Annotated in this window: 64 protein-coding genes and 1 pseudogene (2 of these 65 running past the window's edge); 31 read left to right on the top strand and 34 right to left on the bottom strand. The window is 65.6% G+C overall.

Annotated elements, in window-relative coordinates:
- Positions 1–276, top strand: the 3' portion of a protein-coding gene (locus tag MU558_RS16540) for a DNA-directed RNA polymerase subunit L (RefSeq protein ID WP_246969209.1). 9 nt of this gene lie to the left of the window's left edge; the window shows 276 of its 285 coding nt (coding positions 10–285); its start codon lies beyond the left edge, outside the window; its stop codon occupies positions 274–276.
- 12 nt (positions 277–288) lie between these two features.
- On the opposite strand, the gene MU558_RS16535 is transcribed toward MU558_RS16540, so the two are convergent.
- On the bottom strand, positions 289–1,122 hold the full coding sequence (locus tag MU558_RS16535; RefSeq protein ID WP_246969206.1) for a hypothetical protein: 834 nt from the start codon (positions 1,120–1,122) through the stop codon (positions 289–291).
- Between the two features lie 66 nt (positions 1,123–1,188).
- Positions 1,189–2,004 carry an imidazole glycerol phosphate synthase subunit HisF gene (gene hisF, locus MU558_RS16530; protein ID WP_246969203.1) on the bottom strand — a complete coding sequence of 272 codons (816 nt, stop codon included), beginning with the start codon at positions 2,002–2,004 and terminating at the stop codon, positions 1,189–1,191.
- Between the two features lie 167 nt (positions 2,005–2,171).
- Here hisF and MU558_RS16525 point away from each other — a divergent pair, with 167 nt between their 5' ends.
- Both MU558_RS16525 and MU558_RS16520 read left to right on the top strand, forming a co-directional pair.
- Positions 2,172–2,606, top strand: coding sequence for a universal stress protein (locus MU558_RS16525; protein WP_246969200.1), 435 nt, complete (start codon positions 2,172–2,174; stop codon positions 2,604–2,606).
- 118 nt (positions 2,607–2,724) lie between these two features.
- Positions 2,725–2,889 (top strand): DUF7550 family protein, encoded by a 165-nt coding sequence (locus MU558_RS16520; RefSeq protein ID WP_246969197.1) that lies wholly within the window; start codon positions 2,725–2,727, stop codon positions 2,887–2,889.
- A 33-nt stretch (positions 2,890–2,922) separates the two neighbouring features.
- Here the strand turns inward: MU558_RS16520 and MU558_RS16515 are convergent, their stop codons facing one another.
- Both MU558_RS16515 and MU558_RS16510 read right to left on the bottom strand, forming a co-directional pair.
- Entirely contained in the window at positions 2,923–3,135 is a 213-nt protein-coding gene (locus tag MU558_RS16515) for a ribbon-helix-helix domain-containing protein (RefSeq protein WP_246969194.1), read from the bottom strand.
- Between the two features lie 201 nt (positions 3,136–3,336).
- Positions 3,337–3,636, bottom strand: a complete 300-nt coding sequence (locus tag MU558_RS16510; protein WP_246969191.1) for a hypothetical protein — start codon at positions 3,634–3,636, stop codon at positions 3,337–3,339.
- A 229-nt stretch (positions 3,637–3,865) separates the two neighbouring features.
- On the opposite strand from MU558_RS16510, the gene MU558_RS16505 reads away from it, so the two are divergent.
- The 4 genes from MU558_RS16505 (at position 3,866) to MU558_RS16490 (ending at position 8,688) form a co-directional block, all read left to right on the top strand.
- Positions 3,866–4,456: a sulfite oxidase-like oxidoreductase gene (locus MU558_RS16505; protein WP_246969188.1), complete on the top strand. Its 591-nt coding sequence runs from the start codon at positions 3,866–3,868 to the stop codon at positions 4,454–4,456.
- 74 nt (positions 4,457–4,530) lie between these two features.
- Complete coding sequence (locus MU558_RS16500) at positions 4,531–5,865, top strand: isochorismate synthase (RefSeq protein ID WP_246969185.1); 1,335 nt, start codon at positions 4,531–4,533, stop codon at positions 5,863–5,865.
- A 2-nt stretch (positions 5,866–5,867) separates the two neighbouring features.
- Positions 5,868–7,643, top strand: a complete 1,776-nt coding sequence (gene menD / locus MU558_RS16495; protein WP_246975023.1) for a 2-succinyl-5-enolpyruvyl-6-hydroxy-3-cyclohexene-1-carboxylic-acid synthase — start codon at positions 5,868–5,870, stop codon at positions 7,641–7,643.
- 157 nt (positions 7,644–7,800) lie between these two features.
- Complete coding sequence (locus tag MU558_RS16490) at positions 7,801–8,688, top strand: 1,4-dihydroxy-2-naphthoyl-CoA synthase (RefSeq protein WP_246969182.1); 888 nt, start codon at positions 7,801–7,803, stop codon at positions 8,686–8,688.
- A gap of 47 nt (positions 8,689–8,735) precedes the next feature.
- Here MU558_RS16490 and MU558_RS16485 read toward each other — a convergent pair whose 3' ends face one another.
- Positions 8,736–9,284: an OsmC family protein gene (locus MU558_RS16485; protein ID WP_246969179.1), complete on the bottom strand. Its 549-nt coding sequence runs from the start codon at positions 9,282–9,284 to the stop codon at positions 8,736–8,738.
- A 217-nt stretch (positions 9,285–9,501) separates the two neighbouring features.
- Between MU558_RS16485 and MU558_RS16480 the strand changes: the two genes are divergently transcribed.
- The 7 genes and pseudogenes from MU558_RS16480 to MU558_RS16450 all read left to right on the top strand — a co-directional run bounded on the left by MU558_RS16480 (position 9,502) and on the right by MU558_RS16450 (position 15,304).
- The gene (locus MU558_RS16480; RefSeq protein WP_246969176.1) at positions 9,502–10,179 is read left to right on the top strand and encodes an OsmC family protein; all 678 of its coding nucleotides are present in this window, start codon (positions 9,502–9,504) and stop codon (positions 10,177–10,179) included.
- Positions 10,180–10,297: 118 nt separating this feature from the next.
- Positions 10,298–10,471, top strand: a pseudogene (locus tag MU558_RS16475) (1,4-dihydroxy-2-naphthoyl-CoA synthase); the annotation flags it as partial.
- Positions 10,472–10,558: 87 nt separating this feature from the next.
- Positions 10,559–11,488 carry a 1,4-dihydroxy-2-naphthoate polyprenyltransferase gene (locus MU558_RS16470; protein ID WP_246969173.1) on the top strand — a complete coding sequence of 310 codons (930 nt, stop codon included), beginning with the start codon at positions 10,559–10,561 and terminating at the stop codon, positions 11,486–11,488.
- On the top strand, positions 11,488–12,534 hold the full coding sequence (locus MU558_RS16465) for a mandelate racemase/muconate lactonizing enzyme family protein (RefSeq protein WP_246969170.1): 1,047 nt from the start codon (positions 11,488–11,490) through the stop codon (positions 12,532–12,534). Before MU558_RS16470 ends, MU558_RS16465 begins: the two co-directional genes overlap by 1 nt.
- A complete protein-coding gene (locus MU558_RS16460; RefSeq protein ID WP_246969167.1) occupies positions 12,534–14,108 on the top strand; it encodes a class I adenylate-forming enzyme family protein in 1,575 nt (524 codons plus the stop codon). The genes MU558_RS16465 and MU558_RS16460 overlap by 1 nt, the downstream gene beginning before the upstream one ends.
- A gap of 25 nt (positions 14,109–14,133) precedes the next feature.
- Positions 14,134–14,877, top strand: coding sequence for an NRDE family protein (locus tag MU558_RS16455; RefSeq protein ID WP_246969164.1), 744 nt, complete (start codon positions 14,134–14,136; stop codon positions 14,875–14,877).
- Between the two features lie 76 nt (positions 14,878–14,953).
- Positions 14,954–15,304, top strand: a complete 351-nt coding sequence (locus tag MU558_RS16450; protein WP_246969160.1) for a helix-turn-helix transcriptional regulator — start codon at positions 14,954–14,956, stop codon at positions 15,302–15,304.
- A 28-nt stretch (positions 15,305–15,332) separates the two neighbouring features.
- On the opposite strand, the gene MU558_RS16445 is transcribed toward MU558_RS16450, so the two are convergent.
- The 3 genes from MU558_RS16445 to gatC all read right to left on the bottom strand — a co-directional run bounded on the left by MU558_RS16445 (position 15,333) and on the right by gatC (position 17,532).
- Positions 15,333–15,899, bottom strand: a complete 567-nt coding sequence (locus MU558_RS16445) for a type 1 glutamine amidotransferase domain-containing protein (RefSeq protein WP_246969159.1) — start codon at positions 15,897–15,899, stop codon at positions 15,333–15,335.
- A gap of 83 nt (positions 15,900–15,982) precedes the next feature.
- Positions 15,983–17,251, bottom strand: a complete 1,269-nt coding sequence (gene gatA / locus MU558_RS16440; protein ID WP_246969156.1) for an Asp-tRNA(Asn)/Glu-tRNA(Gln) amidotransferase subunit GatA — start codon at positions 17,249–17,251, stop codon at positions 15,983–15,985.
- Between the two features lie 2 nt (positions 17,252–17,253).
- On the bottom strand, positions 17,254–17,532 hold the full coding sequence (gene gatC / locus MU558_RS16435) for an Asp-tRNA(Asn)/Glu-tRNA(Gln) amidotransferase subunit GatC (RefSeq protein ID WP_246969153.1): 279 nt from the start codon (positions 17,530–17,532) through the stop codon (positions 17,254–17,256).
- Positions 17,533–17,783: 251 nt separating this feature from the next.
- On the opposite strand from gatC, the gene MU558_RS16430 reads away from it, so the two are divergent.
- Both MU558_RS16430 and MU558_RS23195 read left to right on the top strand, forming a co-directional pair.
- Positions 17,784–18,758 carry a transcription initiation factor IIB gene (locus MU558_RS16430; protein ID WP_246969150.1) on the top strand — a complete coding sequence of 325 codons (975 nt, stop codon included), beginning with the start codon at positions 17,784–17,786 and terminating at the stop codon, positions 18,756–18,758.
- Between the two features lie 156 nt (positions 18,759–18,914).
- Positions 18,915–19,043 carry a hypothetical protein gene (locus MU558_RS23195; RefSeq protein WP_265781400.1) on the top strand — a complete coding sequence of 43 codons (129 nt, stop codon included), beginning with the start codon at positions 18,915–18,917 and terminating at the stop codon, positions 19,041–19,043.
- Between the two features lie 24 nt (positions 19,044–19,067).
- Here the strand turns inward: MU558_RS23195 and MU558_RS16425 are convergent, their stop codons facing one another.
- The 10 genes from MU558_RS16425 to MU558_RS16380 form a co-directional block, all read right to left on the bottom strand.
- Complete coding sequence (locus MU558_RS16425; protein WP_246969137.1) at positions 19,068–20,165, bottom strand: asparagine synthase C-terminal domain-containing protein; 1,098 nt, start codon at positions 20,163–20,165, stop codon at positions 19,068–19,070.
- Complete coding sequence (locus tag MU558_RS16420; RefSeq protein ID WP_246969134.1) at positions 20,162–20,848, bottom strand: PHP domain-containing protein; 687 nt, start codon at positions 20,846–20,848, stop codon at positions 20,162–20,164. Before MU558_RS16420 ends, MU558_RS16425 begins: the two co-directional genes overlap by 4 nt.
- Positions 20,849–20,955: 107 nt before the next feature.
- Positions 20,956–22,068, bottom strand: a complete 1,113-nt coding sequence (locus tag MU558_RS16415) for a Gfo/Idh/MocA family protein (protein WP_246969130.1) — start codon at positions 22,066–22,068, stop codon at positions 20,956–20,958.
- A gap of 108 nt (positions 22,069–22,176) precedes the next feature.
- On the bottom strand, positions 22,177–23,340 hold the full coding sequence (locus MU558_RS16410) for a Gfo/Idh/MocA family protein (protein WP_246969127.1): 1,164 nt from the start codon (positions 23,338–23,340) through the stop codon (positions 22,177–22,179).
- A gap of 43 nt (positions 23,341–23,383) precedes the next feature.
- Positions 23,384–23,587, bottom strand: coding sequence for a DUF8005 family protein (locus MU558_RS16405; RefSeq protein ID WP_246969125.1), 204 nt, complete (start codon positions 23,585–23,587; stop codon positions 23,384–23,386).
- Positions 23,584–24,771 (bottom strand): ABC transporter ATP-binding protein, encoded by a 1,188-nt coding sequence (locus MU558_RS16400; protein WP_246969123.1) that lies wholly within the window; start codon positions 24,769–24,771, stop codon positions 23,584–23,586. Before MU558_RS16400 ends, MU558_RS16405 begins: the two co-directional genes overlap by 4 nt.
- A gap of 2 nt (positions 24,772–24,773) precedes the next feature.
- The gene (locus MU558_RS16395; RefSeq protein ID WP_246969121.1) at positions 24,774–25,781 is read right to left on the bottom strand and encodes a carbohydrate ABC transporter permease; all 1,008 of its coding nucleotides are present in this window, start codon (positions 25,779–25,781) and stop codon (positions 24,774–24,776) included.
- A 1-nt stretch (position 25,782) separates the two neighbouring features.
- Positions 25,783–26,796, bottom strand: coding sequence for a carbohydrate ABC transporter permease (locus MU558_RS16390; protein ID WP_246969110.1), 1,014 nt, complete (start codon positions 26,794–26,796; stop codon positions 25,783–25,785).
- Positions 26,793–28,259: an extracellular solute-binding protein gene (locus MU558_RS16385; protein ID WP_246969107.1), complete on the bottom strand. Its 1,467-nt coding sequence runs from the start codon at positions 28,257–28,259 to the stop codon at positions 26,793–26,795. The genes MU558_RS16390 and MU558_RS16385 overlap by 4 nt, the downstream gene beginning before the upstream one ends.
- 184 nt (positions 28,260–28,443) lie before the next feature.
- Positions 28,444–29,520, bottom strand: a complete 1,077-nt coding sequence (locus MU558_RS16380) for a TrmB family transcriptional regulator (RefSeq protein WP_246969104.1) — start codon at positions 29,518–29,520, stop codon at positions 28,444–28,446.
- 211 nt (positions 29,521–29,731) lie between these two features.
- Between MU558_RS16380 and MU558_RS16375 the strand changes: the two genes are divergently transcribed.
- Positions 29,732–30,538: a DUF8054 domain-containing protein gene (locus MU558_RS16375; protein ID WP_246969101.1), complete on the top strand. Its 807-nt coding sequence runs from the start codon at positions 29,732–29,734 to the stop codon at positions 30,536–30,538.
- Positions 30,539–30,544: 6 nt separating this feature from the next.
- On the opposite strand, the gene MU558_RS16370 is transcribed toward MU558_RS16375, so the two are convergent.
- The 8 genes from MU558_RS16370 to MU558_RS16335 all read right to left on the bottom strand — a co-directional run bounded on the left by MU558_RS16370 (position 30,545) and on the right by MU558_RS16335 (position 36,719).
- Positions 30,545–31,612 (bottom strand): methionine synthase, encoded by a 1,068-nt coding sequence (locus MU558_RS16370; protein ID WP_246969098.1) that lies wholly within the window; start codon positions 31,610–31,612, stop codon positions 30,545–30,547.
- The gene (locus tag MU558_RS16365; protein WP_246969094.1) at positions 31,609–32,607 is read right to left on the bottom strand and encodes a 5-methyltetrahydropteroyltriglutamate--homocysteine methyltransferase; all 999 of its coding nucleotides are present in this window, start codon (positions 32,605–32,607) and stop codon (positions 31,609–31,611) included. The genes MU558_RS16370 and MU558_RS16365 overlap by 4 nt, the downstream gene beginning before the upstream one ends.
- 97 nt (positions 32,608–32,704) lie before the next feature.
- Positions 32,705–33,274, bottom strand: a complete 570-nt coding sequence (locus MU558_RS16360) for a HemK2/MTQ2 family protein methyltransferase (protein ID WP_246969091.1) — start codon at positions 33,272–33,274, stop codon at positions 32,705–32,707.
- 1 nt (position 33,275) lies between these two features.
- Positions 33,276–34,451: a mechanosensitive ion channel family protein gene (locus MU558_RS16355; RefSeq protein ID WP_246969088.1), complete on the bottom strand. Its 1,176-nt coding sequence runs from the start codon at positions 34,449–34,451 to the stop codon at positions 33,276–33,278.
- A 78-nt stretch (positions 34,452–34,529) separates the two neighbouring features.
- Complete coding sequence (locus tag MU558_RS16350) at positions 34,530–35,372, bottom strand: 16S ribosomal RNA methyltransferase A (protein ID WP_246969085.1); 843 nt, start codon at positions 35,370–35,372, stop codon at positions 34,530–34,532.
- Positions 35,373–35,442: 70 nt separating this feature from the next.
- Positions 35,443–36,030, bottom strand: coding sequence for a DUF655 domain-containing protein (locus tag MU558_RS16345; RefSeq protein WP_246969082.1), 588 nt, complete (start codon positions 36,028–36,030; stop codon positions 35,443–35,445).
- Positions 36,031–36,075: 45 nt separating this feature from the next.
- The gene (locus MU558_RS16340) at positions 36,076–36,432 is read right to left on the bottom strand and encodes an RNA polymerase Rpb4 family protein (RefSeq protein WP_246969079.1); all 357 of its coding nucleotides are present in this window, start codon (positions 36,430–36,432) and stop codon (positions 36,076–36,078) included.
- Positions 36,429–36,719, bottom strand: a complete 291-nt coding sequence (locus MU558_RS16335) for a 50S ribosomal protein L21e (RefSeq protein ID WP_246969076.1) — start codon at positions 36,717–36,719, stop codon at positions 36,429–36,431. Before MU558_RS16335 ends, MU558_RS16340 begins: the two co-directional genes overlap by 4 nt.
- Before the next feature lie 127 nt (positions 36,720–36,846).
- Between MU558_RS16335 and MU558_RS16330 the strand changes: the two genes are divergently transcribed.
- Both MU558_RS16330 and MU558_RS16325 read left to right on the top strand, forming a co-directional pair.
- Positions 36,847–38,007 carry a cystathionine gamma-synthase gene (locus tag MU558_RS16330; protein WP_246969072.1) on the top strand — a complete coding sequence of 387 codons (1,161 nt, stop codon included), beginning with the start codon at positions 36,847–36,849 and terminating at the stop codon, positions 38,005–38,007.
- Between the two features lie 170 nt (positions 38,008–38,177).
- Positions 38,178–38,375, top strand: coding sequence for a hypothetical protein (locus MU558_RS16325; protein WP_246969069.1), 198 nt, complete (start codon positions 38,178–38,180; stop codon positions 38,373–38,375).
- 63 nt (positions 38,376–38,438) lie between these two features.
- On the opposite strand, the gene MU558_RS16320 is transcribed toward MU558_RS16325, so the two are convergent.
- Positions 38,439–39,524 (bottom strand): RNA ligase, encoded by a 1,086-nt coding sequence (locus MU558_RS16320; RefSeq protein WP_246975020.1) that lies wholly within the window; start codon positions 39,522–39,524, stop codon positions 38,439–38,441.
- Between the two features lie 115 nt (positions 39,525–39,639).
- Here MU558_RS16320 and MU558_RS16315 point away from each other — a divergent pair, with 115 nt between their 5' ends.
- A complete protein-coding gene (locus MU558_RS16315; protein ID WP_246969066.1) occupies positions 39,640–40,314 on the top strand; it encodes an RNA ligase partner protein in 675 nt (224 codons plus the stop codon).
- A gap of 93 nt (positions 40,315–40,407) precedes the next feature.
- Here MU558_RS16315 and MU558_RS16310 read toward each other — a convergent pair whose 3' ends face one another.
- Complete coding sequence (locus MU558_RS16310; RefSeq protein ID WP_246969063.1) at positions 40,408–40,674, bottom strand: elongation factor 1-beta; 267 nt, start codon at positions 40,672–40,674, stop codon at positions 40,408–40,410.
- A 3-nt stretch (positions 40,675–40,677) separates the two neighbouring features.
- Complete coding sequence (locus MU558_RS16305) at positions 40,678–40,857, bottom strand: HVO_2753 family zinc finger protein (RefSeq protein WP_246969060.1); 180 nt, start codon at positions 40,855–40,857, stop codon at positions 40,678–40,680.
- A gap of 169 nt (positions 40,858–41,026) precedes the next feature.
- Between MU558_RS16305 and MU558_RS16300 the strand changes: the two genes are divergently transcribed.
- Positions 41,027–41,980, top strand: a complete 954-nt coding sequence (locus MU558_RS16300; RefSeq protein WP_246969045.1) for an AEC family transporter — start codon at positions 41,027–41,029, stop codon at positions 41,978–41,980.
- 134 nt (positions 41,981–42,114) lie between these two features.
- Positions 42,115–42,924, top strand: coding sequence for an SDR family NAD(P)-dependent oxidoreductase (locus MU558_RS16295; RefSeq protein WP_246969042.1), 810 nt, complete (start codon positions 42,115–42,117; stop codon positions 42,922–42,924).
- On the opposite strand, the gene MU558_RS16290 is transcribed toward MU558_RS16295, so the two are convergent.
- On the bottom strand, positions 42,914–44,155 hold the full coding sequence (locus MU558_RS16290; RefSeq protein WP_246969039.1) for a tripartite tricarboxylate transporter permease: 1,242 nt from the start codon (positions 44,153–44,155) through the stop codon (positions 42,914–42,916). The two genes, MU558_RS16295 and MU558_RS16290, sit on opposite strands and share 11 nt — an antisense overlap.
- Positions 44,156–44,301: 146 nt before the next feature.
- Here MU558_RS16290 and MU558_RS16285 point away from each other — a divergent pair, with 146 nt between their 5' ends.
- Both MU558_RS16285 and MU558_RS16280 read left to right on the top strand, forming a co-directional pair.
- The gene (locus MU558_RS16285; protein WP_246969036.1) at positions 44,302–45,375 is read left to right on the top strand and encodes an NAD(P)/FAD-dependent oxidoreductase; all 1,074 of its coding nucleotides are present in this window, start codon (positions 44,302–44,304) and stop codon (positions 45,373–45,375) included.
- A gap of 47 nt (positions 45,376–45,422) precedes the next feature.
- Complete coding sequence (locus tag MU558_RS16280) at positions 45,423–45,980, top strand: carboxymuconolactone decarboxylase family protein (protein ID WP_246969033.1); 558 nt, start codon at positions 45,423–45,425, stop codon at positions 45,978–45,980.
- A gap of 131 nt (positions 45,981–46,111) precedes the next feature.
- On the opposite strand, the gene rpl12p is transcribed toward MU558_RS16280, so the two are convergent.
- The 4 genes from rpl12p to MU558_RS16260 all read right to left on the bottom strand — a co-directional run bounded on the left by rpl12p (position 46,112) and on the right by MU558_RS16260 (position 48,692).
- The gene (gene rpl12p, locus MU558_RS16275) at positions 46,112–46,447 is read right to left on the bottom strand and encodes a 50S ribosomal protein P1 (RefSeq protein ID WP_246969030.1); all 336 of its coding nucleotides are present in this window, start codon (positions 46,445–46,447) and stop codon (positions 46,112–46,114) included.
- 15 nt (positions 46,448–46,462) lie between these two features.
- Entirely contained in the window at positions 46,463–47,500 is a 1,038-nt protein-coding gene (locus MU558_RS16270) for a 50S ribosomal protein L10 (protein ID WP_246969027.1), read from the bottom strand.
- Positions 47,501–48,133 (bottom strand): 50S ribosomal protein L1, encoded by a 633-nt coding sequence (locus MU558_RS16265; protein WP_246969024.1) that lies wholly within the window; start codon positions 48,131–48,133, stop codon positions 47,501–47,503.
- 274 nt (positions 48,134–48,407) lie between these two features.
- Positions 48,408–48,692, bottom strand: coding sequence for an amphi-Trp domain-containing protein (locus MU558_RS16260; RefSeq protein ID WP_246969021.1), 285 nt, complete (start codon positions 48,690–48,692; stop codon positions 48,408–48,410).
- A 191-nt stretch (positions 48,693–48,883) separates the two neighbouring features.
- Between MU558_RS16260 and MU558_RS16255 the strand changes: the two genes are divergently transcribed.
- From MU558_RS16255 to MU558_RS16225, 7 genes are all read left to right on the top strand, one after another.
- Positions 48,884–49,468, top strand: a complete 585-nt coding sequence (locus MU558_RS16255; protein ID WP_246969018.1) for an ABC transporter permease subunit — start codon at positions 48,884–48,886, stop codon at positions 49,466–49,468.
- A 68-nt stretch (positions 49,469–49,536) separates the two neighbouring features.
- On the top strand, positions 49,537–49,908 hold the full coding sequence (locus MU558_RS16250; protein ID WP_246969015.1) for a DUF7475 family protein: 372 nt from the start codon (positions 49,537–49,539) through the stop codon (positions 49,906–49,908).
- On the top strand, positions 49,898–50,746 hold the full coding sequence (locus MU558_RS16245) for a ParB N-terminal domain-containing protein (protein WP_246969012.1): 849 nt from the start codon (positions 49,898–49,900) through the stop codon (positions 50,744–50,746). Before MU558_RS16250 ends, MU558_RS16245 begins: the two co-directional genes overlap by 11 nt.
- Complete coding sequence (locus MU558_RS16240) at positions 50,743–51,501, top strand: CDP-alcohol phosphatidyltransferase family protein (RefSeq protein ID WP_246968998.1); 759 nt, start codon at positions 50,743–50,745, stop codon at positions 51,499–51,501. Before MU558_RS16245 ends, MU558_RS16240 begins: the two co-directional genes overlap by 4 nt.
- Positions 51,502–51,667: 166 nt before the next feature.
- A complete protein-coding gene (locus MU558_RS16235; RefSeq protein WP_246968995.1) occupies positions 51,668–52,678 on the top strand; it encodes a zinc-binding dehydrogenase in 1,011 nt (336 codons plus the stop codon).
- A gap of 97 nt (positions 52,679–52,775) precedes the next feature.
- Positions 52,776–53,153 (top strand): 6-pyruvoyl trahydropterin synthase family protein, encoded by a 378-nt coding sequence (locus tag MU558_RS16230; protein ID WP_246968992.1) that lies wholly within the window; start codon positions 52,776–52,778, stop codon positions 53,151–53,153.
- A 5-nt stretch (positions 53,154–53,158) separates the two neighbouring features.
- A protein-coding gene (locus tag MU558_RS16225) for a glycosyltransferase family 4 protein (protein WP_246968989.1) crosses the window boundary here: on the top strand, positions 53,159–53,683 show its start. It continues 612 nt past the right edge of the window; 525 of the gene's 1,137 nt are visible here — the first part of the coding sequence; it begins with the start codon at positions 53,159–53,161; its stop codon lies beyond the right edge, outside the window.

Genomic DNA, 53,683 nt, shown 5'->3' with positions numbered 1-53,683 from the left:
CGGGTCACTGAGAGTAGCGACGACGAGCTATCGATCGAGATCGGCGGCGAGGATCACACGTTCATGAACGTCCTCAAGGGGGCGCTGCTCGAGCACGACGACGTCAGCGCCGCGACCTACGACATGAACCCCGAGCAGTCGGGTGGGCAGACCGAACCGATCCTGACGATCAAGACCGAAGGCGGCGTCGACCCCCTCGACGCACTCGAGGAGGCCGCCGTCAACGTCCGCGAGAAGACGACGGCGTTTCGCGAGGCGTTCGAGGCGGCTGCCTGATTCCGGATCTCGCTAACAGGCCACGTACGTGACGAACACCTCGTCGTCCGGCCCGACGTGAACGTCGACTGCTTCTGCGTCGCGATCTGCGAGGGCTTCGGCCCGATAGGCACGGTTTTCCAGTAGTCCCGACGCGACGGCAGCCGCCAGTTCGGACTCGTTTTCGTACGCAGCGGGAGCGTCGGCGACGACTTGAGACGAGCCGATGGCGACATCGCCCGAACAGGAGGTTCCGAAGTCGGACAGCTCCGGCAGGTCGTCGGGCTCGCGGTCTTCGACGTGGGCGACGACGATCTGCCTGTTTCGATACTCCGCGAACGCGGCGAGTCCCTCGTCGTACGCTCGCGTCGGGGCATCCTCTGTCTGCCGTTCGTCCTCGAGTCGGTCGTAGATTTCCGTCTCGACGGTCTCCAGGTCGAGTCCGGCGGCCACCTCGCCGTCGCCCGGTGCGTCGGGGGGCGTCGGCGTGCCGATACCGGGCAGCATCGACAGCGGCACGACGCCAGTCGCGAAGAGGCCGATCACGACCGCGAGGACGGCGATAATCGGCGCGTACGGCTTTGCAACCTCGAGCCAGCTCGGCGTCTCGAGGTCCCGTTCGACGTCGGCGTAGTCCTGCTCTCGCTTCTCGAGGGTCGGATTGCCACAGCGCGAACAGGGCGGCGAGTTCTTGACGTGGTCGCGGCCGCAGTCCGTGCAGGTCCAGACGTACGCCGGTCCCGTGTCGACGGTCTCGAGGTCGGGTTCGCGGACGACTGCGCGCTCGAAAGAGCCGTGACCGCAGTTGTCACACGGTGGGTCGTTCGTCTCGTGTGGTTTCCCACACCACGTACACCGCCACTTCACTGGTTCGTAGCTTCGATCGACGGCACAAAAGTGTAGCGGAACTGAAAGCCGCCGGCGGGCCGTCGGCTACAGTCGAACCGGGACGTCGCGCTCGTCTAAGTACTCCTTTACCTCGCGAATCGAGTACTCGCCGAAGTGGAAGATCGACGCGGCGAGTCCGGCGTCGGCACCGGCCTCGGTGAAGACCTCGTACATGTGTTCGGGGCTGCCACAGCCCGACGACGCGATGACCGGCGTGTCGACGGCATCACAGACGGCTGTCGTCAGCGGGACGTCGTAGCCGTCTTTCGTCCCGTCCCTGTCGATCGAGTTGACGAACAGTTCGCCGGCACCCCGCGATTCGGCCTCGCGGGCCCACTCGACGACGTCGACGCCTGTCCCCTCGCGGCCGCCTTTCTTCGTACACTCGAACCAGCAGGATTCGCCGTCGATCTCGACGTAGTGCTCGCCACCCTCGTCGTACCGTCGCTTCGCGTCGACGCTGATGACGATACACTGGCTGCCGAACGCCGACGCACCCTCGTTGATCAGTTCCGGCCGCTCGAGTGCGCCGGTCGTGATCGAAACCTTGTCCGCGCCCGCGCGAAGAGTTTCCTTGATGTCCTCGGTCGTCCGGATGCCGCCGCCGACCGTAAGCGGGATGAACACCTCGTCGGCGACCTGCTCGACGACGCCGAGCATCGTCTCCCGGCCGTGGGCGGAGGCGGTGATGTCGAGGAAGACGAATTCATCTGCCCCCGCTTCGTTGTACTGGCGTGCCATCTCGACCGGATCGCCCGTGTACTCGAGGTCCTCGAAGTGGACGCCGGTGTAGACCGCCGGATTTCCGTCGTCGTCGAGGTCGACGTCGATACACGGTATGATTCGTTTGGTCAGCCCCATGTGATCGGTACGGGCAGGTACACGCCGGGGATAGTAAAGGCGTCTGGATCTGGCAGGCCTCGAAACTCGGCGAATCGGAGCCGGTCGTCAGTGTGTCGACTGTCTGAACCGTTTTCGGACACAGACCGTGTCGTACGTTTATACTCGAGGACGCGCAATCGGATCGTATGTATCGCGTCCTGTTACCGATCGACACGAGCGAGGATCGTGCGCTGGCACAGGCCGACTACGTCGCGTCGTTACCCTGCGCTGGAGACGAGGTGAGTGCGTACCTGCTGTTCGTGTTCACCGGCGACGAAGGCGAGGAGTTGCCCGAAGAGTTAGGACAGTTCAAGTCCGCGACGCGCGTCGGTTCGATCCGGCGCGCACGCGAGGTGCTGGACGATCGCGGCGTCGAGGTCCACGTCTTAGACGACAGCGGCGAGGCCGCAGCGGACATCTGTGACCGCGCCGACGACCTCGAGGTCGACGAGATCGTCCTCGGCGGGCGAAAGCGGTCCGCGGTCGGAAAGGCGGTGTTCGGGAGCGTCACCCAGTCGGTGATTCGGAACACCGACCGGCCGGTCGTCGTCACCGGCGAGCGACGCGCCGGGACGGACTAACAGCACACGACCGCCGTCTCGGCCAGATGCCATCCGAACGGCGGTCACGACCTGGCCCTGGCGAGCCGTGGCGAGCCGTTCAGGAGAGTTTAAGTGAGACAGCGGGCAACACCCGCGCATGGCAGACGACCACGACTCCGCGGCAGACGTCGGTCACGACGTCGACGAGGGGCGAACCACGGCACCGATGAGCGAGTACACGAGCCGAGACGTCGGCGTCGGCTTCGTCGTCCTGCTCGTCGGACTGGCGGTCGCGTTCGCGCTCCCGCTGCTCGGACTGTAACGAAAACGAAGAAACGTCGAGATCGAGACGGGCCTAGAAGACGTACTCGTCGTCGTGGCCCATCATTCCGTCGTCTTCGAGTCCCGGTTCCTCTTCGTCCATCGGCCCGCTGGTCTTGTACGCCTTGATGCCAGTCGACAGGAGGTCTTCGATCGCCTCCTCTCGATTGACGAACTCGCCGCGCTCGACCATCTGGGCGATCTGCATCTCGAGATGTTCCGGTATCGTGATCTCTACTTTCGGCATCTGATTCGGGTTTCGGCGAGGGGGTATTTAAGCTTGACGGGGATAATATTCTGAAGGAAAAGAAAACATACGTTTACCCAAAACATTCTTTCAGCCTTTTGAGCCTGGGCGGAATCTTACTTCGGGCCGGCGACCTCGAGTCGGGGGACGGTAGCCGAGACCGCCCCGACGTCCGGGATCACCACCGTCAGCGGGGTGCGATCACTGGTTGCCCATCATCGAGTCGATCGCGTTTCGCAGCGTCGTCCCGGGCTGGGTGATCGTCTCGATCTGTCTGAGAATCTTTCGCTGGTTGATGTACCCCGCGAACCCGAGGATTGTCGGCGCCCAGAGGCCAACGAACAGCCCTCGCTGGCGGTCGCCGCGGACGAAGAAGTAGTACAACGCCAGACCGACCGACGCGGCCGACGCGAGGAACGCGGGCCCGAACGCCTGTTCGCCGAGTTCCTGTGCAGTCTGTCCGGACATGTCCTGTTCTGTCATCTGCTGTTTGCTCGCCATACGGGAAGACGCTCGGCGAGACGCCACTTCGTTATAAAGAGGGTATCACGAGCCACCGGAAGGTTGGCTCGGTCGTCCGACCGTTGCAGTCGGTTTCGAGGGCAGTGCAGTCGCGGGAATCGAGCGTTTATTCGACGGGACACCAGACGGTCACGGCGTCGAACAACTGACGCCGGTGGCCGGACGGCTCGAGCGGTAAGCCTACGTGAGCAGACGCCAACGCCCGCATGTGAAAGACGTCACTGACATCTACGAGGAGTTCGGCGGCGACCGGCTCCCGCCGGGCCAGCGCGAGACGTCGGCGTTCCCGGTCCTCTCGAAGGGTGCGACGCCGTCGTGGGACCGAGACGACTGGGAGTTTACCGTCACCGGGGCCGTCGACGAACCGCTGTCGTTCTCCTGGGACGAATTCCGAGAACTGCCCGCCGAGACCCAGCGCCAGGACTTCCACTGCGTCACCGGCTGGAGCAAGTTCGACTGTGCGTTCACCGGCGTCCCGTTTCCCGAACTCGCGGAGCGTGCGGGAGTCCACGACGACGCCTGTCACGTCCTCTTTTCGGCACTGGACGGCTACACGACCGACCTGCCGCTCGAGGACTGCCTCCGCGAGGAAGTGCTGTTCGCGTGGGAACGCGACGGCGAACCGCTCGAGTCGGACCACGGCGGCCCGTTGCGAGTCGTCACTCCACACAAGTACGCCTACAAGGGAGCGAAGTGGGTCGACGGCGTCGAGTTCCTCACCGAACCCGAACTCGGCTACTGGGAGCGACGCGGCTACTCGGAGACGGCGAACCCGTGGCGTGAGCAGCGATACAGCTAGGCCGACAGAGAGAGGCAGACGCACACGATAGCAGATAGTTAGGCTGAAGGCAGCACGGTCCTGAGGCATCTTCAATGGATCGAGCGTCGGGTGACGGGCGACTGGCGACGGAACCGAACCGAGACGGGGCGCTGGTGAGTCAGAGCAGCGAACTCGAGGACGTCTCTTTCGGTGCCGTCCTGGACGTCGACGGAACCCCACGCGTGCAGTGGGCGACGCCAGATGGACTCGAGGTGGTCGGCTGTGGCGTCGCAGCACAGTTTACGGCGACCGGGGCGGACCGATTCGAGCAGATCCGATCGGCGGCCGACCGACGGTTCGCCGACCTCGACCACGACGGGCCGGCGGCCAGCCGACCGCGCGCCTTCGGTGGACTCGCCTTCGACGACGGTCACGAGCCGTCGGGGCCGTGGCAGGGATTCGAGGGTGCGTCGTTCGTCGTCCCCCGGATTCAGGTCACGCGAGCCGACGACGGCACGTGGCTGACGGCTGTCGCGGAGTCGGAGGCGGACGCTGTCGACTCCCTCGAGTACTGGCGGGATCGGCTCGCCGACCTCCCGGCGATGCGACCGAGCGGGACCGGACCCGGCATCGCGTCGACCCGCCGATCGACCACCCCCGGGGAGTGGACCGAGCAGGTCGAGACGGCGCTCGAGCGAATCGGCGGCGGCGACCTCGAGAAGGTCGTGCTCGCCCAGGCGCAGACGGCCGACCTCGAGACGCCGGTCGACGTCGCCGCGACGCTCGAGCGGTTGCGCCGCCAGTATCCGAACTGTTATCGGTTCATGATCGACCACGGCGAGGACGGGACGTTCTTCGGTGCGCCGCCGGAACGGCTCGTCTCGATGCGCGGCGACCGCGTCGAAACCGAGGCGCTCGCTGGGTCGGTCCCGCGTGGCGAGACGCCGGAGGAAGACGACGCGCTCGTCGAGCGGATGATCGACAGCGAGCGGTTCCAGCACGAACACCAGCTCGTCGCCGAGACGATCCGGGAGCAACTCGAACCGCTCGCCCGCGACGTCACGGTCGGCGACCAGACTGTCAGGCGGCTGGCGACGATCCAGCACCTGCAGACGCCGATCGAGGCGCGACTCGCCGACGACCGACACGTCCTCGAGATCGTCGAGGCGCTCCACCCGACGCCAGCCGTCGGCGGCCTGCCGCTCGAGGCGGCCTGGGAGACGATCCGGAGCGTCGAGACGTTCGACCGTGGCTGGTACGCGGCACCGATCGGCTGGTTCGACGGCGACGGCGACGGCGAGTTCGCAGTCGGCATTCGCTCCGGCGTCGCGGTCGACGAGACCGTCACACTGTTTGCGGGCAACGGCATCGTCGCCGACAGCGACCCCGACGAGGAGTGGGACGAAGTCCAGTTGAAGTTCCGACCGGTCCTCGACGAACTCCGATGACGATGACGGCACCGAACCGAAACACGCTGTGGGGGAACGTTTTAGTCGACGAACTCGTCGCGAGCGGCCTCGAGGCGGTCTGTATCGCGCCGGGGAGCAGGTCGACACCGCTTACGGTGGCGTTCGCGACCCATCCCGACGTCGAGGTCTACTCGCACATAGACGAGCGGTCGGCGGCGTACTTCGCGCTCGGGCGGGCGCGACGAACCGGTGAGCCGACGGCACTCGTCTGCACCTCCGGCACCGCGGCGGCGAACTTCCACCCCGCGGTCGTCGAGGCCAGCCAGGCGCGCGTGCCGCTGCTCGTTCTCACGGCCGACCGGCCACACGACCTGCGCGACAGCGGCGCGAACCAGACCGTCGATCAGGTCAAACTCTACGGCGACGCCGTCAGGTGGTACGCCGAACTGCCCGAACCCGAGGCCGACGAACGGAAGGTGCGGATGCTCAGGACGACTGCCGCGCGAGCGCTCGCCGAGACGACGGGCGTGCCGGCCGGCCCGGTCCACCTCAACGTCCCGTTCCGCAAGCCCCTCGAGCCGGTCGACGTCCCGGACGACGTCCCAGCCGGATTCGAGGAGACGCTCGCCGGCCGCGGGCGAGACGGACCGTTCGTCGAGACGATGCGTGGGACGACGCAACTCGAGGAGGGCGACGTCCGACGGCTCGCGTCCGCGCTCGCGACGGCGTCTCGACCGCTGGTCGTCGCGGGGCCAGCCGATCCGGCAGGCGTCGACGCCCGTGCGGTCGCCGACCTCGCCGCCGCCGTCGACGCGCCGGTACTGGCCGATCCCCTCTCGACGGTGCGGTTCGGGCCGCACGTCGCGGACGCCACAGTCTGTGGCGGGTACGACGCTTACGTCGACGCGATCCCCGACCCCGACGTCGTCGTCCGGATGGGGACGTCACCGACGTCCAAGACGCTACGACGGTACCTCGAGGACGCCGACTGCCGCCAGTTCCTGCTCGACCCCGCCGGCGACTGGCGGGAGGCGACGTTCACCGCGACCGACCTCGTCGAGGCCGATCCCACGACGGTCCTCGAGTCGGGCGAGGACGCCCTCGCGGCCGACGACGCCCGGACCGAAACCGATCCGGACTGGGCCGACCGGTTCCGGGCGGCCGAACGACGCCACTGGGACGCCCGCGACGACGCGCTCGCGGCCGACTCGCTCGAGTCGACACCGTTCGAGGGGGCGATCCTCGCGTCGGTGCTCGAGAGTGCGCCCGATCCAGCGACGGTGTTCGTCTCGAACAGCATGCCGGTCCGGGACGCGGACCGCTTCGGCCGGCCGCGAGCGGCCGACCTGACGGTACTCGCGAATCGCGGGGCCAGCGGCATCGACGGCATCACGAGCACGGCCCTCGGTGCGGGCAGCGCGACGGACGACCCGCTCGTGCTCGTCACCGGCGACCTCGCGTTCTACCACGACATGAACGGCCTGCTCGCGCTCGGACGCTGCGGCGTCGACGCGACGATCGTCCTGCTCGACAACGACGGCGGCGGCATCTTTCACATGTTGCCGATCGAGGAGTACGACCCGCCGTTCACCGAGCAGTTCAAGACGCCCCACGGCCTCGAGTTCGACGCCGTCGAGGAGCTGTACGACCTCGAGTTCGTCCGCGTCGAGCCGACGACGTTCGACGCGGTCTACCGCGAGTCGGTCGCGTCGCCCGGGACGCAGGTGCTCGCCGTCGAGTTCGACGCAGAGACGAGCCACCGGCGGCGGGAGGACCTCGAGCGGCGGGTCCGCGACGCCGTCGCCGACGACGCGTAAGCCGCCTCTAGCCGGTCGGCTTCCGAGAGGACCGCCTCCGCGGTCGTCACGCGCTCGAACTGCTCGGCTGCGTTGGGGTCGTCGCGGATCGAACGGGGTGTGCCGGTCGTGGCGTCGACGAGAACCTATTTTGGGTCGCCGACCCGAACTTCGGACGATGGTTTCGGAACTCTTCGACGAGGAACAGTGGGAACCGATCGACGGCTTCGACTTTCGAGATATCACGTACCACCGGGCCGTCGACTCCGGCACGGTTCGGATCGCGTTCGACCGCCCGGAAGTGCGAAACGCCTTCCGACCGGGAACCGTCGACGAACTGTACGACGCGTTAGATCACGCGAAACGGCAGACCGACGTCGGCTGCGTGCTGCTGACCGGCAACGGCCCCTCGCCGAGAGATGGCGGCTGGGCGTTCTGCTCGGGTGGCGACCAGACGATCCGCGGCGACGCGGGCTACGAATACGAAGGCGACGAGGAACGGGCGTCGGAGGCGGGCCGACTGCACATCCTCGAGGTCCAGCGGCTGATCCGCCACATCCCGAAGGTCGTCGTCTGCGTCGTGCCGGGGTGGGCTGTCGGCGGCGGTCACTCGCTGCACGTCGTCTGCGACCTCACCATCGCGAGCGAGGAACACGCCAAGTTCCTCCAGACCGACCCCGACGTCGGTAGCTACGATGCCGGCTTCGGCTCGGCCTATCTCGCCCGCCAGATCGGCCAGAAGAAAGCCCGCGAGGTGTTCTTCCTCGGGAAAACCTACTCCGCCGAGGAGGCCGAAGAAATGGGCATGGTCAACGAGGCCGTCCCTCACGAGGAACTCGAGGAACGCGCCCTGGAGTGGGGCGAGGAGATCAACTCGAAGAGTCCGAACGCGATGCGGATGCTCAAGTACGCGTTCAACATGGCCGACGACGGCTTCGTCGGCCAGCAGGTCTTCGCCGGCGAAGCGACCCGCCTGGGATACATGACCGACGAGGCGAAGGAAGGTCGGGACGCTTTCGTCGAGGGGCGTGAGCCGGACTTCTCGGAGTTCCCGTGGCACTATTAAGGTAAGAGGCCGACGCCGGAGGGAAATCCGATACTGCTGCTGATCGATTACGCAAACTCGAGATCGAAGTCGAGAGAAACCTGGTTCGTCACGTTGTCGTACAGCGGCGACGTCTCGAGCACTTCCTCGTGCAGTTCGTGAAGTTCCTCGTCCGACGCATCGGCGTCGATGTAGGTCGTGGCACGAATCTGCTCGTAGCCGGCTCGGACCTCGTCGCTCAGTCCAAGGAACCCCCGCAGATCGATGTCGCCCTCGAACTCGAAGCGCATGTCTTCGATCTGGATGCCCTTCGCGGCGGCGTGGCCTGCGTAGGTTACGCTGAGGCACGATCCGATGGCAGCGAGGAGGTGTTCGACCGCGTTCGGACCGGTACGTTCTCCAAGCAGTGCGTCCGGTTCGTCGCCAGTCACGGTGAACTCCGGTGACTCGACCGTGGTCCCGTTCTGTTCGAAGTCGCCGATGTGCGTCTCGCTTGTGAAACCACCAGTCCACTCGGTTTCGGCGCGGAACGTGAACGACGCTCGTTCGGGCTCCACAGAGACCGATTCAATTAGTGCTCCGAGTTCGTCGACGTCGAGTCCATTCACATCAGTCATGCTCAAATAATACAATACTGTCTCCTACTCGATCGCCGATAACCCTTTCGAAACTGTTCACAATATGTACCGAATATTTACTTAGGGCTAATAACATCATAACGGTATTCACAACTAATATTGCGTATTTCAGTTACCGTTTGCTATCTGTATCAGTCATTGAAGTCTGCAATAACCCACGATTCTGTTCGATATAGCCAGTAAGCGCAAACGAGCGGTGGCAGTTTCACCGAACACCACAGACGTTGATAAACTTATTTTCTCATATGTATCCGGAACGTCATTCGGAAACAACGTGGATTTCCACGAGGTTTACAATCGATCTAGCCCCAACATGATATTGGATAGTATCCACATGTCTCTGAAAAACGGAATCGACGTAGAGAAGTTCGAACAGCTCACCGCCGCTGCCGAGGAAGACCCAGCAAACGCCGAATTCAGGTTTTTCGCAGAAACGGAGTGGTCTGGCGAAACGACGTGTAAAACCACCGTCAGTGATATCGAGAAAGGCGGCACACTCGTCGAGTCTCCAGAGTTTACCATGGAAGGTGCGTTGTTTGGACATCGCGACGCGCCGAACGCACTCGAGCAGTTACTTTCGTCACTCGGAACCTGCCTTACGATCACCTACGCCGCACACGGTGCAAAGCAGGACATTCCGATCTCCGAAATCCACCTCGAGTTCGAAGGAAGCGTCGATATGCGTGGACTCCTCGGGCTCACCGACGACGTACGACCCGGCTTCGATGAGATCGAGTGTACTGCCCATATCGAGTCACCCGCCTCGGTGGACGAACTCGAAAAATTACAGGAAATCGCCCACTCACGGTCGCCCATTCTGGACAACCTCGAGAACGAAGTTACAGTCGACGTTCAGCAGACGTTCACTGAGTGATACGTTGTCACGTTCGACTGTCACGTAGCACGTGTCGACCTCGACTGCTCGAACCGTCGATCGGGTCTTTCTAGAGAACCTGGCCTCTCCATCATGATATCCTGGCGATCGTCGCGTTTTGCGGGTACGCGAGTATGCGCTCAACGCGACCGACGACGGCTTCGTCGGCCAGCAGGTCTTCGCGGGCGAGGCCACGCGTCTGGGATACATGACCGACGAGGCGAAGGAAGGCCGGGACGCCTTCGTCGAGGGCTGCGAGCCGGACTTTTCGGAGTTCCCGTGGCACTACTGACGGACGTACCGCAGGGAATGAGACGGAGACGAAAACGGCATTCGAGAATGCCAACGTTGACACGTCCTCGAGTGTGACAGTCGAGTAATGGCTGCAGAGATATCACGCACGAAGGCGTGGTTGATGGCCGCCCGGCCCCAGACGCTGCCGGCGGCCGCAGCGCCCGTGATCGTGGGGACTGGACTCGCCGTCCACGAGGAGGTCTTCGCCGCCCTCCCGGCGCTGATGGCGTTCGTGGGCGCGGCGCTGATCCAGGTGGGGACGAACTTCGCGAACGACTACTACGACGCGGTGAAGGGAGCCGACACGGAGGATCGCGAGGGCTTCACTCGCGTCACCCAGTCGGGGCTGATCGAGCCCGAGGAGGTAAAACGCGCGACCGTCGTCACGTTCGGCCTCGCGGTCCTCTCTGGCACCTACCTCGTCTACGTCGGTGGTCTGCCGATCCTCGTGATCGGCCTCGTGAGCGTGCTCTGTGGGTGGGCCTACACCGGCGGGCCGTACCCGCTTGGCTACCACGGACTGGGCGACCTGTTCGTCTTCGTCTTCTTCGGCGTCGTCGCCGTCATGGGAACGTTCTACGTCCAGGCCGCCGCATACGCCGCCCCGCTCGCGACCTCGATTCCCGAAGGGACGATCACGCTCGAGGCGTTCGTCGCCAGCCTCCCGATCGCCGGCCTCTCGACGGCGATCCTCGTCGTGAACAACGTCCGGGACCTCGAGACCGACGCGGAGACAGGGAAAAACACCCTCGCCGTCCGCCTCGGCTACCGGTTCAGCCGCCTCGAGTACGTCGCGATGCTCGCGCTGGCGTACGTCGTCCCGCCGTGGTTCTGGCTCGGCTGGGGATTCGAACCGACGGTCCTGCTCCCGCTCGTGACGCTACCCTACGCCGCGCTCGTGACCCGAACGATCCTGACGCGAACCGACGGCGAGGCGCTCAACCCTGCACTCGAGCAGACCGGGAAACTGCTCGCGCTCTACGCGGTGACGTTTGCCGCGGGGCTGATCCTCTGATGGAACTCGCCTATCGCCCGTTCTCGCTCGCGTTGACGACCGAACTCGAGACGGCCGCCGGGCCGATCGCACAGCGAGAGGGCTTTCTCGTCCGGATCGACGGCGACGGCGAGTACGGAGTCGGCGAGGCGACGCCGCTTCCGGGGTGGACCGAATCCAGCGTCGAGTGCGAGCGCGCACTCGAGCGGGCGGCGGCCGTCACGGCCGACGACGAAGACGAGGCGTGTCGACGGCTGCTCGCGGCCTGCGAGGACGCGCCGGCGGCGAGACACGGCGTCGCACTCGCGCTGTCGGACCTCCGGGCGAAACGCGACCGGGTTTCGCTCTACCGCCACCTCGGCGGTGACGAGCGCGTCGATTACGTCCCGGTGAACGCCACGATCGGCGACGGGACGCCAGCGGAGACGGTCGACGCCGCCCGGGAAGCCGTCGAGGAGGGGTTCCGGACGCTCAAGTTGAAAGTCGGCGCACGGCCCCTCGAGTCGGACGTCGAACGGGTTCGACGGGTGCGCGAGGCGGTTGGCCCCGACGTCGAGTTGCGAGCCGACGCGAACGGCGCGTGGAACCGAGACGAGGCTCGCGACGCGGTCGCGGCGTTCGCCGACTGCGACGTCGCGTTGCTCGAGCAGCCGCTTCCCGTCGACGACCTGGCCGGCCACGCCGAGGTACGCGACGCGGGCGTCGAGATCGGCGTCGACGAGTCCGTCGTCGAGCGAGGGATCGATGCGGTGCTGGCCGCCGACGCCGCGGACGTCGTCGTCCTGAAACCGATGGCGCTCGGCGGCCCCGACGTTGCCTGCGAGGTCGGGGCCTGGGCGCTCGAGTGTGACGTCACCCCGATCGTCACGACGACGATCGATGGGGTCGTCGCCAGGACGGGCGCGGTCCACGTCGCGGCATCGCTTCCCGAGGGGCCGGCCTGTGGGCTGGCGACCGGCGACTTGCTCGCGTCCGACCTCGCACCCGATCCCGCGCCGGTGATCGACGGAGAGATCGTCGTCCCGGGAAGTAACGGTCTTGGCGTCTCGGGCGCGTGGAACGAGTAATGCGAGAACCAGTCGACTGGCCGACGGTGGATCTGCTGACGCACAGAGCCAGCACGACGCCCGAGAAGACGGGGTTGATCGACGTCCAGACGGGAACGCGGTGGACGTTCCGGGAGTATAGCCACCGCGTCGACCGCGTCGCCGCCGGCCTCGCCGACGTAGCCGGCGGCAGAATCGGCGTCCTGATGGGGACGCGACCGGCCAGCGCGGTCGTCTTCTTCGCCGCGATGCGAACCGGGACGACCGTCGTCTCGCTGCCGGCCAGCGAGACCGCAGCGGAACTCGCCTCGAAAGTCGAGCGGACCGATCTCGAGACGGTCGTCTGTGAAGCCGAGACAGAACAGCTGGCACTCGAGCTCGTCGACGGGCCGCTGTACTCGGTCGACGAGCCGACACACGAGCGCGTCCGGGCGCTCGCAGGTACCGACGAACCGGCGGCCGACGATCCGACCGCGACGGGCGGCAAATCGGCCGTGACACCGACGACGCTCGAGCGGGACGCGACACAGCTGATTATGTTCACCTCGGGGACTTCGGGCGAGCCGAAGGCCGTCCGCCTGACCGTCGGGAATCTCGTAGCGAGCGCGACGGCGTCTTCGTTTCGACTCGGCGTCCTCCCCGACGACCGCTGGCTGTGCTGTCTGCCGACGTACCACATGGGCGGACTGGCACCGGTCGTTCGCTCGGTGCTGTACGGAACCGCCGTCGTGATCCAGCGCGAGTTCGGCCCCGACGCGACCGCTCGAGTGATCGACGAGTACGGGATCACGGGCGTCTCGCTCGTGCCGACGATGCTGACGCGACTGCTCGACGCCGGCTGGTCCGCCCCCGACTCGCTGCGGTTCGTCCTGCTCGGCGGTGCGCCGGCCACGACGGAACTGATCGATCGCTGTCGCGAGCACGAGGTGCCCGCCTGCCCGACCTACGGGATGACCGAGACGGCCTCACAGATCGCCACGGCGACGCCGGCGGAGGCGGCCGCCCACCCGGGAACCGTCGGTCAGCCGCTCGAGTTCACCGACGTCTCGATCGTCGACGACGCGGGCGAGCCGGTCGAACCGGGCGAGGCGGGCGAGATCGTCGTCGCCGGCCCGACGGTGACGCCGGGCTACCTCGACGACGAGCGGACTGCCGCGGCGTTCGACGAGCACGGCCTCCACACGGGTGACGCGGGCTACCGCGACGACGACGGACGGCTGTGGGTACGCGGTCGGCGCAGCGACCGGATCGTCACCGGCGGCGAGAACGTCGACCCCGACGAGGTCGCCGACGCCCTTCGTGCTCATCCGTCGGTCGCCGACGCGGCAGTGGTCGGTCTCCCCGACGCGGAGTGGGGCGAACGCGTCGCCGCGCTGGTGGTTCCGGGGGACGAACGACCGTCACCCGAGTCGCTGCTCGACCACTGCGAGGGACGGCTCGCGGGGTTCAAACGCCCGAAGACGATCGGATTTGCCGAGGACGTCCCCCGAACGGCGTCGGGGACGGTCGACCGCGAGGCGGTCCGCGACCGCCTCAAGCGCGACGGGGTCGACGCGACGGACGACGACGCGGCGGACGCGGGTGAGGAAATTTAAGCCGAACGCACCCCTCTCTCGAGTCGTGTGTACCCTGACTCTCGCGTGGCAGGTCTTCGACGACGCGCCAGTTACGGTCGCCGCCAACCGTGACGAATCGCTCGAGCGTGCGTTCGTCCCGCCGGGCGTCTACCGCGAGGACCCGCTCGTGATCGCCCCGCAGGACGCCGAAGCCGGCGGCACGTGGATCGGTGTCAACGAACACGACGTCTTCGCGGGACTCACCAATCGCTGGACCGACGAGGAGCTTGCGGGAGAGCGGTCGCGGGGACTGCTCGTTGCCGACGTCCTCGCGTGTGACTCCGCGCGCGAGGCGGCGGCGGTCGTCGAGCGAACCACTGCGGAGTACGAGTACGACGGCTTCCACCTCGTCGTCGCGGACGAGGACGACGCCATCTGGCTCGGCTGGGACGGCTCGCTCGAGCGAGTCGCTCTCGAGCCGGGCGTCCACGTCGTCGTCAACGTCGGCTTCGACGACCACGTCTCGATCCCGTCGTTCCGAGACGAGGTCGGCAGACAGCAGGCGGAGAACGCGAAGAAGGTTCGACGCGCGCTCGAGCCGGAGTCAGGCGAACGCGCCGAGGAGTGGCTCTCGCGGGCGAAAGCGGTGCTCGGCGATCACGAGTACGGCGTCTGCATCCACGAGAACGGGTACGGGACGCGGTCGTCGTCGTTGATCACGCTCGGCGAGACACTCACCTACGAGTTCGCCGACGGGCCGCCGTGTCGGACGACCCACGAACCGATTGGCCTCGAAGGGCAGGTTTAAGCGGATCGCCGTACGTGAGTAGCAATATGGACGCACTCTTTCCAGTAGCGGCGAGCACGGTCGAGAGGTGGTCTGCGTGAGCATCTCGGAAGCCGAAGCCGAACTCTCGGAAGACGAACGCGCAGGACTCGAGCTCGTCCGCGAGACCGGCGGGATCCACCAGAGCGACTTCTGGAAAGAACTCGACGTCTCCTCGCGGAAGGGAAGCCGGATCGTCGAATCGCTCGTCGAGAAGGACCTCGTCGACCGCGAGGAGACGGTCTACGCCGGACACAACACCTACTATATCACGCCGACCGCACGGGACCTCGATTTCACCCTGCTCATGGCCGGCGACATGCTCTCGCCGTTCATCGGGGAAGAAGAGGTCGACCCCAACAGCGACGCCTTCTCCCAGTGGATCATGAACCTGGCCTACCAGGAGTAGTCGGTCGGCGACGCTGTCCGTTCACTTCCTATCGATCCACTGCCGTCGCGAACTCGTCGACGATCGTCTCGCAGAACGCGTCGAGGTCGTCGGGGCCGCGGCTGGTGATCACACCGCCGTCGACGACGACTTCTTCGTCGATCCACTCGCCACCAGCGTTGCGGACGTCGGTCTCCAGGCTGGGGTAAGACGTCAGCGTTCGGCCGTCGACGACGCCCGTTTCGACCAGCGTCCAGGGGCCGTGACAGATGCTGCCAACGGGCTTGCCAGTGGTCACGTGCTCTCGAAGCAGGGCGACCGCGTCCTCGTCGGCGCGGAGTTTGTCGGCACCGACGGTTCCCCCCGGCACGATCACCGCGTCGTAGTCGTCCGCCGACGCCTCGGAGAACGTCGTTTCGACCTCGTACGTGTCGCTCTCCTGGAGATCGTTGTTGACGGCCTGTGCCTCGCCGGGTTCGATCCCGACGACCTCGACTGTGGCCCCGGCGTTGGAGACGGCTCGCTTTGGTTCCGTGAACTCGATCTCTTCGGTTCCCGCCGGCGCGATGACGATGGCGACCGTCGCGCCCTCGAGCGGTGATTTCGATTCGCTCATCGACGGAAATCCGAGTAGAAGACGGACAAGGGTTGTACTTGCTCTTGCAGCGAGCCGCCGTCCAGGAGAACGGCCGATCTCGGCTACGCCAGCGCGCTGCCCGCCCGAATCAGCCGCTCTTCGCCGAAGGCGGGACCGACGAGTTGCAGTCCGACGGGGAGGCCGTCGGCTTCGCCCGCGGGAACCGAAATCGCCGGCAGGTCGGCGAGATTGACGGGAACGGTGTTGGCGTCGGCGAGGTACATCTGCAGCGGATCGTCGAGGCTCTCGCCGAGTTCGAACGGCGGGACGGGCATCGTCGGCGAGGCAAGGACGTCGGCCTCCGAGAGGGCCTCGTCGAAGTCCTGTTTGACCCAGGCGCGGGCGTCCTGGGCTTTCTTGTAGTACTTGTCGTGGTAGCCAGCCGAGAGCGCGTACGTGCCAAGCAGGATGCGGCGTTTGACCTCGTCGCCGAAGCCTTCCTCGCGTGCGCGCCCGAAAGCCTCGTTCCAGTTGCCGTCGTAGCCGCCCGAGTGACCGTACCGGACGCCGTCGAACCGTGCCAGGTTCGAGGACGCCTCCGACATCGCGATCACGTAGTAGGCTTCGACGGCGTGTTCGACCGAGGGGAGGCTGACCTCGTGGGTGGTCGCACCCTGGTCCTCCAGGCGTGCGATCGCGTCCCAGAACGTCTCGACGACGCCCTCGTCCGCGCCCTCGAGGAGTTCCGTCGGCACGCCGATCGAGAGCCCGTCGACGTCGCCGTCGGCCGCGGCGGCGTAGTTCGAGTCGTCACCCTCGGTACGAGTGGTCGCGTCGCGCTCGTCGCTGCCGGCGATCACGTCGAGCAGTTCGGCGGCCTCCTCGACGGTCGGGGCGAAGGGGCCGATCTGCTCCAGGCTGTTGGCGTAGGCGACCAGCCCATATCGGGAGACGAGCCCGTAGGTGGGCTTGATCCCGACGACGCCGCAGAACGCGGCCGGACAGCGGACGGAACCGCCGGTGTCAGAGCCGAGTGCGAGGTCGGCCTCGCCGGCGGCGACGGCGGCGGCGGAGCCACCGGATGAGCCGCCGGGGACGTGGCCCGGAGCCGCGGGGTTGTCCGTCGCACCGAAGTACGACGTCTCGGTGGTCGTCCCCATGCCGAACTCGTCCATGTTCGCCTTCCCGACGATCGTCGCGCCGGCGTCTTTTAGCCGGGAGACGACCGTCGCGTCGTACGGCGGGACGTACTCCTCGAGCATCCGCGACCCGCAGGTCGTCCGGACGCCGTCCGTCGAAATGTTGTCCTTGACGGCGACGGTCTTGCCCGCGAGGGGGCCCTCGGCGTCGCCGGCGATCTCTGCTTCGGTGATGAAGATGTTTTCCGACATGATCAGGAGACGTTCGGTCCTTTGAAGTAGCCGTCCTCGCTCTCCGGGGCGTTCCGGAGGGCGTCCTCGCTGTCGAGACAGTCGTGTTCCTCGTCCGGACGCATCACGTTCGCGAGTTCGACGTCGCGTTCGACCTCCGGAACCGAGTCGAGCGTCTCGAAGTACTCGAGGATGTCCGCGAACTGGTCGGTAAAGCGGTCGACCTCCGCGTCCTCGAGGTCGATCCGGGCAAGCGCCGCGACGTGGCGGACTTCCTCCGGGTTGACGGCGTCGTCGCTCATACTTTTCTGGACCGGCCAGCGGGGAGTAAGAGTTTCGATACCGCCGAATCGGTGGTGTCCCGAGAATCTTCTGTTCTATTGTGAGAGAGAGTGACAGACGAAATAGTCATAGGGCTTGTCTAGTGGATACCAAAACACCCACGTTTCAAAAGGATTCTTGGTAAATCAACCAAAATAGTTAAGACACGTTCGTCCTTATGCGTATTTGCGTCAGAGAGTTCTCCAGTGTATTTACACACACGCACAACACAATGACGGAATCCCCCATCCGAACTCGGAGCGGCGAGCAACGTGAGGCCGAGGCGGACGAGTCCACGACGTCGGACGAGCGAACGCGCTGTCCGGAGTGCGGTGGCCGGCTGACGAGCGACGCCGAGCACGGCGAGACGGTCTGTGAGGAGTGTGGCCTGGTCGTCGAAGAAGACGAGATCGACCGCGGGCCGGAGTGGCGCGCGTTCGACAGCGCCGAGAAAAACGAGAAGAGTCGCGTGGGCGCACCGACGACGAAGATGATGCACGACCAGGGGCTGTCGACGAACATCGGCTGGCAGGACAAAGACGCCTACGGCAAGGCGCTCTCGAGTCGCCAGCGCCAGAAGATGCAGCGCCTTCGCACGTGGAACGAGCGCTTCCGCACCCGCGACAGCAAAGAGCGCAACTTAAAGCAGGCACTCGGCGAGATCGACCGCATGGCCTCGGCGCTTGGCCTCCCCGAGAACGTCCGCGAGACCGCGTCGGTGATCTACCGGCGTGCGCTCGACGAGAACCTCCTGCCGGGACGCTCGATCGAGGGCGTCGCCACCGCGTCGCTGTACGCGGCGGCCCGCCAGGCCGGTACCCCCCGCAGTCTCGACGAACTCGCCGCGGTGAGCCGCGTCGAAAAGGACGAAATCGCCCGCACCTACCGCTACGTGATTCGCGAACTCGGCCTCGAGATCCAGCCCGCCGACCCCGTGAGCTACGTTCCACGATTCGCAAGCGACCTCGACCTCTCGGAGGAGACCGAGCGGACGGCCCGCAGACTGCTCGAGACGGCAAAAGAGGAGGGCGTCCACTCGGGCAAGTCTCCGGTCGGCCTCGCAGCGGCTGCAGTGTACGCCGCTGCCTTGCTGACCAACGAGAAGGTCACCCAGAACGAGGTCAGCGAGGTCGCCAACATCTCCGAAGTGACCATCCGCAACCGATATCACGAACTACTCGAGGCCGAGGAGGGCACGCCCGCCTGATCACCGGTTCGGCACCGACTCGAGCGCCAGCCACCGAAACAGCCGCGACACGCCGTGGTTCTACAGGATATTAACCGCGGTATAATCAGCTTTTGAACAGTTGCACCGATCGGTAGTCCCAACTTACTCAAGCCCCCTCGAGTCGAGCGACCGGGTATGAAGTGCGACAACTGCGCTTCCGGGGACGAAATCGCGTACACGCTGACGACCTACGTCGAAGACGAACCCAACGAACACGTCGAACTTCACTTCTGTTCGACCGAGTGTCTTCGCGTCTGGACCTGACGGCGAGCGGTCGGTAGCCGGCCCCTACAGCGCGTCGTCTGCGAGCAGCGACCGGACGTACTTCGTGACGTGGTCGTCCATCCGGCGTTTGTACCCCGCCTGACGGGCCAGTCGGTCGAGTTCTCGAGCGACGAGGCTGCCGTACTGGACTGCCTTCTTCTCCCGATTCGCGACCGACTCGGGGAGGTACGCCGACGCCACGATCCGGAGCCCCCGCTTGCGCATCTCGTCGTCGACGAGCAGTTCGGTTGGGAGCCGAAGTGCAGCGTCGACGACCGCGTCGCAGAGCAGCGGCGCGATGGGGTCGACGCCTCCCGCCTCGATCGCGAGCACGTCCCGTGGCAACTGCGCCGGGAGCGTGTGGAGCTGTTCGCGAACCGCACCGCGAACGGTGTCGGCCTCGACCCGGTGGTCGAGTCTGGCGACCTTCTCGTAGCCCCCGAACAGTTCGTCCGCGCCCTGGCCGACCGCGAGCGCGTCGAAGCCGTCGGCGGCGACTCGTTGGGCGACGAGAAACAGCGGCAACGCGATCTGGACGTCCATCGCGTTCGTCCGCCCGATGGCCCGTGCGACCGTCGGCGTCGCTCGCTCCAGATCGTCCGGCTCGAGTTCGACGACCGTCAGTTCGCGACCCATCGCCTCGGCAGCCGTCCGCGCTGCCTCGACGTCGTGGCTGTCCGGGAAGCCGGCGACGTAAAGCGGGGCGTCGAGTAGCTCCGCGACGAGCGCGGAGTCGACGCCGCCGGAGAAGGCGACCGCGACGTTTCCGTCCGGCGTCGCGTCCGTCGCGGTTCGGATCGCCCGGTCGACCCGCTCGAGTGCGCGCTCGTGATCGGTGTCCGGATCCGGGTTCGGGAGCTGCCAGCAGTGGGTCCAGTCGCCGTCTGCGGCGACGGTTCCCGCGGGGAACGCGGTCGGCTCCTCGAGGTCGGTCGGCGAGAAGGCCCACTCCTCCGGCGTCGGCTCGTCGACGCCGCCTTCGACGAACAGCGGCACGCGCCCGAGGACGTCTCGCACCAGCCGTCCGTCGACCTCGCCGGCGAAGCCCGTCGTTCCGGGCAGCGGGTCCTCGTTCTCGATGGCGTCACGAACCGTCTCCGCGTCGGTGCCACGGATCGTCATTCGAACAGCTCCGCGACGCGACTTTTCATCCGTCGTTTCGCACCACCGGCGGCCTGTCGGAAGCTGATGTGCCAGGGCGTCCGCTTGCCCTCGACCGAGGTTCGGCCGTCGGCGATCGCCTCGAGGATCGCCCCGATACTCTGCTCGTTCGCGCCGACGCGAGTGACCGCCTGCCCGACCATCTCGCTGATGTGGGCGTCGCTTCCGGCGGTCATCGGAAGGTCGCGCGATTCGGCGAACCGTTCGGCCTGCCTGTTCGCCCGGCCGGTGAGGAGTCGCGAGTTGTAGACTTCGATCGCGTCCGCCCGCGCGAGTTCCGATCGCGAAATCCGTGCCATCACGCCGTGGCGTGACTCCTGGAACGGGTGTGGGACGATCGCCAGTCCGCCCTGGTCGCGAATCCGCTCGAGCGTCTCGTCGTACGACAGGCCGGGCGGGATGGCCTCGTCGATCCCCATGCCGAGGACGTGTCCCGCCTTGCTCGAGATTTCGATGCCGGGAATCCCGATCAGGCCGTACTCCGATGCGCGCTCGACTGCCTCGAGACTCGCGTCGATCTCGTCGTGATCGGTGATCGCGATCGCGTCGAGGCCGACGGCCGCGGCCTGCTCTAAGATCAGCTCGACCGGGTCGCGACCGTCGTAGGACAACGACGAGTGTACGTGGAGTTCGACCGACAGCACACGCTGACTTCGATAGAGCAAATGAAAAGTATCTCGGTACGAGATGCACTCGCCGCCAGCGAAGTGGCGCTGGACGTGACCGTCGCTGTGGTCCTCCCGGCGGCCGATTACTCGAACTCGCGGTCGAGGTCGACCCACTCGCCGCGGTCGTCACTTCGCTGGATCGCCTCGAGGACGCGCTGGGCGGCGAGTCCGTCCTCGAAGCTCGGTTCGAACGCGCCCTCGTTCGCTACCGCGGTCAGGAACTCGTAGTTCTCGTGGACGAACGTGTGCTCCCAGCCGATGACGTGGCCCGGCGGCCACCAGTGGTCGACGTACGGGTCGTCCGCGTCGGTCACGAGGATCGTCTCGTAGCCCCGGTCGTCCTCGCGGAGCAGTTCGAGTTCGTTCAGCCGCTCGAGCGAGAACTTCAGACTGCCCTCGGAGCCGTGGATCTCGATCGTGTGGTCGTTCTTGTGGCCGGTCGCGAACCGCGAGGCCTCGAGAGTCCCCATCGCGCCGTTCTCGAGTTCGAGCTGTGCCGAGTAGGCGTCGTCGACGGTAACCGGCCTGGTTTCGTCGCTGCCTTCCACCGGCCGCTCGTCGACGAACGTCTGCAGGTGGCCGCTGACTCGATCGATCTCGCCGACGAGGAATCGCACGAGGTCGACGGTGTGCGAACCCAGGTCGCCGAGGGCACCCGAGCCGGCCATCTCCTCGTCGTTGCGCCAGGACCAGGGCGCGTCGGGATCGACCAGCCAGTCCTGCAGGTAGCGGCCGCGAACGTGGTGGATCTCGCCGAGTTCGCCGGACTCGAGCAGCTCTTTCGCGTACTGGATGGCGGGTACGAACCGATAGTTGAACGCACAGCCGGCGGGGACGCCGGCCCGACGTGCGGCGTCGGTCATCTCCCGGGCCGTCTCGAGCGTCGGAGCGAGCGGTTTCTCGCAAAAGACCGGCGTACCGGCCTCGAGCGCGGCGATCGAGGGCTCGGCGTGGACGTGGTTCGGGCCGAGGTTGTAGAAGACGTCGACGTCGTCGACGACCTCGCGCCAGTCGGTCGCCGTCGATTCGAAGCCGAAGCGGTCGGCAGCCTCGGCGAGTGCCTCCTCGTCGCGGCCGACGAGCACGCGTCGTTCGACCGCCGGTGCGTCCGGGAAGAACATCGGGAGCCGCGAGAGCGCGTTGGCGTGGGCCTTGCCCATGAAGCGATACCCGAGTACGCCGACTTCCAGTGCCATGTGAACTCATTCACAATTGGTGTAGTTAGTATTTTCTGTCAGATCGAGGGACGGACCGACGAACGGGTCCGAAACGGCTCGAGCGAGAACGGACGTCTCGTGACGGCGTTACTCGAGGTCGTCGCGGGCGGCTTTCGGCGCCCGATCGTTCGTCTCGCCCGAGCCGTCACGGACCTCGGCCGCCAGATCGTCGGGCCGCCGGCGAGAGCTGTCGGCGACGGCGACGGTCCGTCGGGCATCGCTCGAGCGGTAGATCGCGTCGATGACGCGCTGGACGGTCAGTGCGTGTTCGACGTTCCCGATCGGTCGATCGTTCGCGATCGCGTCGAAGAACGCCGCCTGTTCGTCGGCGTGGGAGTCGTTCCCTCGCGTTTCGACGCTCGTGTCCTCCAGGTGGTTGGGACTGGTCGAACTCGCCGAATAGATCGTGAGATCGCCCTCGAGGAGGTCGAACCGGGCGGCCGCGTCGGTGCCACGGACGACGAACTCGTGGTTGGCCGGTCGGTTGGTCGCCCACGCGGTCTCGAGCGAGATCGCCCGGTTGCCCGCACAGCGGACGAACGCGCTCGCGGAGTCGTCCACGTCGAACCCCTCCGGGCCGTCGTCCTCGCCCCACATCTCGAGGTAAGCGTAATCGTCTCGCGGACCGAATTCAGATCTGGTAACGCCCGAGACGTCCTCGACGTCGGGGTAGCCAAGCAGGTACAGCGCGAGGTCGATCGCGTGAACGCCGAGGTCGATGAGCGCACCACCGCCGGAGATGTCGCGGCGGGTGAACCACGAACCCCGTCCGGGGACGCCACGGCGGCGCACGTAGTTGGCCTCGAGGTGCGTGACTCGGCCGAGTTCGCCACGTTCGATTCGGTCTTTGACGATCTGGACGGCGTTCGAGAACCGGTTGTTGAAGCCGACCATACACTGTGCGTCCGAGTCGGCCGCCGCTTTCGCGATGCGTTCTGCGCTCTCTACGTTGTGGGCGAGCGGTTTCTCGAGGAGGACGTGCAGGCCCCGCTCGAGGGCGTCGACGGCGTACTCCTCGTGGAACTTGTTGGGCGTGGTTACGACGACGGCGTCGACGGCGTCGAAGAGATCCTCGTGAGTCTCGTAGACGTCGACGTCGTAGCGTGTTGCGAAGCGTCTGCGTGCCTCGGCGGAGACGTCCATCCCGCCGACCAGCGGCACGCCGAGGTCGACGAGCCGCTCGGCGTGGTGGTGGCCGATGTTTCCGAGGCCGACGATACCTGTCCGTACAGTCGAGAGAGTCGAAGTCATTTACAGCTGATTTCGTAATATCCGTTATCCTCTGCGTTCGAGGTCAGTACAACTGCTCCTCTTTTTCCTCGTGCTCGCGCTCCCGGCGTCGCTTCTCCGCGAGTTTCTTCCTCCCGCGGCGGTACCGCCGGATCCCCGGGACGACCTTGTTCTTTACGTCGAGGACGAACGAGGCGATCCCGTAGATCCAGAAGAAAAACAGGACGAACATGCCGCCGTAGTAGACGAGCGGGACGAGAGAGCTCATCGCTGTCCCTCCGTTTCCGTCTCGGCGAGCGGACTCGCTTCGTGGGCCTCGAGTCCGTGGCAGATCGCCTCGCCCGTCTCCACGTCGAAGAGGTGAACCTTCGACCGATCGAGGACGACGTCGACCGGTTCGTCCTCGTCGATGGCCGCGTCGGGGTCGACGCTCATCAACAGCTGGTTCGACGCGGTCGCGACTTCGCCGTCCATCGTTCGGCTGCTCGAGTCGTCGAGCCTGAGGTAGACGAAGATCTCGTCGCCCATCGGCTCCAGGACGTCGGTCGTGGCGTCGACGGCGGCAGACGCGCTCGACAGCGTCTCGGCGCGGTCTGCGAGGTGGACGTCCTCGGGTCGGACCCCCATGGTGACGGCGTCGCCGACGGCGACGTCGGAGATGGCTGTCGGATCGAACTCGACGTCGAAGTTGTCGGTCTGGAGGCCGTCAGCCGTCACCTCGCCCTCGACGAAGTTCATCGATGGCGAACCGATGAAGCCGGCGACGAACCGATTCGCCGGCTCGTTGTAGCAGGTCAGTGGGGGGTCGATCTGCTGGAGTTCGCCGGCGTTGATGACGGCGATGCGATCGGACATCGTCATCGCCTCGGCCTGGTCGTGGGTGACGTAGATGATCGTCGTCTCGAGTTCCTTGTGGAGGCGCTGGAGCTCCGTGCGCATGTGCACGCGGAGCTTGGCGTCCAGGTTCGCGAGCGGTTCGTCCATCAGGAAGACGTCGGGCTCGCGGACGATCGCGCGGGCGATGGCGACGCGCTGGCGCTGGCCGCCGGACATCTCGTCGGGCATCCGATCTAACATCCCCTCGAGCTGAACGATGTCGGCCGCCCGCTCGACGCGGCGGTCGATCACTTCCGTGTCGTACTTCCGCAGTCGAAGCCCGAAGGAGATGTTGTCGTAGACGTCCATGTGCGGGAACAGGGCGATGTTCTGGAAGACCATCGCCACCCCCCGATCTTTCGGCGGGAGGGTGGTCACGTCGGTGTCGCCGATGTGGATCGTCCCCTCCGTGGGTTTCGTGAGGCCGGCGATGGTCTCCATCGTCGTCGACTTCCCACAGCCGGAAGGGCCGACGAAGGTGACGAACTCGCCGTCTTCGATCTCGAGGTTCATGTCGTCGACCGCGACGACGTCTTCGTAGCGTTTCGTGACGTTGTCGAGTGTTACTCGTGCCATAGTTACTCTTTGAGTGCTCCTGCGGTGAGTCCGCTGACGATCTTCTCCTGTGCGACCACGACGAGAATCAGCATCGGTAACACGCCGACGATGCTCGCCGCCGCCATCAGGTTGTAATCGGTCGTGTACTGGGTCTGGTAGCTCAGGATGCCGCCCACAAGCGGCGACCACTGCTGGGGTTCGTTCTGGAGTGACATGATCGAGCTGAAGAAGTACTCGTTGTACACCGAGATGAACGTCAGCACGGCCGCAGTGGCGACGCCGGGTGCCGAAAGCGGCATGATCACGCGAAACAGCGCGCCGAGTCGGGTCGTCCCCTCGACGCGTGCGGCGTCCTCGAGGCCATCGGGAATCTGGGCGTAGAACGTCGTGAGGATGAAAATCGACAGCGGCATGAACAGCGCGCTGAACGGCATGATCATCGACGCCGGCGTGTTGACGAGCCGGGGCGGCGCGAACAGTTCGACGTCCAGGAACGGCACCGTAACCGGATTCCCGAGGAACGCGTCGAAAAGCGGGATCAGGAACGCCGCCGGCGGGAAGTACGAGATCGCCAGCACGGCGAGCATCAACACGCCGCGGCCGGGGAACTCGAGGCGACCGAAGACGTACCCCGCGAGGCTCGCGAGGACCAGGACGATGATCGTCGTCGTCGTCGCGAGCACGAAGCTGTTGAACACGTAGAGGTGGAACGGCACCTGCTGGAACACCTCCACGAAGGCGGCGACGTTGAACCCCCGTGGCGTCGGGAACAGCACCTCGCCGAGGACGGGGACGGGGACGGTCCAGTCACCTCCCGTGATCAGCCCGTTCGGCGTCAATGCCAGCACCAGCAGCCAGTAGAAGGGAAACAGCGTCGTCACGAGGAAAAACGCCGTCACGACGTAGAACAGCGCCCTGTACAGCCGGCTGCGTCTGTCGGGGTCGGTGACGACGCCGCGGGTCCACCGCTCGAGCGGTCCCTGGTCGTCGTCCGTCGACTGCGACGCGGATTCGGACGTAGTCGCCATCTCAGAGCCCCTCCTTGTACTGCTGATAGATCACACCCAGAACGGCGATCCCGATGATTCCCGCCGTGACGAACGCCACCGCAGCGGCGAGGCCGCGGTTCGTATTGAACGTCGAGACGACCATACACGACAGCGACGGCACGGCCGTACAACTCGAGACGGAGTCGATGAGGCCGTAGATCCGCATGGCGTCGATCGTCCGGAAGAGGATCGCGATCCCGAGCGACGGCAGGACGAGCGGGAACGTGATCAGCTTGAACTGCTGCCAGCGGTTCGCGCCGGCAACTTTCGCGACGTCGTAGAGGCTCCGGTCGATACTCTGGAGGCCGGCGAGGATGAGCAACGCCATGAACGCCGTCGTCTTCCAGATGTCGGCGACGGTGACGATCAACAGTGAACTCGAGGGGTCGTTGAGCGTGTTTTTCGGCGCGACGAGTCCCCAGCTGGCCAGGTAGTCGGTCAGGAACCCCGCAGTCGGGTGAAACATCAGGTAGAAGATCATCCCCTGAATGACGATCGGGATCGCCCACGGAATGATGATCGCGACGCGGACCCACCGCCGACCGCGGAAGTCCTGATCTAACACCAGCGCCTGTCCGAAGCCGATGATCGTCTCGAAGAAGACGCTCACGACGGTGAAGATGAGCGTCACAGCGAGTGCGCTTCGCATCAGGCCGCCGACGTGGATGAACGGGAACTGCCCGTCGATACTGACGTCGGGGAGGAACGTGGTCGTTCCGGGGAGTCGCGGATCGGCCTCGCCCGTGAACAGGTCGACGTAGTTACCGAAACCGACGTACTCCGGATCCGCCAGGACGTTCTGAAGCATCGACAGTTCGAACGTCCGGAAGAGCGGATACAGCGCGATCGCTCCCAGCAGGAGAAACACCGGCGTCAACAGCAGGTAGGCGAAACCCGTCTCGCCGAGGTTCTCCATCCAGCGCGTGATCGCGACGAGCGGTCCCGACCGCTTCGATTCTCGAGTGGGACCGTCGGTCCGTTGCCCGGTGCTCATCCTTGCTGTTCGATTTCTTCGAGGCCCGTCTGGAGGTCAGCGGCCGCGTCCTCGGGGCTCTTGTCTCCGGCGACGGCGCTGTTTACCTCCTCGGCGATGAGCGTAGACTGGTCCGGCCAGACCGTGGTCACGGGACGGGGCATGGCGTTCTCGCCGGCCACGCGGAGCGTCTCCATGTAGTTGCCCATCGGTTCGACCTGTGCTGCTTCGTCGGTGTCGAACAGGCGCGGCTTCGGCGGGATCCATCCCCAGATGTCGAACATGCCGAGGTTGAAGTCGTCTTGCATCGTCGCCCGAAGGACCGCGACCGCGTCCTCTGTCCGCTCGGAGTTGGGATTGAGCGTGAGGTGCCAGCCGCCGAGGGCGGCGGTCGTCCCGCCGGTTCCAGGCTGGGCGGCCTCGTCTTCGGTCACGCCGTAGGGAACCGGCATCGCACCGTAGTCCTCGACCGGAATCGGATCGTCTGCGACCTCGACGTTCTGATTGATCGCGTAGGGCCAGTTGCGCTGCATTACGGCTTCGCCGGCGAGGATCGCCTGTCGAGCGTCTTCTTCCTGCCAGGAGGTGATCGCCGAGGGAGCGACACCGGTCGGGTACTCCTCGAGCGTGTGCTCGTCGTGCTCCTCGGCGACGAACGTTCGCATCATCCGCAGTCCCTCGATGAACTCGGGCCTGTCGACGGTCACGTCACGCTCGCCGACCGGACCGAAGAGGTTGTCGAAGCCGCCGAAGTACGCCCCGCCGAACGAGGACATGACCTCGTTCCACGTACAACAGGCAGTTCCCTCGTAGACGTCCCACTGGGTCGCGAGGCCGTACTCTCCACTCGAGTTCTCGACGATGTCCTGGGTGACCTCGGCCCACTCCTGCCAGGTCATCGGCTCGGTGGCCCACTGCTCGAAGTCGTCGTCGGAGTAGCCGGCCTCCCGGGCGTAGTCTTTGCGGTACTGCATCGTCGGGTAGTCCGGGAAAATCGGCACGCCGTAGAGATCGCCGTTGTCGGGATCCCGGGCCGTCGCGGTGAACGACTCGAAGTACTCGTCTTCGATCAGAGACAGGTCGTCGTCGTCGAGGGTGTCACTGAGGTTGGCGATATGTCCCCGCTGAATGAAGACGTTCACCCAGCCGTTGTCCATCAGGAGCAGGTCCGGTTCCGTCTCGTTCGCCTGGAGCAGGTTCGTGTAGGTACTGCGACGGTCGCCCGTGTCCTGGTCTCCGCCCTGTAGCTCGACCCCGACGTCGCCTTCCGCGTTCTCCTCGATCAGGTCCACGACCTGGTCGCCGACGTTCTCGACGAGGTTCGGGTCGATCCCAACCACGACGGCGTCACCGGAGCCGCCGTTTCCTCCGTAACAGCCAGCCAGCGTGGCGGCTGCGCCACTCGCACCGGCTGCTTTGACGAACGTTCGCCGCGAAACGCTCGAGTGAGTTCGTTCAGCTTCCTGTGAGTATCTATCACTCATGATTGTCTGTATGAGAGAAGTATGTATTTATAATTAATGGGTGAGGTACAACGGGTGTAGTTAACCAGATGATTCCCGACGGGCACGAGAGACAGAGCCAACCGACAGGGAGCCAGCCGCGCCGCTACCGACGTCGATCGACCGAAGAATCGATCCAGGAGGAGTCGACGAATGCGAGCGGCGATCAGTCGATTGACTCGATCGTGATTCGCATCGCCTCGACGTCCTCGAGCATCGCCCCCCAGCCGCCAGCGGTGTACGTCCCCTCGTCGGTCTCGAGAGTGATCGACGCCTCCCCGGCGAGCTGGGAGAGTGGCGTCGCGCGTTCGTCGTCCGCCGAGACGCCCGCGTAGGTCACGCCCGTCACCGTGCCAGACAGCGTCACCTCGCGAGCCGTGTCCGTCTCGGCACCGTCGATGGTCGCCTCGATCGTCGCATCCTCCTCGAGGAGCGGTTCGATGTCCCTGACGCACTGTCGGAGGTCGACGTACGTGATCGGCAACTCGTCGGTTCGGGCCGAGTGGATCGGGTCGTGGACCTCCCAGAGACACGTCAGGAAGTACCAGTGGAAGACGTAGGCGTGAGTCCGGTCGTTGACGAGGACGCCGTACTGGTTCGTCGAGCTCCCGTGTGGCGCAAAGCAGACCCACGATCGATCGACCAGCGCGACGAACGGCGACGGGATGTCGCGATACCGCGCTTCCGTGCAGGTCTGTGCCAGCGTCTCGGCCGACGGCAGCTCCGGCTCGTCGTCTTCGTCGGGGAACAGGCAGATCTTGACGTCGACGCCCTTTTCGAGTGCGGTCGCGAACGCCGCCGAGAGGTCGTCGAACTGGGCGGGCGTCAGCCCGACCTGAACCTGGTTCTCGGCCGATCGGATCAGTTCGTCCGCTCTCGTCAGGACCGTGTCGAGGCGCTTGACGATGCTCACCTTGTGCTCCTCGATCGCCGGACGACTCCAGCGTTCTTCGATCTCGTCGGCCGCGGTCTCGAACCGGTTCGCCCGCGACCGCAGGTCCGAGAGGACCTCCGCCGGATCGTGCGCTCGAGCGTGGAGGCTGTCTTGCTCGTAGGTCTCGACGTAGCCTTTCTCCTCGAGGTCACGCAGGACGTCGTAGATCCGCGGGTCGGGGACCGAACTGGCCTTCGCGACGTCGGTCGCCGACGCGGAGCCGAGCTCGAGGAGCGTGACGAACGCGTCCGCCTGGTAAGGGGAGAGTCCGGCGTCCTCGAGCGTCTCGATCAGGTTCTCACCGTCCATCGAATACCACCGTACCGTCCCGGCCGGTCGCTGCGCGCGTCGAGGTCGATTCCGCCGGACAGTCGTCCTGCCTCGAGTGCTCGAAGTGACGCGTTCGGGATCGCATGCGAGTTGCTGCGTCGACAATCATTATCGATGGCATATAACAGCCGTTGTAAAAAGGTTGTCTTCAGCGCTACACTCAAGACGGTGGCATCTGAACGGTCGCGACATGGCTGACTTGCTCGATCGGATTCGACGTCCCGAGTACACCGGGGACGACCGGTGCTGGCCGTGTACGATCGCGAACGGGGCCGTCCTGGCGCTCGTGGCCGGGGGGCTGGTACTCCTCGGCAGACGAGCGACGGCGGCCGTCGTCACCGCAGTCGGCGTCGCCGCGATCGGACTTCGGGGCTACCTCGTGCCGTACACGCCCCGATTCGCACCGAGGCTGGTCGCCGCGCTCCCGGTCGGCGCGATCGACCGCGACGAACCCGACTCGCTGTCCGACGCCGATTTTCCGGGTCGGACGGCGGACACGCCGACCGGCGACGAGGTCGTCGCCGCGCTCCTCGAGGCCGGCGTCGTCGTCCCCCGCGGCGAGGAGTTTCTCCTCGAGGAGTCGTTTCGGGCCGACTGGCGACGGGAGATGCAGGCGCTGGCCGGTCGGAACCTCGAGGGACTCGCGGCCGTCGCCGACGACCTGACGCCGCCGGCGGTCGAGGCTCGACCCCGCCGGGACTGGGGGCGGTCGTCGGTCGTCCTCGACGGGCCGGCCGGCCTCGTCTCGCTTCCCGAGGCCGTCGCCGTAGCCGAACTCGCCGCAGCTCGCGCCCTCGAGCCACGAGTCGACGACGACGCGATCCGACTCGCCGCCGGACGACCGTTGCGATCGCTCCTCGAGCGCTGTCCGCTCTGTGACGGCGACCTCACGATCACGCAGTCAACCTGCTGTGGCGAGGTGACGCCGATCGGGGAGACGCCTCCCGAAAAACTGGTCTGTCCAGACTGCGATGTGCAACTGTTTACCTACGAGTGAGTGTGTTCAGTCGTCCGCAGGTGCAGCCGTCCGATCGACGTCGATCTCGCCCTCGTCGAGGGCCTTCTCGACGTTACGGGCCGCCTGGACCATGTTCTCCATCTTGCCGTAGGCGACGTCGCGGGGCAGGAGCTTCAGACCGCAGTCCGGCGAAACGACGAGCTGTTCCGGCGGAACGATCTCGAGCCCTTTCCTGATGTTCTCCTCGATCTGTTCGACCGACTCGACCTCGGCGACGTGAACGTCGGTGACGCCGAGTGCGAGGTCTTTCGTGAACTCGGGATCCTTGAAGACGTCGAGCTGTTCGTAGTCTCCGTTTGCGAGCTCCAGGTCGAGTTCGTCGACGGGGAACTCGAGGATCTCCGGGTAGATCCGGGAGTAGTCGCCGTAACAGACGTGCAGGCCGATGCGGACGTCCTCGGGAATGTCGGCGACGATGCGCTCGAGCGCCTCGCCGACGATGGCGTGGTCGTCGGGCGTCGTCGCGAGCGCTGGTTCGTCGATCTGGATGTAGCGTGCGCCGGCGTCGACGAGCTTCTCGATCTCCTCGTTGACGAGCTCAGCGAGCGCGTAGGTGAGTTCCTCGTCGTCGTCGTAGGCCTCGTTGAACGACCAGCTCGCGAGCGTGTACGGGCCGGTGATCGGCACCTTGACCGGGCGGTCGGTGGCGCTCGCGGTGAACTCGTACTCGTCGACGAGCCACGAGTCGGTGTACTCGACGTCGCTGACGACGGAGGGCTTGTCGAAGTAGTTGTGTCCCCACACCTTCACGGGCCCGTTGAACTCGTAGCCTTCGATGCGGTGGGCGAAGAACTCGACCATCTCGTTGCGGCGCATCTCGCCGTCGACGACGGCATCCAGGCCGGCGCGTTCGTGCTCGTCGGTGATGACGCGTGCGGCGTCGTCTTTCGCCTCCTGCCAGTTGTCCTCGTCGAAGTCGGCGTCGGGGTCCTCGTACAGTTCTCTGGCGCGGTTCAGCCACTTCGGCTTCGGGTAGCTGCCGACGACGGTCGTCAGCAGGAAGTGGTCGTTCTCGTGGTCGTCGGGTCGGAACTGGTCTTTCGTGTCGCTCATGCTGGGGTCACCTCCGCGAGTTCCGCGGCTTCCGCAAGGACGGCGAGTTTCTCCTCGAACTTGCCGTAGGGCAGGTAGAACGTCTCGGTGTTCGTCGTCAGGTAGACGGTCTCGAACTCGGAGACCGGGAGCCGCTCGAACACCCACTCGGCGCGGTCGCGAAGCGCCTCGGGGTCCTCGACGAGCGTGTTCTGGCCGTCCGCCAGGCCGAGCGAGACGTCGCCTTTCGAGCCGTACTCCTGGATGTTGTAGAGGTTGTCGTCCTGGTCGGCCACGAAGTCGTAGCCGACGGCGTCGACGTCGGCGTCGAGCAGGTGGGCGTAGACTTTCTCCTCGAGTGCGCCCCAGTAGGGCTGGACGACGACGTCCGCGTCGGTCGCGCTCGCGACGGCGTCGATGGCCTCGCTGGCGCGTTCGTCGAGGCCGTCGCCGGGAGCCGACTCGACGAGCGAGGGCTCGAGCAGGAACAGCGTCTCGTGGTCGGGGAACGCCTCGACCTCGCCGGCGAGGAAGTCGGCGACCGCCGCGAGGAAGTCGGCCTCGTCGCCGTAGTGTTCGTCGGTCGCGAGGTCGAAAAGGGAGTACGGACCGGGGAGGACGGCCTGCAGATCGTCGGTCAGTTCGGCGGTTGACTCGAGTTCGCCAGCGACGTCGCCCGAGAAGTCGAGGTCGTCCTGGACGACGGGTTCGCGATAGAAGTTGTTGTTGTCGTAGTAGCGGACGATGCCGCGTGTCTCTACGGCGTCGTGTACCGCAAGCGGGTGGGCGAGCATGTCGTCCCAGCGCAGCTGGCCCTCGACGACGCGGTCGAGGCCCGCCTCGCGCTGGAGCTCGACGACTTCTTCTCGAGCCTGCTGGTAGACGTCGGTGATCTCCTCATCCTCGTCGCCGCTGATGAGGTCGTGTTTCTGGTGTCCCTTGAGGTCAGAGAGGTCGTCTTTCGCCCAGTCCGGGAGTGGAAACAGCCCCGGCGTGGTCGAGACGTATTCGGTCATACGTGTCCCCGGCTAGGCTATGCCGATGCTTAATATTTACCATCTGCTCGGATACACGAGAGTAATTATCAGGGGAGGGACGGATCGAGGACGTGGTTCACCGGACGAGTTCGAGCACGGTCAGCGTCTCGAAGGGGAACGACTCGTCGGCGACGGCGACGGCGCTGAACCCCTTCTCGCCCGCCCGTTCGACGACCTCGTCGACGCCGGTGAGACTGCTGACGAGCAGGTAGACGACGCCGTCGGGGGCGAGGACGCGCCCGACGGCCGCGAGAAACGGGTCGATCACTTCCCGCCCCGACTCGCCGCCCGAGAGCGCCCGTTCCATCCAGTCGTCCCACTCGGCGTCCTCCTCCGTCGGGAGGTACGGCGGGTTGAACGCGACCGCATCGAACGCGTCGTCGACGAACGGCGAGACGAGGTCCGCGCGAACGGCCTCGAGGCCGCGCTCGCGCGCCTGCCTGCAGGCGTGTGGATTCACGTCCGAGGCGATCACGCGCGCGTCGGTCTCGGTCGCGATCCGGTCGGCCACGTACCCCGACCCCGTCCCGACCTCGAGGACGAGGCCGTCGTCGATTCGCCGACACGCCGCGTCGGCGAGCAACTGCGAGTCTTCGGCGGGCTGGTAGACGTCCGTCTCGAGTCCGCGTCGATCTGCGAGATCCATTCTAGTTTCCCTCCTGTGCGGTCGGTGACGCACTCGTCGTCGCGGTTGCGTCGTCGGTCCGCTCGTCCGTCGTCTCTACGTCGCCGGATTCGTCGGCGAGACGAAATCCACCCGTCTCGGCTCGACCGGAGAGCTCCCGCTGTGGGAACGGGATCTTGATCCCCGCCTCCTCGAACGCCGCCTTGATCTCGCCGATCGCGGCCGTTCGGGCCCGCCAGCGACGGCGGGCGCTCGGCTTGTCGATCCAGAACCGGACGCCGAGGACGACTGCCGAGTCGCCGAACTCTTTGGCGACGACCTGTGGCGACGGAACCGACATCACCTCGTCGACCTCGTCGATCGCCTCCATCGCGAGTTCGGCCGCCCGGTCGACGTCCGTCTCGTAGTCGACGCCGACCTCGACTTCGATCCGGAGCCGACCCTTCTTCGTCCGATTCGTCACCATACTCGAGTCGACGACGTCGTTCGGCACCACGACGAACTCCCCGTCGAAGCTCTGGATGTGCGTGTTGACGATCGAGATGTCGGTGACGATCCCTTCCCGGCCGTCGATCTCGACCCAGTCGCCGATCTCGAACGGGCGGGCGAACATCAGGACGAAACCGGCGAGCATCGCGCCCAGGGTCTGTCTGGCGGCCATACCGACGACGATACCGAGGAAGCCGGCCCCGACGAGCAGGCCGCCGAGGTCGTCGATCCAGATACTGAGGACGAACACCAGCGCGGCCGTCCAGATCACGACCTGCGAGACGCGGTGGGTGATCTCGTGTTGGTGTTTGGTCACCGAGGACGACGACTCGAGGACCTCCCTGAGCAGCCGCTGCGCGAATCGTGCGACGATGTACGTCCCGACCAGGACGACGGTAGAGACGACCAGTTTGGCGACGAACTCCCCGCCCAGGTCGTAGGTCGCGGAGAACTGCTGGAGCGTGTCGGTCTGTCCCCACACGCCCAGCGTGATCGCGATCGAGAGGACGAACGTACCGACGAGGACGATCGTCGTCACGACGTCCGCGTACAGCGGTCGCGTTCGCTCGTTGAGCCGACGCTGCAACGACTGGGACGACAGCAACACGAACAGCAGGAACCCGACCGCCGCGAACGTCACCGCGAGTCGCTCGTCTGTCGCCGTGAACTGCTCGGAGAGCCGATCGAACGCGGCGAGCGTCTCGAGCATCGGGATCACCGTCGGTTCGCGGATCTGCAGACGGTGTCGCCGGCGGTCCTCCCGGTCGTCGGCAGGCGACTCGCCGGGTCAGGCATCGTCGTCACCCTGCCCGACCGCAGCGGCGAGTGCGGCGAGTTCGGCGAACTCGGCCGGCGTCACTGCGTCTGCCCGTTTACGAAGCAACTCCTCGTCTGCCGCCTCGACGACGGCGTCCGGCTCGTCGAGTCCGGAAATGTGTGCCGTGTTCCGGATCGCGTTTCGCATCGTCTTCCGGCGCTGGGTGAAACACGCCTTGACGAACCGCAGGAAAAACGCCTCGTCGTCGACCTCGTACTCCGGGTCGCGTGGGAGTAGCCGGACCACCGCGCTCCGGACGGCAGGCGGCGGCGAGAACGCCTCCTTCGGGATCGACTCGACGATCTCGGCGGCCGCGTAGTGCTGGGTCGAAACCGACAGTCGACCGTACTCCGCGGTTCCTGGTTCGGCGACCATCCGCTCTGCGAACTCCTGTTGAAACATCAATACGAGTGGTCGCTTTTTCGGGAGCAGTCGGAACGTGATCTCGCTCGAGACGCCGTAGGGCAGGTTCGAGACCGACGCCGAAAAGTCGGGAAGGTCGACCTCGAGGGCGTCGCCCTCGATCACGGTCAACTCACCGGCTGTGATCTCGTCGGCGAACTCCTCGCGCAGAAACGCCGCGAGGTCGCGGTCGCGTTCGACGACCGTCACCTCGTCGGCAATCGCGAGCAGCCGGTCGGTCAGCGCGCCCGTTCCACCACCGATCTCGAGTACGTGAGACGTGTCGGCGTCGACCTCCTCCAGATACGTCGGGAGGCGATCGAGCACGCGATCGTCGACGAGAAAGTGCTGGTCGCGCGCCGGATCACCACGGACGCCGGCACGGGCGAGTAGCCCGTCTGGGTCTCTCATCGAGCGCGAGTAAGCAGTCGGACGGTGTAAACGCACCGTCTCGTAGTCGCTCGAGCGCGCGCGACGATGGCTACTGTTCTTGCTCGCGTCGTCCGACGAAGGTCTTGTACTTCAGGTCCTCCTCGCGCAACTCCTCGAGGATGCGCTCGACGAGCACCTCGGCGGGATCGTGCAGCCCGGAGACGCGCTCCTCTAGCTCGTCGAAGCTCTCGAAGGGCTTGCGCTTTCGTTCCTCGAGGATGCCGTTTCGCAGCTTCTTGCCGATCCCCGGAAGGAGATTCAGCTGGTGGAGCCGGAGCGTGATCGGCTGGGCCTCGTTGTAGAAGTCGATGAACCGGTCTTCTTCCTCCTCGACCAGATCGTGAACCACGTACTCGAGTTCCGACTGTGCACCGGAAGAGAGGTCGTCGTACTCGACTTCCCGGCAGTCGGAGACGACCTCCCGTTCTGACTCGGGTTCGACGACGACGCGCGTCCCGATGGTGAGCCGTTTGTCCTCGTCGAACGCCATCTGGTAGAGCGTGAAGTCGTCGACGTCCATCGCGTATCCTGCTGGCGACTTCTGGTACTGGGGCCGTCCGTCGTCCGACAGACCATGGGCCAGGTAATCCAGCACGACCGCGCGGCGTTCGTCCGTCCCGCTGTCGGATTCAGTCATTGATCCTGAATACGGCGACCGTGTACTTAAATAGTCTGCCCAGTCTCAGGCGTAGCGGGCGACGATGTCGAGTATCTCGTCCAGTTCGTCACCTGACAGCGAGTACCGCTCCTGTGCGTAGACCGCGCGCAGTTCGTCTCTATCCTGCGGGAGCAGGTTCGTGATCTTGTAGGCGGTCGGTTCGTCGACCTTCTCGAGTCCCTGCAGCTCCTCGACGAGCTGATCGGCTTCCTCGGGCTCTAAGAGGGCGAATCGATTGACGTGTTCGATCGCCCGCGCGAGTTCGTACCGCAGTTCGCGGTCCTCGTCGAGTGCGCGTTCGGTCTCGATGTCGGCGAGCAGTTCCTTCGTTTCCGAGACCGTCAGGAACTCCTCGTCGACGATCTCTTTGAAGATCGTCATTCCTGAGCGCGCAGGTGGGCCGCGGTCACGATCAGCGTCTTCTCCTTGCCGCCGTCGTTGACCTTGACCTTGAACGCGCTCCCCTGTTTTCCGACGACCTCACCGGTCTGGCCGTCGAAGCGGGGGTGGTAGCGGCCGTCCGAGACGCTCGGGTCGATCTTGAGGTGGACCTTCTGGCCCTCCTCGTAGTCCTGGATCGCCCGCTGTGGCGGCGACGTACCGCGCTCTCGAGGTTTGTTCGCGAGTTTGTTCCGGGTTCCCTGGCGAGGCCCATTAGAGTTCGGCATAGTCGTACGGCCCTCTTGTCCGGTGACGGTTATAAAACGCACGTTCTACGGCCGTTCTCATCTCCGTCGGGACCACCAGTCGAACGTACCCGACAGTATAACCTCCCTCCATGCTGTCACCACGGGTATGGACGACCAGTACCGGATCGAAACCCGCTCGATCCACGCCGGCCAGGAACCCGACGAGGAGACGGGCGCGCTGATGACGCCCATCTACGCCAACTCGACGTACGAACAGGACGCCCCCGGCGACCACCGCGGCTACGAGTACTCCCGCACCGGCAACCCGACGCGGACCGACCTCGAGGCGAATCTCGCCAGCCTCGAGGGGGCTGACTACGGCCGCTGTTTCGCGAGCGGGATGGGATCGATCAACACTGTACTCAACGTACTCGAGGCTGGCGACCACGTCGTCACCGGTAACGACGTCTACGGCGGCACCCACCGCCTCTTCACCCAGGTCTACGAGGACTACGACCTCGACTTTTCTTTCGTCGACATGACCGACCTCGAGGCGATCGAGGCGGCGTTTCGCCCGGAGACGGAGTTGCTCTGGCTCGAGACGCCCACCAACCCCCTCATGTCGATCGTCGACGTCGAGAGAGCAGCCGAGATCGCCCACGACCACGACGCCATCTGTGCCATCGACAACACCTTCGCGACGCCGTACCTCCAGCGCCCGCTCGAGCTGGGAGCGGACGTCGTCTCCCACTCGCTGACGAAGTACCTCGGCGGTCACTCGGACGTGATCGGCGGCGCGCTCCTGACGAACGACCCCGACCTCGACGAACGTTTTGGCTTCTACCAGAACGCGGTCGGCGCGACGCCCGGCCCGTTCGACTGCTTTCTCGTCCTCCGGGGGACCAAGACCCTGCCCGTCCGCATGGACCGCCACTGCGAGAACGCCCGTACCATCGCCGAGTGGCTCGACGACCACCCGGACGTCTCCCGCGTCTACTACCCCGGCCTCGACTCTCACCCCGGCCACGAGATCGCTCGCCGGCAGATGGACGACTTCGGCGGCATGCTGAGTTTCGAACTCGACGCCACGCTCGAGGAGACGAGCGAGATGGTCTCGAGTACGGGCGTCTTCACCCTCGCCGAGAGCCTGGGCGGTGTCGAGAGCCTGATCGAACAGCCTGCGCCGATGACCCACGCCGCGATTCCCCGGGAAGAACGACTCGACGCTGGCCTCACCGACGGCCTCGTCCGAGTCAGCGTCGGCATCGAGCACGTCGACGACCTGATCGCGGACCTCGAGGGCGCGATCGAGGCCGCACTGTCGTAGCCGCACGCGGGAACGGTCCGCTGCCGTCGAAGGGGTGGGACAGGCCGTCGAATGGGTGGGGACAGATCGGTCCCATCTCCTCGACGCACCGCCTGCGTGTACGGTATCCGAACCGTTCACGAATCGACGGACCATCAAGTACTATGTTAACGTGGTTCGTAGAGGCGTCCATGACGCTCCGGGACCACCTCCAGAACCAGCGGCCGCAGTACATCCTGTTGTGGGCGCTCGCGGTGACGTTCGTCGTCCTCGCGCTTGCAGGCATCCCGCTGTTTGGTCTAGAGCCCACCATGTTGGCTATACTCGCTGCAGTCTTCGCAGCACTCACAGCGGAATACAGTCGACAGGAGACCTGCAACTCGACGTAGTTTATCGACGTTCGGTCGAAAACGCGTTCTTCGACACCCGGTCGGCCAGCCGCGACATCGGGATCACTCCTGGACGATGTGGCCGTCGAGGTAGGACTTCGTCTTGTCGTTGGTCGACTGAACGCGCTTGAGGAAGGTGACGACGCGGTCGCCGTCCTCGCGGCTGTCGTCTTCGATCTCGAGGGTCAACCCCTGATCGCGGAGGTGTGCGAGCAACGCGTCGACGGTCGCCGGGTCGGCCCGGACGGTGTGGCGTTCGCCGACCGCCTGGTCGTCGGCGACGGTCTCTATCGTGTCGGTCATCGACAGCAGGATGGCCTCGCCCAGGTCGTGGGCCCGGTCGCGTCGGTCGTCTTCTGACTCGTTCCACTCGACGGACTGGAACGCCTCGCGGATGAGTCGCCGGAACATGAACGCCTGCCCGTAGTCGAACGGCAGCGAGAACGCGAACTCGAGGTCGCCCTGGTTCGCGGCGGCGGTCGTATACTTCAGCTGAGTCGTGCCGTCGGGCGACTTCATCACGACGCCCTCGCGATCGTCGGCGTCTAGGTCCCGAACGACCCGACGTGCCTCCTCGGATGCGTCGTCGACGTCGAAGGTGCCGAACAGGCGAGTCTGAGGAACGTCGAAGGCGTCGTAACGCTCGCGGCGCTCGGCGACGGGGAGCGGTTCGCCGGATTCCCGGTCGCGCCAGTCGAACGCCCGAAACGCGAGCGAGTCGACCTCGGGGTAGTCGTGGGCAGTGTAGGGATTCTCCGGGCCGATCATCTCGCCACAGACCATCGCCTCGGGGTGGGCCTCGAAGATCGGCTCGAGGTCGACCAGTCGCTCGAGGATCCGCGTCGTGAACGGACAGACGATGCCGCTTCGCGTAAACGCCAGCACGTCGCCGTCGATCCGGGCGACGCGAACGTTGTAGCCGTTGAGCTTCTCCTCGAGGACGACGCGGTCCTCGAACTGTCGCGGGACGCCCTCCGAGAGGACGAGCGTCCGCGAAATCTTGGGAAAGCCCCGGACGACCGTCCCCGCGATAAGGACGGTTCCCTTCTCGACGCCGCGCCGATAGTCCGGGACGTGACGGTACTCGCGTCCCTCGTAGGACCGGGATTTGAGGTTGTCCTCGAGCTGCTCGAACGCCTCCACTCCCATCCCGAGCAGCTCGTGATAGTCTACGGTCACGGGCTACGTACACCGCGTCGGGATAAGAATCGTCGGGCGAGGTCGGCGACAGTATACCTTTGTCGTTCCGTGACGAACGTTCACTATGTCCAGTTCCCCGTTCAAACAGCGATTCGTGCTCGACACCTCGCTGTTTCTCACCGAGGAGATCCGCCGGGAAGACGAGTCGGCCGAGGAGGCGATGCTCCGACTGCTCGATCTGATCTCGCAGGCGCGACTCCACCTCGGCATCTCGTGTTACATGCCGCCGACGATCCACGACGAACTCACGACGATGCTCGACGACCGAAACGTCGACGACAAGGTCTACGCGAAACTCAACACCTGGGTGATCCGCAAACACCCCGACCGGTACGACGTCACCATTCCCGCCAACGTCGTCTACAGTTTCGTCGACGAGATGAGCGACCGGGTCAACCGCGGCCTGCGCGTCTCCGAGGAGGCCGTCCGGCGGGCCGAGGCCTCGATGGACGAACCGCTCGACGAACACGACTACAAAACGGAAGTCGACGCAGTGATCTCTGACCTCCGCGAGAAGTACCGCAGCGCGCTCCGTAGCGGCGTCCTCGACTCGAGAGAGGACTTCGACCTGTTGATCCTCGCCCGCGAACTCGAGGCCGGCGTCGTCACCGAGGATCGGGGAATCATCGCCTGGACCGAGGACTTCGGACTGCGATACATCTACGGCAAGGAGTTTCCCGACCTGCTCACCCAGTACCTCGAGGCGGTCGACCTCGAGTCACGGACGGGCGGTGAGTGATACTACTGGACAGAACGATTTTCACTGACCGTTGTCCGTCAGTACGAGCAGCAGCTACGTCGGAAATCCGGGGTCGGTGAGGAGAGAGGAGGCCTAGATGCGGCCGACGTTCTCGACCGAGACGCTCTCGACGTCCTCGACGCCCGAGAACGACTCCTCGACGGTTTCGGTGCCGCCGGCGTCGTCGGGAACGATGACGGTCGGGTAGAGGGCGGTCAGCCCGAACGCGACTTCCTCGCGCTCGACGCCGTTGATCTTCGCGCCCTCGGGGAGGGAGCTCTCGAGGCGCTCCTGGAGCGCGTCGAGGTCGATCTCGGGGCTGTTCGGCATTACTTTGAGTTTGGCTGCGACTTTTCCCATGGTTTACGGTCCGGTGAATCCGCAGTCGGGGCACTCGTAGAGGTTGCTCTGCTTGCGACACTTCGCACAGCGGTAGATCTGTGCGCCACAGTCGGGACACTTGAACGCGGCGGCGTTGGTCCCCGCGATGTTGATCCCACAGGAGACACAGGAACGCGTCCCTCGTTCGTCCGTCGTACTCATACACCCACGTTCCGCCCGGGCGCTTTTAACCGTTGTCTTTCGAGAGCAGTGCCGTGCGTCGGCGTTTCATATAGCGAGGTGAGTATTGATCGGATACGAAATCTTATCGGCGGCTGGCCCAAACGGGCGCAGCGACGACGAACGAGAGCGTCGGTGACTACAACTCTAGATGTCCCTTACTGCCGCCTTCACGAACGCCGTGTTGCCGATTCTCGGCATCGCGGTGGTCGGATACGTCCTCGGGCGCGAAACGGAGATCGACGTCGAACCGCTGAACACCGCAGGACTCTACGTCCTCGTCCCTGCACTGGCGTTTCACAGCCTCGCCACCACGAATCTGGGCGGGGAGGCGATCGGAAAACTCGCCGTCGGCGTCGTCGGTTACGCCCTCGTGATGATGGCGATCGCGTGGACCGCCGGTCGCGCGGTCGGCGAGTCGGGAACCATCCTGAGCGCGCTCATGCTCGCCGCCGCCTTTCCCAACTCCGGGTTCGTCGGCATCCCGATCTCGGAGTTCGCCTTCGGGGAGGTCGGTCGGACGACCGCCGTGTTGTATCTCACGATCCAGAACGTCGTGGTGTACACGATCGGCGTCTACGTCGCTTCTCGAGGGACGGGAGAAGGCGGGCTGTCGGCCGTCACCGAGATCTTCCGGCTGCCGCTTCTGTACGCAGTCGTCGGCGCCGTCGTGGTCCGTGCCCTCGGCGTCGTGCCGTCGCCCGAGACGTCGATCATGGAGACGATCCAGCTCGTCGGCGACGCCTCGATCCCGGTGATGCTGCTTATCGTCGGTATCCAGCTCGCCAACACCGACGTGAGTGCCGTTTCCCGATCCGCGACGCCGTCGGTGCTGAAACTCGCCGTCGCACCCCTGATCGGCACCGCTCTCGCCCTCGTCCTCGCCTTCGAGGATCCCACGGTCGCGCGGGTGTTCGTCCTCGAGTCCGCGACGCCGACGGCCGTCATTCCCCTGGCACTGACGATCGAATACGCGAGCGACATTCGAACCGAGGGAATATCCGCGCCAGAGTACCTGAGCACCGCCATCTTCACGACGACAGCGGCGAGCGTCGTCGTGCTCACAGTGTTGATCGCCGCGTTGCAGGCCGGCGTGCCGTTCTGACCGTCGCGGACCGGTTCCTCATACTGTCGGACAACACGGTTCACACGCCGATCGCACGCGAGATCTCGTCGCCAGCGGCGACACACTCCACGCCGAAGCCGACGATATATTCACTCGGAGCGAGACGAGCCGCTATGAGCGAACGCGAGACGCAGCCGAGAAAAACCGGTATCGCGCTCGTGACGGGCGCAGCGAGTGGAATCGGACGCGAACTGACACGACAGTTCGCCCGACATGGCCACGACGTCTGTCCCGTCGACCGCGACGACGCGGGACTCGAGGCGCTCGAGGCCGACCTCGCGTCCGAACCCGGGAGCGTCGTATCGTCGATTACGGTCGACCTGACGGCGTCGGACGCCGTCGCGCGCGTCGAGGAGAGGGTCGCCGAGACGGGGCGCGTCGTCGACACGCTGGTCAACAACGCCGGCGTGCCGGTGTACGGTCGGTTCGGCGAGACCGACTGGGGCGACGAGCGGTCGATGATCCGGCTGAACGTCGAGACGGTCACGGCGCTGACCGATCGCTTCGTCGACGACATGCTCGAGCGCGGTTCCGGCCGGGTCCTCAACACGGCGTCGCTCGCGGGCGTCGTTCCGACGCCGACGGCCGCGGTCTACGGTGGGACGAAGGCGTACGTCCTCTCGTTCTCGCTCGCGCTCGCCGACGAACTGGCAGACGACGGGATCACGGTGACGGCGCTCTGTCCGGGCGAGACGGAAACGGCGTTCATGCGCCGCGGGGGGATGGAGCGGTCTGCGGTCGCATGCGGCGAGTTGCTGGATCCGGCGATGGTCGCCGAGGCGGGCTACGAGGGCCTGATGGCCGGCGAGCGAATCGTCGTGCCGGGACGGCGCGACCGGTTTCGGTATCACGTCTCGAAGTTGCTGCCCCGACGCGTCGCCGCGTGGCTCTCGCGTCGGACCTGGTCCGGATCTAGACGGTGAGCAAGAGCGGGCCGATCAGGACGCCCATGAGGTGGACGCGTCGAACGCGAAGGCGGATCGGAACCATCCCGATCGCGGCGGCGACAGCGAAGATCACGACGCCGGCGATGCCGGCGAACAGGAACGAGAGGACGACCAGGAGTGCGAGAATCGCGAGCGAGAGCCGCCAGTACCGTAGCTGGCCGACGACCTCGAGGTAGTAGTCGCCGACGGCGATCGTCAGAACGAACCCGAACAGTCCCGCGAGAAGGACGCTCCCGACCAGTACCGGGATGTTCAGCGGTGCGTTGGCGTTCTCGAACGCGACCATCACGCCCGTTCGCGGCTGGCCGATGGCGACGAGCGCGACCAGTGCGAAGATCGTGTTTGCCGTATCGACGCCGCTCGTGGCCACGACGTACCCGCGGTCGCCGCTGCCACCCGGAATCGCGAGCAGGACGGCGACGGCTGCGATCGCAGCCGAGATGCCGGGAACGTAGCCGACGACTGCGCCGGCGACCGCTCCCGCCGCGGCGGTCAGTCCGACGAGTGGCTTCGACATCGTCACTGCGGCATCGTTCTGGGGTGGCACGCCACCGCCGCGAATCGCGTCGATCAACACCGGCGCACCGAACAGGCCGGCGAAGATCGGCGCGAGGACGCCACCCGCCTCGAGCGGGGCGTCGGGCGAGAGGTCGAGCGTTACTGCGCCGAGGGTGGCAGCGAGCCCGAACGAACAGAGGCCGCCGCCGCGTCTTCGCCAGCTCGGTTCGGAGAGGACGAGACCGACCACCACGGCCGCGAGCACGAGCGAGAGGTTCGAGCGGACCGTCGGATAGACCGCCGTCACGCCCCACGTGAGCGGCACGGCCAGCGGAACGGCGGCGACGACGGCGAGGAGACTGCCGAGCGCGGAGAGACGAATCGCCTCGTATCCCCGGCCCTCGAGGACCAGTCGGTGGCCCGGCAGCGCGGTGACGGCCGTCTCGGCGTCGGGAACGCCGAGCGCCATCGCGGGAACGGCGTTCACGAAAGTGTGAACGACGCTCGCCGAGAGCATCGCGACGCCGACGAAAAGCGGTGGGCCGGGAATCGACGGCGCGACGCCGGCGAGCAAGAGCGCGAAGTTGTTGGCGTGCAGGCCGGGGATCAGACCACTCACCGACCCGAGTGCCGCTCCGGCGAGCACCCAGGCGAACACGAGAAGCGTTAGCTCCAGATCGACGACGACCTCGACCGACTGGGCGTCCATCGGACGGTCTGGACGCGCCATCGGATATATATCCTCGGTGTCGTCGGCGCGCTCCGCGGCCCCGTTCTCACGTGGTATGAGGGTGCGTAGCGGTGGTGCGTGGCGGACGCGATTTTTATCTGTTCGCACCCAGTATTGTGTTCCAGATGCATACTAACGACGGGTTCGACTACGACGTGGCAGTCGTCGGTGGCGGACCGGCAGGATTGACGAGCGCGCTGTACACGACGCGACTCGGTCACGACACGCTGGTCGTCGACCGGGGCGGCGGTCGTGCAGCGATGATGACCGACACCCACAACGTCATCGGCGTCACCGAGGAGGTCTCGGGCAACGAGTTCTTGCAAACCGCCCGCGAGCAGGTACAGGATTACGGCGCGGACGTCGAACGCGGGTTCGTCGAGGACGCGGAGACGCTCGGCGACTCGGTAGACGACGGCTTTGCCATCTCGACGGGCGACGAGACGTACCGGGTCCGGCGGCTCGTCCTCGCGACTGGCTTCTCCGACGAGCGTCCCGATCCGCCCTTGCCGCCGACCGGGCGTGGCCTCCACTGGTGTGTCCACTGTGACGCCTACATGTTCACCGACGAACCGGTCTACGTGATGGGAACGGGCGAGGCCGCCGCCTACGTCGCGATGATCATGCTGAACTTCACCGACGACGTGGACCTGTTGACCCGCGGCGACGAACCGGAGTGGAGCGACGAGGCCGACGAGATGCTGGCGAACCACCCAGTCGACGTGATCTCTGCCGAGATCACGGGCATGAACAAAGACGACGACGGCTGGCTCGAGTCCTTCGAGTTCGAGGACGGACAGGTCCGCGAGTACAAGGGCGGCTTCCCGATGTACGGGTCGGAGTACCACGCCGAGCTCGCCGACGCGCTCGCGCTCGAGCGCAACGACGACGGCACCGTCTCGGTCGACGACCACGGCCGCACGTCCGTCGACGGCGTCTACGCCGTCGGCGACCTCACGCCCGGCCACAACCAGATCCCGGTCGCGATGGGCCAGGGTGCACAGGCCGGCATCGCCATCCACATGGACCTCCGGGAGTTCCCGCGCTCGCTCGAGGAACTCGAGGAGACGGGCCCCGTAACGGAGGCGGAGGTCCCCGCGCTCTCGCCGGAACTGCTGGAGACTGCAGTCTCCCACGAGGGCCACGCGGCCGGTCCGCGTGCCGACGCCGACGAGGAAGAAGCGGCCGCCGACGACTGATACCGTCGGCCGCGAGTTATAAGATAACGTTCTGCATACCGGCTGGTATGCCTTACAAAGCACCGCGCGTGCCGTTCGTGGACTCGAGAGAGAAACTCCCGAAGGATCAGCGCCACAACTACGATCGGATCGCCGAGAGCCGTGGGGGGATCAGCGGTCCGTTCGGCGTGCTCCTGAACAGCCCCGAAGTCGCTGGACGGACGGGTCATCTGGGAGCCTATATCCGATTCGAAAGTGTTCTCCCGGGCGACGTCCGGGAACTCGCGATCCTCACGACGGCGCGGGAACACGACTGTGCGTTCGAGTGGGCATATCACGAACCGATCGCACGAGAAGAGGGCGTGAGCGGATCGATAATCGACGTCGTCAAAAACCGAGACTCGGTCGACGACCTCGACAAGCGGGAGGCGTCGATCGTCCGGTACGGTCGGGAACTGTTCAGCGAGAACGCCGTTTCCGACAGAACGTTTCAAATCGTGAACGAGTGGCTCGAAGAGACGGGCGTCACTGAACTTACGGCGACGTTCGGTTACTATAGCATGATTGCTGTCGTACTCAACGCGCTCGAGGTCCGTCCGGACGAGGAAGCGCCGTTTCCCGTGTAATCATCGAGACCACCGATCGTACGCGAGCCGTGATCGGACACTGTCGTTCGATAGTCTCTTGCCGGTAGCGACGCTGTCGCTACGTCTCCAGTACCAAAAAATCGAGGCTGTCGAAATCGGCGTCGAGCGACTTAGCCGAAGAGTTCGCCGAGGCCCTCGCCGCTGGCGTCGTCTTCTTCTTCCTCGTCGTCGTCGGTCGTGTCTGGGACGTCGCTGGTCTCTTCGACGTCTTCTTCTTCCTCGTCGGCCTCGGCAGCAGCGCCGCCGGCGGCAGCGCCGGCCGCGGGGACAGCTGCGGCCTCGGAGACGGCCTCGTCGATGTCGACGTCCTCGAGTGCGGCGACGAGCGCCTTCACACGGGACTCCTCGACGTCGACACCGGCGGCCTCGAGGACGCCGGTGATGTTGTCTTCGTTGAGCTCTTCGTCCGTTTCGTTCAGGATGAGTGCAGCGTATACGTATTCCATTGGTAGTGTCCTCCGTTATCCGAACATCGCACCGAGGCCTTCCGCGCCACCGTCGTCGTCTTCGTCGTCGTCGTCTTCGTCTTCGTCGGCGGCTTCCTCGGTCTCGTCTTGGTCGTCGGTCGATTCGTCCTCGTCGGGCTCGGCCGCGGGAGCGGCCGGTGCCTCGACGTCCTGGAGTTCCTCAGGCAGCGCCTCTTCGTCGTCGATCTGTGCAGCGAGCGCACGGAGCTGGGCGTCGGCCTTGCTCACGAGATCGGGCATGAGGTCTTCGTCCTCGATCGCGGCCTGCAGACCGAGACTCTTCGCCTCGCCTGTCGCTTTCGCGATGAGCGTCGACGCGGTCTGTGCGGTCGGGTAGCTCGCGTTGATCGAGAGGTTCTGTGCCCGCGAGGCGGCCGTCGCGACGTCGCTCTCGTAGGCCTCGACGTCGATGTCGAGGTCTTCGGGATCGAAGAGGACGCCGTCGGAGAAGACGGCACGAAGGTCGAGGCCAACCTCCTTGGGTTCGATACCGAGTTCGTTGAGGACGTTCGCGAGGTCCTGTGAGACCTCTTCGCCGGCCTCGAGGACCGTCGAGTCCTCCATGACCTGGATCGAGCCCTCTTCGATGCGGGCGTTCGCGCCGACCTGCTGGAGGTCGCCGACGAACGGCCCCGGATCGACGCCGGTGTCGCCTTCGGGAATGACGATGTCGTTCGGTGCGACCTCGCCAGCCCCGATCGGCGCTGGCGTCTTCGACGCCTCGAGTTCTCTGTAGAGCGCGAACGGGTTGTCGTTCGTCGCGATGAGGCCGACCTGTCCGCCGACGTGCTCTTTGAGATCCTCGAGTCCAGTGGCATCGAGTGCACGCTCCTGGAGCGTGTTCCGGCTGACGCGCAACTCGGCGATGCCGTGTAGATCACGGCGCATCGCCTGGAGCTGCTTCGAGGGGATGCCGGTGATGCCGACGACGCCGACGCTCTCGTAGCTCTCGATGAGCTCTTCGAGTTCGTCGACCTCCTCTCGCTTCCACTGGGGAAGGTTTTCGGTCTTGCGTTCGGCTTCGGCGCTCATTTAGGCCACCTCCACGGAGGGGCCCATCGTCGTCTTCACGAAGACGGAGTCGATGTTCTGGGGCCCCTTCTCGAGGTCTGCGTGCAGACGGCGGAGGATGACGTCGATGTTGTCGGCGATCTCCTCCGCGCCCATGTCCTCGGCACCGACGCGCGTGTGGAACGTACGGCGGTCGCGGGACCGAAGCTGCACGGTGTTTTTCATGCGGTTGACTGTCTCGACGACGTCATCGTCCGGACTGAGCGGGTCAGGCATCTTCCCCCGGGGACCCAGGATCGTACCCAGGTGCCGGGCGATGTCTTGCATCATCTCCTCTTCGGCGATGAAGAAGTCAGTCTCGTCGGCCAAGTCCTTGGCCTCGTCGTCGTCCAGATCGGCCACGTCGTCACCGGAGAGAACCTGATCCGCGACCTCTTCGGCGCGGACTGCGGTTTCGCCCTCGGCGATGACGACGATCTGAGTATCCTGGCCGGTTCCGGACGGCAGGACGACTGATTCGTCGACACGGTTCGACGGTTCGTTAAGGTCTAGGTCGCGCAGATTGATCGCGAGGTCGACCGTCTCGGTGAAGTTCCGATCTGGCGACTCCTCGAGTGCGCGAGTCACTGCTGTTTCGATATCCGAATCTGCCATCGTTCACCTCCGTAGTACGCAGGGTGTGCTCCTACGGGTCAGTGAAACAGGCATCCGCCTGTCTCCTTTGAACGAAGACGCATGGCGAACTTAAACCCGTCGAAGGGCGGAGACGAGAACGCGAGAGACGGGGTCAGGAGACTGGATCCAAAACCACTTCGTGGTCGTCCAGGGCTGGATAAACCGGTCCACGCCTCGATCGCACTCGACGGCCACATCACGGACGACCGGTCGCGAGACGCGTCGAGTGTTCACTGACGGTCGTCCGATACGATCACTCCTCGGTCGTACTCTGAATCTGTAACGGTTCCTCGTCTTCGGTTCGCATCCACTCGAGTTCGAACTCGATGCTCCGTTCGACGCCGCCCTCGTCGGGTTCGTCTTCGATCTCGAGTTCGAACTCGACCGTCTCGGGTGGGTTGACGACGACCGTCTCCGGCCCGACCTCGAACTCGAGTTCGTCCGTGCCGCGGAGACTCTTGGCGAAGTCCTCGAGGTGGTCGGCGATCTGATCGCGGGTGAGGTCGCGTTCGTACTCGAATTCGTCTTCCTCGGACATGCGATCTCTCCTACCACGGCCGCCGACGTAAAGTCAATCCCGACACGCTCTACGGTCCCTGGTGAGTCGCTGACAGGGGAGGTCATGTCCTTCGACTATAATTTTTATACGTCGTGAAATGAATCAAAACCGAAATTTACTTTGGGTAGACGATGTATGATACTGATATGTGGCCATTAGAACTAAGTATTTTGACGGCAGAGCGAGCGGTCGACACTGCCGCGTACGCCGGGTTTCAGGGTAGCGTAATGGGGTTTTACGGCGATTTTAGCGCCATCGAACGCGCTGCGTTTCACTTCGGCGTGACGCTGCTGGTCGGACTGGTCGTACTGGGACTCGTGCAAGAACACGGGCGCCAGACGGTCGACACGAGCCAGCGAAGCCCCGTAATCTCGACCATCGTCGGCGTGCCAGCGGCGCTCGCGCTGTCGTCGCTGCTTTACTTCGGGTACCTGCTCGCCGACTCGAGTCTGGGCGTCTTCTTTGCGGTGCCACTCGTCGTGCTCGGACTCGCGTTTCTTCCGACGTGGACCGCACTCGGGTTCGTCGCACTGGGGGGGTACGTCTCGCGTCGATTCGGCAGCGAAAAGCTGTCGGTCTGGTTGCTCGTCGGCAGTCTCACGAGTGCCGTCGGCGCACTCGCAGCGCCGTACGGATTCGTGATCGTGGCGCTCGCGGCCGTCGTCGGCGTCGGGGCTGGCGTGCGATCGATCATCGGCTCCGACGGCGTCGGCCACGGCGAGGAGCGAGTCGTTCCACCCGCGAACAAGATTTGACTACTGACGCGCTGTCTCGTTGAGAAACGGAGAAAGACGTTTCCTCGCGATTCCTGTAGTAGATAGAGATGGGTACGTTCGCGAATCGGCTCGAGGGATCGTCGCTGACGCCGTTGCACTGGTTCGCTATCCTGCTCGCGGCGACGAGCGGCCTCGTTCACCTCGTCCTGGGAGTCGGCTTCCTCCCACATCCGATGGGTGTCACGTTCGTCCTCGCAGCCGGCGGGTTCTTCGGCGCGATCGTACTGGTGATACTCGACGTTCGCCGGCAACTCCTCTACTTCGTCGGGATCCCCTATACGGGCGTCCAGATCGTCCTCTGGTACGCCGTCAACCAGCCGGGGTCGGTCGCCGACCTTACGACTGCTGGCGTCGTCGACAAGATCGCACAGGCCCTCTTGATCGTCGCCCTGGTAGTACTCTACTACCGTGGCACGTGATCGCCCACACCGCCGCTATCGGGAACGCGAACGGAACTCGGAGCCGTCCGTGCTCGGACCAGCACGGCGGTTCTCCGGCCGACTGTCGGTCGTGATCCGGGAGTACCTCGGCCGACCGCTACAACGGCGAGTTCCGCTTTGGGTCCTCCGGGTCTACCACCGGTTGCGACGTGCCGGACAGCCAGCGAAGTACACCGACGCGGACCCGTTCTCGCTTCGGTGGGTCGACCCCGCGACGATCCAACGCAGTATCCTCGAGACGGCACCCGACCGTCCACAGTGGGGACGCGTCCAGGGCGGTGACTGGGACCGCAGGTGGGAGCCGTTCGGTGAACGCCCCGTTCCGCGAGCGATCGTCGAACACTTCGAGGACGGACGTCCCTGGCGGAAGACACCGCTGTACGACCACTTCGCCGACCAACTTCGCCGATTCAACTCGGCGTGGGACTACACGTCGATGGAGGCGTTCGATCGCCGGTGTGAGGAGATCGAAGCGCTCTACCGGTCGATCCGCGAGCACGGCTACCGCAGCCAGCGCGAACTCGCGGCTCTCGAGGACGCGGCCACCACTCGCGTCTCGCCGTTCGACGAGATTGCCGTCGACGTCGGCCGGGACGGCGAGTTCCTGTGGCGGTCGTACGGCCAACACCGCCTCGCGATCGCGAAACTACTCGAGATCGAGTCCGTACCCGTCGTCGTTCACCGTCGTCATCGACGCTGGCAGGCGGTTCGTAACGCGGTGCGCCGCGGTGCCGCTCCGACCCGCGACGGGACCCGACGACGTCTCGACCATCCCGACCTTCGGCCGCTCGTTCGCGGGCGTGGTGAGACGCCGTGAGCGAGGCGTCTTGGCTTCCCGGAACTCGCCGCGTGCGGCGGCAGTGGTCGCTCGCGGTGACGATCTGTGCGATCGTCGGTGTCGGCGTCGGCGCCGTCCTCCACCAACTGTTCCCGGCGGTCGTCTCGGGCGGCTTCCTGCTCGCGACCGGCGGCGTCCTCGTGGTCGAACTGATCGTCTTCGGCTGGCTGTTCGAACAGGTAGCCGACGCGAGAGACCCGCAACGACTCTCGGTCGCGACCGCGATAACGATCGGACGCGCGGGCGTGCTCGCGGCGTTCGCGGGCTTTCTCGCGTCCGGTCGGCCCAGCGGCGCACTCGTCTGGTTCCCCGGGACGCTGTTCGCGACTGCCGCCCTCCTCGACGGAGTCGACGGAGCCGTCGCTCGAGCAACGAACTGCGTCAGCGAACTCGGGGATCGACTGGACCGGGAGGTCGACGCGCTCATCGTCCTCGTCGGGGCCGTATTCGCCGTCGCCGAGGGGGTCGCCCCGGTCGGCTACCTCGTCGTCGGTTTCGGACGGTACGGCTTCTTGCTGGGCATCTTATGGCGGCAGCGACGGGGGAGACCGGTCGAGCCGCTCCCGCCGAGTCTCGTCAGACGTGCGATCGGGACGACGCAGTTCGTCGCCATCTGGCTGGCGCTGCTTCCAGTGCCGGGCCGCGACCTGTCGCGGACGCTGACGATGGTCGCGGCGATCCCGTTTCTCCTCAGTTTCGCCCGCGACTGGCTGGCGATCACCGGGCGACGATAGCAGAGCTCGGCGTTCCAGGCGTCGACCGCGATGGGGTCGACGTATCAGTCGTTGCAACCCGGACAAATGCCCAAGTAACCGCGCGTGGAACCGTGGTCACAGTGACAGGACATCACCATCGTTCCGGGACCGGCGAACGGCCGATCGCCTCGCGGCTCGAGGGCCGATGACGGCTCGCAGACTCCGCTTTACCGGCCCCGAGAGCGTCGAGGTCGAACGACGGGCGGTCCCGGACCCCGGCCCGTCGGAGGTTCGCGTCGAGACCGACGTCTCGGCCGTCAGCGCGGGCACCGAGGGACTGATCTACCGCGGGGAAGCGCCGACCGATCTCCCCTCCGACGAGACGATCGACGCACTCGAGGGCGACCTCTCGTTTCCACTCACCTACGGCTACGCCGCGGTCGGTCGGGTCACCGCCGCGGGAGCCGACGTCGACGACGAGTGGCTCGAGCGTCGCGTCTTCGCGTACAATCCACACGAGAGTCACTTCGTCGCCGACCCAGAGACGCTCGTTCCGGTTCCGGACGGCATTTCGACGCGGACAGCCGCACTGTTTGCCAACGCCGAGACCGCGGTCACGCTCGTCCTCGACGGCCAGCCGGCGATCGGTGAACGGGTGGTCGTCTTCGGACAGGGCGTCGTCGGCCTCCTCACGACGGCGCTGCTGGCCCACTCGCCGGTCGAGACGCTCGTCACGGTCGATCGACTCGAGCGTCGGCGGTCGGTCGGCGAGACGTTCGGCGCTGATCGGGCGGTCGATCCGGCAGACGACATCCCGACGAGGATCGAGTCGATCGCGGGCGGGCGCGCCGACCTCACCTACGAGGTTTCGGGCGATCCCGACGCGCTGAACGACGCCGTCGCGACGACCGGCTTCGACGGCCGCGTGATCGTCGGCTCCTGGTACGGGACGAAGTCGGCCGACCTCGACCTCGGTGGGCGATTTCACCGCGACCGGATCGCCGTCCGGAGCAGCCAGGTGAGCACCATCGCGCCGCGACACGAGGGACGGTGGTCTCGCGAGCGCCGCCACGACGTCGCCTGGTCGTGGCTCCGTCGACTCGACCTCGAGGACCTGCTCACCCACGAACTGCCGATCGAACGGGCCGACGAGGCGTATCGGCTGCTCGAGGATCGACCCGACGAGGCGATCCAGGTACTGTTGACCTACGAGTAGCGCTCGTCGGTGCGAGCGCGAGCGACGCCGCTCGGTCACCTATCAGCGTGTGAGGGGACACCTTGGCGTTAAGACGCTGGCTGCCGTGTGCGGGAGTATGTACTCGGTCGGCGTCTCCCGATCGTTCGTCGCCCAGCACTATCTGACGGTGCCGGATCCCGGCCCAGAAGGAACCCTCCACTCGCACCACTACACGGTCGAGGCGACCTTTCGAGGACCACGGCTCGACGAGTTCGGCTACCTCGTCGACATCGACGACGTGAACGCAGCGATCGACGACCTCGTCGAACGCTATCGCGACGAAACGCTCAACGACCTGCCCGCGTTCGAGGGGTTGAACCCGAGCGTCGAGCACTTCGCCCGGATCTTCGGCGATCGGCTGTGCGAGTCGCTCGAGCCGGAGACGGCGACGGAACTCCGAGTCGCCATGCGAGAGGACGACGTCGCACGCGTCGTCCACGAGCGGGCGCTCTAGAGGCGATGCACGTCGGACTCGTCGTCTACGGCGGACTCGACCGGACCTCCGGCGGATTTCGGTACGACCGGAAGCTGGTCGACTTCCTCCGGGCGCGTGGCGACGACGTCGAGGTGCTCGCGTTGCCGTGGCGGACCTACCCGCGACACCTCGCCGACGCGTTCTCGAGGTCGCTTCGCTCGCGGCTGAATCGGCCGTTCGACGTGCTGTTACAGGACGAACTGTGTCACCCATCGCTGTGGCGACACAATCCTCGACTCGATCGGCCGGGTTCGATCGTCGCGGTCGTCCACCACCTGCGTACCGACGAGCAGACGCGACTACCCGCGCTCGCTCGAGCGATCGAGCGGCGGTACCTCGAGGGTGTCGACGCCGCGATCTGTCCGAGTCGGCACACGCGCGATCGAACGACCGATCTCGCGTCGGTCCCGACGCTGGTCGCGCCGCCCGGTGGCCGGGTCGGCGACGCGGCCCTCTCGCCGCAGGCGGTGACGGCCAGGGCAGAGCGCGGTCCGCTTCGCGTCGCGTTC

The organism is Natribaculum luteum (genome assembly GCF_023008545.1).
GTDB classification, from domain to species: Archaea; Halobacteriota; Halobacteria; order Halobacteriales; family Natrialbaceae; genus Natribaculum; species Natribaculum luteum.
Note: the sequence above shows the minus strand (reverse complement) of the source record. Positions and strands in the feature narration are given on the sequence as shown.

Excerpts from the sequence above, each read along its gene's own strand:
- MU558_RS16430 (WP_246969150.1), top strand. The coding sequence starts at position 17,784 with ATGACGGAATCCCCCATCCGAACTCGGAGCGGCGAGCAACGTGAGGCC.
- MU558_RS16320 (WP_246975020.1), bottom strand. The coding sequence starts at position 39,524 with ATGGGAGTGGAGGCGTTCGAGCAGCTCGAGGACAACCTCAAATCCCGG.
- MU558_RS16235 (WP_246968995.1), top strand. The coding sequence starts at position 51,668 with ATGACGGCTCGCAGACTCCGCTTTACCGGCCCCGAGAGCGTCGAGGTC.
- MU558_RS16335 (WP_246969076.1), bottom strand. The coding sequence starts at position 36,719 with ATGCCGAACTCTAATGGGCCTCGCCAGGGAACCCGGAACAAACTCGCG.
- MU558_RS16250 (WP_246969015.1), top strand. The coding sequence starts at position 49,537 with ATGGGTACGTTCGCGAATCGGCTCGAGGGATCGTCGCTGACGCCGTTG.
- MU558_RS16490 (WP_246969182.1), top strand. The coding sequence starts at position 7,801 with ATGGTTTCGGAACTCTTCGACGAGGAACAGTGGGAACCGATCGACGGC.
- MU558_RS16375 (WP_246969101.1), top strand. The coding sequence starts at position 29,732 with ATGGCTGACTTGCTCGATCGGATTCGACGTCCCGAGTACACCGGGGAC.
- MU558_RS16395 (WP_246969121.1), bottom strand. The coding sequence starts at position 25,781 with ATGGCGACTACGTCCGAATCCGCGTCGCAGTCGACGGACGACGACCAG.
- MU558_RS16370 (WP_246969098.1), bottom strand. The coding sequence starts at position 31,612 with ATGAGCGACACGAAAGACCAGTTCCGACCCGACGACCACGAGAACGAC.
- gatA (WP_246969156.1), bottom strand. The coding sequence starts at position 17,251 with ATGTCGGAAAACATCTTCATCACCGAAGCAGAGATCGCCGGCGACGCC.
- MU558_RS16260 (WP_246969021.1), bottom strand. The coding sequence starts at position 48,692 with ATGTCCGAGGAAGACGAATTCGAGTACGAACGCGACCTCACCCGCGAT.
- MU558_RS16290 (WP_246969039.1), bottom strand. The coding sequence starts at position 44,155 with ATGGACGCCCAGTCGGTCGAGGTCGTCGTCGATCTGGAGCTAACGCTT.
- MU558_RS16380 (WP_246969104.1), bottom strand. The coding sequence starts at position 29,520 with ATGGACGGTGAGAACCTGATCGAGACGCTCGAGGACGCCGGACTCTCC.
- MU558_RS16325 (WP_246969069.1), top strand. The coding sequence starts at position 38,178 with ATGACGCTCCGGGACCACCTCCAGAACCAGCGGCCGCAGTACATCCTG.
- rpl12p (WP_246969030.1), bottom strand. The coding sequence starts at position 46,447 with ATGGAATACGTATACGCTGCACTCATCCTGAACGAAACGGACGAAGAG.
- MU558_RS16400 (WP_246969123.1), bottom strand. The coding sequence starts at position 24,771 with ATGGCACGAGTAACACTCGACAACGTCACGAAACGCTACGAAGACGTC.
- MU558_RS16460 (WP_246969167.1), top strand. The coding sequence starts at position 12,534 with ATGCGAGAACCAGTCGACTGGCCGACGGTGGATCTGCTGACGCACAGA.
- MU558_RS16265 (WP_246969024.1), bottom strand. The coding sequence starts at position 48,133 with ATGGCAGATTCGGATATCGAAACAGCAGTGACTCGCGCACTCGAGGAG.
- MU558_RS16470 (WP_246969173.1), top strand. The coding sequence starts at position 10,559 with ATGGCTGCAGAGATATCACGCACGAAGGCGTGGTTGATGGCCGCCCGG.
- MU558_RS16340 (WP_246969079.1), bottom strand. The coding sequence starts at position 36,432 with ATGACGATCTTCAAAGAGATCGTCGACGAGGAGTTCCTGACGGTCTCG.
- MU558_RS16365 (WP_246969094.1), bottom strand. The coding sequence starts at position 32,607 with ATGACCGAATACGTCTCGACCACGCCGGGGCTGTTTCCACTCCCGGAC.
- MU558_RS16520 (WP_246969197.1), top strand. The coding sequence starts at position 2,725 with ATGGCAGACGACCACGACTCCGCGGCAGACGTCGGTCACGACGTCGAC.
- MU558_RS16230 (WP_246968992.1), top strand. The coding sequence starts at position 52,776 with ATGTACTCGGTCGGCGTCTCCCGATCGTTCGTCGCCCAGCACTATCTG.
- MU558_RS16525 (WP_246969200.1), top strand. The coding sequence starts at position 2,172 with ATGTATCGCGTCCTGTTACCGATCGACACGAGCGAGGATCGTGCGCTG.
- MU558_RS16405 (WP_246969125.1), bottom strand. The coding sequence starts at position 23,587 with ATGAGCTCTCTCGTCCCGCTCGTCTACTACGGCGGCATGTTCGTCCTG.
- MU558_RS16350 (WP_246969085.1), bottom strand. The coding sequence starts at position 35,372 with ATGAGAGACCCAGACGGGCTACTCGCCCGTGCCGGCGTCCGTGGTGAT.
- MU558_RS16515 (WP_246969194.1), bottom strand. The coding sequence starts at position 3,135 with ATGCCGAAAGTAGAGATCACGATACCGGAACATCTCGAGATGCAGATC.
- MU558_RS16280 (WP_246969033.1), top strand. The coding sequence starts at position 45,423 with ATGCCTTACAAAGCACCGCGCGTGCCGTTCGTGGACTCGAGAGAGAAA.
- MU558_RS16445 (WP_246969159.1), bottom strand. The coding sequence starts at position 15,899 with ATGAGCGAATCGAAATCACCGCTCGAGGGCGCGACGGTCGCCATCGTC.
- MU558_RS16300 (WP_246969045.1), top strand. The coding sequence starts at position 41,027 with ATGTCCCTTACTGCCGCCTTCACGAACGCCGTGTTGCCGATTCTCGGC.
- MU558_RS23195 (WP_265781400.1), top strand. The coding sequence starts at position 18,915 with ATGAAGTGCGACAACTGCGCTTCCGGGGACGAAATCGCGTACACGCTG.
- MU558_RS16425 (WP_246969137.1), bottom strand. The coding sequence starts at position 20,165 with ATGACGATCCGTGGCACCGACGCGGAGACGGTTCGTGACGCCATCGAG.
- MU558_RS16410 (WP_246969127.1), bottom strand. The coding sequence starts at position 23,340 with ATGACTTCGACTCTCTCGACTGTACGGACAGGTATCGTCGGCCTCGGA.
- MU558_RS16360 (WP_246969091.1), bottom strand. The coding sequence starts at position 33,274 with ATGGATCTCGCAGATCGACGCGGACTCGAGACGGACGTCTACCAGCCC.
- MU558_RS16330 (WP_246969072.1), top strand. The coding sequence starts at position 36,847 with ATGGACGACCAGTACCGGATCGAAACCCGCTCGATCCACGCCGGCCAG.
- MU558_RS16305 (WP_246969060.1), bottom strand. The coding sequence starts at position 40,857 with ATGAGTACGACGGACGAACGAGGGACGCGTTCCTGTGTCTCCTGTGGG.
- menD (WP_246975023.1), top strand. The coding sequence starts at position 5,868 with ATGACGGCACCGAACCGAAACACGCTGTGGGGGAACGTTTTAGTCGAC.
- MU558_RS16415 (WP_246969130.1), bottom strand. The coding sequence starts at position 22,068 with ATGGCACTGGAAGTCGGCGTACTCGGGTATCGCTTCATGGGCAAGGCC.
- MU558_RS16485 (WP_246969179.1), bottom strand. The coding sequence starts at position 9,284 with ATGACTGATGTGAATGGACTCGACGTCGACGAACTCGGAGCACTAATT.
- MU558_RS16285 (WP_246969036.1), top strand. The coding sequence starts at position 44,302 with ATGCATACTAACGACGGGTTCGACTACGACGTGGCAGTCGTCGGTGGC.
- hisF (WP_246969203.1), bottom strand. The coding sequence starts at position 2,004 with ATGGGGCTGACCAAACGAATCATACCGTGTATCGACGTCGACCTCGAC.
- MU558_RS16270 (WP_246969027.1), bottom strand. The coding sequence starts at position 47,500 with ATGAGCGCCGAAGCCGAACGCAAGACCGAAAACCTTCCCCAGTGGAAG.
- MU558_RS16345 (WP_246969082.1), bottom strand. The coding sequence starts at position 36,030 with ATGACTGAATCCGACAGCGGGACGGACGAACGCCGCGCGGTCGTGCTG.
- MU558_RS16385 (WP_246969107.1), bottom strand. The coding sequence starts at position 28,259 with ATGAGTGATAGATACTCACAGGAAGCTGAACGAACTCACTCGAGCGTT.
- gatC (WP_246969153.1), bottom strand. The coding sequence starts at position 17,532 with ATGAGCGACGACGCCGTCAACCCGGAGGAAGTCCGCCACGTCGCGGCG.
- MU558_RS16355 (WP_246969088.1), bottom strand. The coding sequence starts at position 34,451 with ATGCTCGAGACGCTCGCCGCGTTCGATCGGCTCTCCGAGCAGTTCACG.
- MU558_RS16465 (WP_246969170.1), top strand. The coding sequence starts at position 11,488 with ATGGAACTCGCCTATCGCCCGTTCTCGCTCGCGTTGACGACCGAACTC.
- MU558_RS16390 (WP_246969110.1), bottom strand. The coding sequence starts at position 26,796 with ATGAGCACCGGGCAACGGACCGACGGTCCCACTCGAGAATCGAAGCGG.
- MU558_RS16295 (WP_246969042.1), top strand. The coding sequence starts at position 42,115 with ATGAGCGAACGCGAGACGCAGCCGAGAAAAACCGGTATCGCGCTCGTG.
- MU558_RS16500 (WP_246969185.1), top strand. The coding sequence starts at position 4,531 with ATGGATCGAGCGTCGGGTGACGGGCGACTGGCGACGGAACCGAACCGA.
- MU558_RS16510 (WP_246969191.1), bottom strand. The coding sequence starts at position 3,636 with ATGGCGAGCAAACAGCAGATGACAGAACAGGACATGTCCGGACAGACT.
- MU558_RS16310 (WP_246969063.1), bottom strand. The coding sequence starts at position 40,674 with ATGGGAAAAGTCGCAGCCAAACTCAAAGTAATGCCGAACAGCCCCGAG.
- MU558_RS16315 (WP_246969066.1), top strand. The coding sequence starts at position 39,640 with ATGTCCAGTTCCCCGTTCAAACAGCGATTCGTGCTCGACACCTCGCTG.